Raw genomic sequence first — 46,087 nt, 5'->3', positions numbered from 1 at the left:
TCTGGGCCGGCACCGGCAAAGTGCCCTCACGGGACCAGCGATACGCAGTCTGCGGATGCACACCCTGCGCCTTCGCCCACTCCCTTGAGGTTCATGCACCCGACGGTAACGACACTCACCCAAACGCACCATAACTCACAAGAGTGAACCAACAAGTCAACAGCCCACCACCCCTCCAGTCAGGCGACTTGGCGTACCGAGCGGCAGTTCTGACCGGTTCCGGAAGGAAGGACCGGACGGACAAGGCTGGGGATCCTCACTGAGCCCGTGGGGATCCCCGGCCGACGGGGTCAGCTCTAGCCGCGGAGCTTGCTCATTCGGGTGATCTCGGCGCTCCGCGAGCTGATGAGGGCAGCGGCCATAGGTCGAGATCGTCGGGTTCAAGGACACGGTCAAGTCGACCTGCCTGGGTGTCGAAGTGTCCGGCAAGCTGCTGGATGTGGGGCGAGCCGGGGAGAACTGCGGTGTGCCAAGCCCGGCTCGATCTGATTCGAGGCGTCTCTGGAGACGGCCGGCCCTGTCGGCAGACCCGAATAGCGTTCGCGGCGACCCGCCCCCGCGATGCCGTACAGCCACGGCAATGGCTCCCCACGCAGTTCCGACCAACGCCGCCACGCGGTAGTGAACACTTCCGCTGCGGCATCCTCGGCCTCACCCGCTGGCAGTCTCCTGCGCCGAAAACTCAAAACGGGCAGGTAGAACGATCTGTATGCCGTCTCAACACCGTCGCGATTGCACGGCACATCGGAAGACGCGGACTGGTAGTGCCTGCGGCCACAACGATCTTTGTGATCACGTCCCGGCCGGGTGCCCAGTCCACCACGATGTTGAGGAGCAGCATGTCCTTCGTGACGGATCCGGACTGACCTGTACCCGGGCCGACTGAAGCGCAACCACGCCGGGCACTTCCTCCTGCACCCCAAGACGGCAGAAGGGCGGCGCCCGCCCCTCCGAGAGTGGGAACCGCCTGTTCCCGGACCGCGAGATCCGGCGATCAGTGCACGCTGCGCAGATGTCCGCGGGCCGGCCTGCGCGGCTGTTCGGCCTCCTTGCGCGCCCTGATGCTACTGGCAGCCGCTTCTATGCGGTGGTTATCGCTGCCGCGCACATCTGGAGGTCGCGGTTCGGCAACAACCCTGCCTCCGCGATCTCCCCGCGTTACGTTCGCCGTCTTAGTCCAAGGGGGCACCATGAACAGACGTCCGATTCTCGCTCTCGTCCTGGCCGTGGCAGCACTGTCCGCGTGCACCAGCGAGAAGCCCGCCGGGGCGAAGCATTCCAGCCCGGCAACTGTGCCGTCCGCGAGCATCCCGGCGGTGCCGGGACCGGATGTGGCGCCAACAATGGAACTCGGCACATCCGCCGAGACCGTCGGCGTCAATGGGCAGGGACGCCTGGAGATCACTCCCATGACGGTGGTCTATCTGCCGCAGGGTGGCAGCCAAGAGCCGGAGAACGAGCTGTTCGCCCACGTGGTCGTCAAGCTGCGCCCGACAACTGCGGTCTCCGCGTCCCCGGCTGTGCCGATCAGTGGCGGGGGCTGGAGTTGGGTGGCGCCGAACAGGGAGGCCATTGAGCAGGGGAATGGTGCGGCCTTCAATGTCGTCGCTGGGTCGTTCAACCATGGCGGCGATGTCCAGCCCGGCACATTCGTTTTCGACGACGCGGTCTTCGACCTGACCAAGGCCCAAGCCGGTGGCACACTCCTGTACAACGACGGCGAGGGTCAGGCCTACCGCTGGAGGATGCCGGCGCAGGAGGCCGGGCCGCATGTCGAGAAGGTGAAGAAGGAGCTGGCACCGTAGACGCAGCGAAGCCTCCCACCCGCAGACGATCATCAGGAAGCCGGCCGGCAACCCACAAAACGCAGACGTCACCGTCGTCCGCGGGGTGGACAAGAGCCAGGTCTTCACTGACTGGGTGAAGACGACCTTGGCCGAGCAGAAGCCCGACGAGGAGCACCCGGACCTGACTGTCACGCAGTACGACGAGAAGGGGCAGCCGGCGCACCGCATCACGCTCAACCGCGCCCGGGTCACCCGCTGGGACGGCGCGGGCCTGGATGCGTCCAGTGGCGAGCCGGCAAAAGAGACCGTCACCATTGCCTACTCGGAGATCACCATCGAGTAGCACGCCGACGGCACTGACCCGGCTCGGGAAGTCCGCGCAGACCCGGGCGCAGTGGGGCCGGCCAGGCGTTTCGGCTGGGGAGGGGTGCTGGGATTCTGAGCGGGCAGACGTATGGCTGAGGGGATGTGGCTCGGTGTCGAGGCGGTGGGTGTGATGGCCAGGCCGGTTTGGAGGACGTTCTGTCGTTCGGGCTGGTGACTTCTCTGAACCAGCGATTACTTGGCCTGGGTGAGCAGCGGGCAAATGCCCCGCAGGGCAGGCGGGCGGAGGGGCGCCCGGGTGAGGTGGTGCCGGGGCCCGTCACTAGGCTCGGCGGCATGACCAGTGACCTCGGATTCACCTGCTCGTGCTGTGGTGCCCATCGTCCTGAGCTGCCGATGAACTACTCGGCCGACGCCCCAGCCGTGTGGGATCCAGTCTTCGCAGACGCCGACGACTGCCTGCTCTCACCGGACCAGTGTGTAATCCGTGCGCAGCACTACTTCGTCAAGGGTCTGATCGAGATACCGGTCATCGGCAGCGACGAGGTCTTTTCCTGGGGTGTCTGGGTCTCGCTCAGCTGCGAGAACTTCTCCCGCGTGGCAGACCTGTGGGACAGAGCAGGCCGCGAGGACGAGAAGCCACACTTCGCCTGGCTCACCACCGAACTGCCGGTCTACGTGCCCACGACCCTCAATCTCAAGACCCACGTGCACACCCGGCCGGTTGGTGAGCGCCCCTACGTCGAGCTCGAGCCCACCGACCACCCTCTCGCCCTCGAACAGCGCAAGGGGATCACTCTCGACCGCGTACGGGAGATCGCGGCAGCCGTGCTCCACTCCAGTGACAGCGACCAGCGGTGATGGCCGGCAGCTCTGTATCGCCGATCCCGGTCGTGCCTGCCGGCCTGAGCCGCAGGGCCCAGCGGTTCGTCGGGGTTGACGGCATCCGTGTCCCCGGACCCAACATTCGACGCCACCGCGACGCGTGGATCGGGCACGGCATCCCCGCTGCGGAGATCGACCGGGCCGAGGCCTTCCAGGATCGCTGGGGCGGCATCGCCCTCCCGCCGGCCCCGGCGTACGAGGGCGGCCCGCGCATCCTGAACTCCGGTTGTCCCAAGGGGTCGGCCGCGGAGGGCTGGTGGATCCCGGCCGGGAGCTGCCGGGTCTCCATGGCCTACGGATTCATGATCGGCCCCGAAGGCGCGTTCGGGATCGACGCTCACCGCTGGACACCCCTGCACACCAGCACAGACGGATGGGTGGAATCCCTGGCGCTGGCCGCCCATGCCGGACGCTGGGCCAAGACCATAACGAAGATCACCGGCAAGGCTGTCGAGTCCCTGGACCTCGGCGGGTACGAGCCGGTACCTGAAGTACAGGGCGTGACCGACACCTGGTGGCGGGGCAGCGACTCGCTGATTGCCCTCTACCGAGGCGAGGCCGTCGGTCTTGACGCTCCTCAGTGCCTCGAAGCTCACGTCTACGGCGGCCTCGACGAGTGGGGCCTTCACGGCGGCTGACCGCTCCACGTCTCCGCCGGGTCTGAGCACCTGGTTGGCCAGACCGGCCACGAGCGTGAGCTCCGACCACGTGGGGGATGCCGACCTGGCTCTGAGTGGATCACGGGTGTCGGTTGGGTCGCGCTCAGCCGGCAGTGCCCGCATCGGGCTGTGTCGGTGGCTGGTGACACTCTTACGGCGTGTTGATTCAGGGATACGACGACGGCCCGCTGGTTGCCGGGGAGCCGTTGCTGGCTCGCCCCGGCTTCTGGTCGAACTACCTCATGGCGATGTGCGGTGACGGGACGTGTGTTGAGCGTCCAGTTCCGGATTGGTTCGGCGATGACGGCGCTGATGCCGATGCCCTGTCCGAGACGCTTTTCGATCCCGAGCGCTGGCCCGTCTTCCGCGTGCCCGCCGCCGACGGTCCCGGAGTTGTGGTGATCCACCGCAACCTGGTCGGCGACTACGGCATCGACTACCTTCTCACCCACCCAGGCCGCAGCTACGCCCAGCAGATTGCCAACTGGGAAGGCCACTTGTCGGGGAGCGGGCTGGCATGGCAGGAACTGGTCCGAATCGCCGACACTCCGTCCTGCGCGGCCGAAGGGGTCCAGGACATGCCCGCACGACTCCTCCTGATCCTTCCGCTCTTCAACGACCTGGACATACCGGCGGCGGCACTGCCAAGAATCAGCACGGCACTGACTGAGGTGGGTGCCCCGCAAGCTACCGCCACCGCATCGGCGCAGCACCTGATCGGCCACCTGACGAGAAGGCCCTCGCACGATCCCAGGTGGGGATCACCGCTGAGCAACGGATAGAGAGAGTGGGCCGAGTTGCTGGCGTGGTTGCTCGTGAAGCGGTGTACGGCGCCGTCGCCATCACCCTGTGCATTGGGCGCGATACGCACCGCGAAGGCGCCGACCCGGCACCCAGCCGGGCCAGGGCGGTCTGCGGGGCCGCAGCGGCCATTGCCCGATCGCCGTGTATGAGCGGGCGCCGGCCACTACCGCGGACGCCGCGATCAGCACCACACTCACGAACGGATGACATACTCCCCGCCTACGATGCGGGTCCGGCAACCTGACCAGCCGCTCCGTCAGCGACATGCCCGCCACCCGGTGCGGCGGCAGAGTCTTGACGAGACACGGCATGGCAGACTGACGGCACAGTGAAGTTCCTTTGCAGGCAGACGACTTGGGAAGGTCATCTACATCAAAGGGGTTTCATTGCGTCAGGCACGGCCACCCCGCCCTGCGACGCTACAAGATCACGCGACTCCGCAACCGCCCTGCGCCGGGACCTGCCATGCGGAGCAGGTTCGATTCGATCCTCACACCTTGGAGGTTTTGATGCGTGCAGGCGTCGTTGTCGCCGCGCAGCCCGGTGTGGAGGACCTCGCCGTGCGGGCCGAGCAGTTGGGCTTGCACAGCTTCTGGGTCAACGACACCCCAATGGTCCACGGCGACCCCTTCGTCGCCTTGAGCCTGTGTGCGAAGGCCACCAGCCGCATCAGGCTCGGCATCGGCGTGACCTCACCGGCGCTGCGCTCGGCCCCGGCCGCCGCGAGCGGGCTCGCCAGCCTCAACGCTCTGGCACCGGGCCGGATCATCTGCGGAGTCGGCACCGGAAACACCGCGCGGCGCACCCTGGGCATGCGGCCGACCACGGCGGCCAGCCTGGAGAACTTCACCGTCGCACTACAGGACCTGTGCGCCGGACGTTCGACCGAGTACCGCGAAGGTGACCGGGTCCGCGACATCCGGTTCCTGCACGCCGGGTCGCACGTGAACACCGCCGACCCGATCGAGTTCGTCGTGGCCGCGCTGCTCGGACCGAAGGCCGCCACCGTCGCCGGCCGCCGCGGCACCGGCCTCATCTCCTTCGGCCTGCTGGACCCCACCGCCTGGCACGCGCTGCACGACACCCGCCGCCACGCCGCCCAGGGCACACCCCGCGCCCCCGACTCCCACGCGGACTCCTACGTGGTCACCTCGCTCCACCTACTCGACGAGGACGAGGACCCCCACGGCGACGCGGCCCGGGACGCGACGGGCCACCTCGTCCTGTCGCTGCTGGCCTTCGCCGCCGACACAGCCGCCGACACACCCGCCTTCGCCGGGCAACTCCGCCCCGAGGAACGCGAGGCGGTGCGGCGGCTCCTCGACCGGCGCGGCACCACCGCCACCGCACCGAACCGGCACACCAAGCTCTACCCCAACTACCTCGGACGCATCGCACCGCAGGACCGGGACCTGGTTCTGCCCTCGCTGATGAACACCCTGGCCCTGGTCGGCACCCGCGACGACCTCCTCGCCCGTATCACCACCCTGGAACAGGCTGGCGTCGACGAACTCCTCATCCAGCCGGTGATCGACCCGTCCACCGAGATGGCCCTGCTCGCGAAACTCCTCACCTGAGAGAGGTATTGAACGGCTGCGAGCTGCAATGTGACGCTCCTGCGACGGCCGGGCCACTAGGGAAGGGCAGGATCATCAGGGATGCGGCGGCGGCAGTGATAATCGATCTCTTCCTCATGAGTCATCCCCTGTTGAACGAATGACTGGTTTAAGGCTTTGTCTTGAGCCGCTCTCGCGAGTGTGACAACGCGGACCTGTGTCACCTCTTTCCACGCTAGTTCGCCCCAGCCGAGGTAGCGCGCGGTCGTGAGGTGAGCCTCTTCGGCGCCACGGGCGTCCTGCTCTTGGCCAACATGCTCCGCCAGCCCCACCACCCGATCTGCTGTGCGGTACGACTTCCCTGATCTGCGCCGAAACACGGGTGAACCACGCGCTGAATAGCACAGGCACAGTGCGGTTTCACTGGTCCACGACACTGATGTCGTTGGTCAGCGCATCTGGGTAGTGGTGATGTTTGTGACTTGGGGTTTCGCAGTTTGGTTGAGCGGCTTGGTGGTACCGGTGGGTAGCTGCATCTGTGCTGGGTCGGGGGCGTCGGCCGTCTGGTCTGGGTGATTCTCGGTCTGGGGTGTGGCTGTGCAGGTTGTTTGGTCGTGTGCGCAGTTCCGCTGGTCCTCGGGATGTGGCCAAGGGTGGGGTGCCGGTTCGGGCTGTGGTCGCGGCCAGGGGGGAGGGAGGGACTGGTGGTTGGTGTTCACGGCCCGTCCGGGACGCCGAGCGGCGCGGTGAACCGCGACTGCCAGCCATCCTCCGTCAGCACCACCAGCTGGACCGCCGCCGCACGGGTGCGCAGCGGTAGCAGGCTGTCGATCGCAGCGTGGACATGGGCGGCAGCTGTCGGGTTGTCTGCACCCATTGCGACCGTGACATGGGCGGCGGGCCGCGCCCCGAAGCGGCCCGTGTACGGGCGCAACCCGGGCCACTGGGCGCGGAACGCGTCGACGATCGGTTGGAGCCCCGGAACGGTGACGGCGACGAAGCCGGACGACGCCGTCACGACCTCCTCCAATAGCAGATCAGCTGCCGGAAAACTCGCCGCCAGGGAACGCACGCTCTTCTCGTCCTGACCTGTCAGCGCCGATTCCGGCACGAACGGGTAGAGGAGCGAGACGTGCGCCGGCACCCCACGACGCACCAGAACCGGGTCGATACGCCACGCCGCATCGAGGAGCGGGGCGGCATCGGGCAAGACAATGACGACGGCAGTGGTCCCTGGCTCTGGCACTCCATCATCATCGCAGGCCAGGTATGGGTCCCGGCTTCGCCAGACTGAGTTCTTCGGGGTGCTTGGGGGTCTGGCTCTGGCTCAGGTTCGAGCCGGCCGCACCTGCGCACCACAGCCAGCCGGGTCCGCTCGGTGCCAGGGCAGGGCAGGGTAGTCGCGGCGGCCTGGCCGGTTGTGGCCTCGACATCGTGTCTGGACCGATTGTCAGCGAAGCCGGGCGGCAGGGGTCACTCCGTAAGCCTCGCGGCATGTAGGGCGTTGATCACGACGGCGTACCTGCCCACGGCCTCTGGTGACTGCCGTGCTTGGTGGTAGGCCAGGCTCAAGGCATACCTCGTGGGTTTCGCGCCGCGGCCGAGCAGCCAGCGCGCCATCTGCACCTTTCCGCCGCCAATGGCCAGCTCGAGAGCTGTCCTGCCCCTCATCACGGCGTTGATGTCCGCGCCGTGCTCCAGGAACAAGACCACAATCTGCGGGTAGCCCTGCTCTCCGCTCGTCGCTGCCACCACCAGCGGTACATAGTCCACCAGGCCCTGGGCACCCAAAGAGGCCCCAGCGGCGAGCAGAGCCTTGACCACCTCGGCGTTGGGGAGCATCGCCGCCAGAAGCAGCGGCGTCAACTCCTCGTACTCCCCGGCCGGCCGACACGGATCCGCCCCCGAGGCAAGGAGCAGGCGGACGGTCTCGGCATGCCCCGCGCTCACCGCGAGTTCCAGCGCAATACGCCGGACACTGTTGCGGGCATCCACCCCGGCTCCCACGCCCAGCAGCCACGCCACCGCAGCTGCATCGCCGTTCTCCGCAGCCCGCGTCAGCTGATCTGTTATGTCCATACCCGGATCATCTCCGGCCGTCCGACTTCGTTGACGGACGGTCGCCGCGATCTCGGCCTTCAGCGTCCGCCATGCTGCTCGTTGTCGTTGTTGAGTTTCCCCCCGGTCGACGATGGCCTTCAGGGTCGTCATCTGCTGGTCGATCCGGGGGTGGTAGGCACCTGTTCCGCCTCGATGGGCCCGTGGGCCTTCCTGGCCGGCGATGCCGAGGAGGGGGGAGGACGCATTTTCCGGCTGGTCCACCGACGCGGACGCCGACGCGCCGGCCGAGTTGGAGGCCAGGGAGTTCGAGGTGCCCGTTGCGCCGGCTGACCGCGCCGGGCGCGAGCCCGTGGCGGTGCTGGGCGAAGTGCGGGCACCGGCCGTACTGGCCGCCCGGGTTGATCACGTGGTCGACAGCTGCCGCCGGAGGGCCACATGACCTGAGTCAGTGAAGGCCAGCGGGACCTGACCGGCCCCTGGAAGCACTTCAAGCAGCTCAGTCGGCCCGTACAGCGCCCCTGACGAGTGCCCCACCGGCCGGCCCGCGCGTGCTCAGGCGCCGGCCGGAGCCGAACCGTTGGAGTTGAGCAGGGTCAGGCCCAGATGGGTCAGTGTGTGGAGGGCGGCTTTCGCTCCCGGGTGAGGGCGGTCAGTCCGGCGCCGCGCAGCGTGGTGGCGTGCTCGCTGGCGCTGGCCGGCGAAATCCCGGCCCTCTGCGCGAGCTGCGTCGTCGTGCACGCCGGATGGTCGGCTATCACACACAGTACGACCGCCCGGGTGCGCCCGAGAAGCGTTGACAAGGTGACCACCTGCACGCAAGAGGGAACGGACATCACCAGCCGAGCCAACTGCTGGACAACACACTTCTGAGCTCTCCGCGGCGCCCGGACCGGATCCCTTCCCGGGCCGGTCGGGGAGGGGAAGGGACTCCGTCGCTGAAGTGCCGGGACATCACATTGTCCGGTTTTTTCTCCTCTTTGTGTCTTCAAAGGGGACTTGGGGGCGCTCATGCTGAATTCAGCGGGCGATTTGGCTGTTTCGTGGGGGAGTGGATGTGAGCTGCGCAACGTGCCTGCTGGGGTGCGTTGTTGTTGCAACAGGGAAGTGGGAGGATCACCTCCGTTTTTACTGTTACTTGAGAAAGACTCTCAGTGAACCAACCTTCCATATCCCCGGCGGGAGAGAATTCCTCTCCGGCTGCCGGGGTGCGGGCGCCATGGCGGCTCAAGGCCGTCGCAGGCGCCACGGCGGCCGTCCTCGCCGCCCAGGCCGTCCTCATCGCGCAGGCGACGGCCGCCCCCGCCCCCGCCTCGCCCGCGGCCCCCGCGGCCAAGCCCGCCCTCGGTCCCGCCGAGGCGCAGGACGCGGCCACCGCACACCTCCTCGCCCGGCTGCAGAAGCGCCGCATCGAGATCCTGGACGAGCGCACCGACTCGACCACGACGTTTGCACAGCCGAATGGCAACACGACCGTCGAGAGCTACACCGGCCCCATACGCGTCAAGGACGCGCAGGGCAACTGGAAGCCGATCGACACCAGCCTCGTCGACACCGGCGACATCGTGCGCCCCAAGGCCGCTGCCGCCGATGTCGCGCTCTCGGACGGCGGTTCGGGCGAGACCCTGGTCAAGGTCGGCCGCGGAAAGCACTCCCTCGGCATCGGCTGGGAGGGCAAGCTGCCCGCTCCGCAGCTGAAGGGGTCGACGGCGACGTACAAGAACGCCGTTGCGGGTGGGGGCGACCTCGTCGTCACCGCCCTGAAGGAAGGTTTCTCCCACTCGGTCGTCCTCCACGAGGCGCCCAAGACGGCCGTGGAGTACCGGATCCCGGTCGAGGCCACCGGCCTGAAGCTCACCGAGACCGCCGACAAGCGGCTGCGCTGGAACGACGCGGCGAACTCCGCCAAGGCGACCGCCCCCGCCCCGGTCATGTGGGACTCCTCCTACGACCGCGCCTCCGGCGACGCCGAGCACATCGCCCCCGTCGAGGTCGAGATCGAGCAGGCCAAGAACGGCAAGGGCCAGGTCCTGGTGCTCAAGCCCAGCCTGACGTTCCTGAACGACCCGAACCTCACCTACCCGGTGACCATCGACCCCACCGACTCGCTCATGGGTCCGGTCACCGACACCTGGATCCAGTACGACGACTACCTCACCAGCCAGCGCGGCTCGACCGAGCTGAAGGCGGGTACGTACAACGGCGCGGAGAAGGCCCGCTCCTTCCTCCAGTTCAACGTGGACAAGTACAAGGGCAAGCAGATCCTCGACACGGACCTGCGCCTGTACTCGTACTACTCCTCCACCTGCGCCACCACCGGCTCCGGCAACCAGGTCCGCCGGATCACCGCCGCCTGGGACCCCGCGGCCATCACCTGGACCAACCAGCCCGGTGCGACCGCGACCGGGGCGGTGACCTCCACCGCGGCCAAGGGCTACAGCACCTCCTGCCCGGCCGGCCACGTCTCCTGGGACATCGACGCGATCGTCCAGGCCTGGGCCGACGGCCAGCCGAACTACGGCGTGCGCATCGCGGCCGTCGACGAGACCGACATCCTCACCTGGCGCCGCTACCACTCGGCGAACCAGACCGACGGATCGCACAACGCCACGTACGAGCCCTCGCTGACGGTCAACTACAACACCAAGCCGGGCGCCGCCACCCCCGTCTCGCCGCTCTCCGGAGCCGTCACCTCGGACACCACTCCGACCCTGACCGGCAAGGCCACCGACGCGGACGGCAACACGGTCCAGCTCACCTACGAGATCTGGACCTCCACCGGCACCACCGTCCTGCAGACCGGCAAGTCCGCGTTCACCGCCTCCGGCGTGGCCGCCCCCTGGACGGCGGCCACGGCCCTCGCCCCGGGCAGCTACAAGTGGCGTGCCGCCGTCTACGACGGCAACACCTGGAACGGCACCTGGTCCGCCTGGCAGACCTTCACCGTCGACACCGTCAAGCCCGGCAACACCGCCGTCTCCTCCGGCGACTTCCCGGCCGGCGCCTGGTCCGGCACCCCGAACGCAGCCGGCGACTTCTCCGGCAGCTTCACCTTCACCCCGCCCACCAGCGACGTGAAGGACATCCAGTACAAGCTGGACTCCGGTGCCTGGGTGACCGTCGCGACGACCGGAGCCCCCGTCTCGAAGACGCTCCTCTTCAAGGCAGGCCCGCACACCGTCACCGCGCACACCCGTGACGCCGCCGGCAATGCCTCCGCCGACGTCACGTACGCCTTCTCGGCCGGCAAGGGCGCGGCGCTGACCTCCCCCGCCGAAGGCGACCGGCCCGCGCGCCGCGCCGTCCTGATGGCCGAGGGCAAGACCACGTACACCGGAGTGCGGTACCAGTACCGCCACGGTGAGGCCGATGCCTGGAAGGACGTGCCCGCCGCCGACGTCCGGCGCAGCTCCGACGGCACCGCCGTCGCCGGCTGGCCCGTCGCCGTCACCGGAGGCAAGCCCGCCTCGCTGTGGTGGAACGTCACCGACACCCTCAGCAACGACGGCTCCGTCGACGTGCGCGCGGTCTTCACCGACGGCACCACCACGGACGCCTCCCCGGAGGCCGCGGTCGTCGTCGACCGCAACGCGGGCGAGGCACCCTCCGCCCAGGTCGGCCCCGGTTCCCTGAACCTGCTGACCGGCGACTACAAGCTCGGCGCCAAGGACGTCCAGGCCTTCGAGGTCTCCGTCAACCGGACCGCGTCCTCGCGGGCCAACCCGGCGGACTCCGAGGGCCAGGCAGCCATCTTCGGCCCGGGCTGGGTCTCCTCCGTCAGCGCCGAAACCTCCGGCAGCGGCTACACCCAGCTGCGCAAGACCTCGGCGACCTCCGTCGAGATCCTGACCGCCTCCGGCGACTCCACCGCCTTCACGGCCACGGCCGGCGGCGGCTGGGAGCCCGAGGCGGGCGCCGGCACGCTGACCCTGACCGGTTCGCTGACCGGCACCACCTTCACCCTGAAGGACACGGACGCCACCGTCACCGTGTTCGCCAAGGCGGGTCCGGCCGCCACCACCTGGACGATGGCCACCTCGGCCGCAGCCGCCGACGACTCGACGGTCACCGTCGTCTCCGAGACGGTCACCCAGGGCACCGACACCGTCGCCCGCCCGAAGTACCTGATCTCCCCGACCGAGGCGGTCCCGGCCGCGACCTGCCAGGCCACGCCCTCCACCAAGGGATGCCGCGTCGTGGAGTTCGTCTACGCGACGACCACCACGGCCACCGGCTGGTCCACGGCCGCGGACTTCGGCGACTTCGCCGGCCAGGTCAAGGAGATCAAGCTGTGGGCCACCGACCCCGGTGCGTCCACCGCCCGTGACGAGGCGCTGTCCAGCTACCGCTACGACAAGAGCGGCCGGCTGCGCCAGCAGTGGAACCCGCACTACTCGCAGGGCACCCAGGTCCAGTACTCCTACGACGCGGGCAACCGGGTCTTCTGGATGATGTCGGGCGCCGACCAGCCGCTGAACTTCCACTACGGCAAGGCCGGCTCCTCCCTCACCGCCGGCGAGGGCATGCTCCTCAAGGTGACCCGCGCCGCCCTCAAGCAGGGCACCGCGAACACCACCGAGGGCACCTCGACCACCACCGTGGTCTACGACGTCCCGCTGACCGGCGCCAAGGCGCCGCACCAGATGGGTGCCGCGGCCGTCAACACCTGGGCGCAGGACGAGGTCCCGGCCGACGCCACGGCCGTCTTCCCTGCGGACTCCGTCCCCGCCTCCTCCACCGGCTCCGACCTCGCCGCCGACGGCTACGGCCGGGCGACCGTGACGTACGTCGACGCCAACGGCCGCGAGACCAACACGGCGACCCCGGGCGGCGGTCTGTCCACCACCGAGTTCGACGGCTACGGCAACACGGTCGGCTCGCTCAGCGCCGCCAACCGCGCACTCGCCCTGGGCACCGGCCCCGACGCCGCCGCGACGCTCGCCGCGCTCGGCCTGACCGGCCTGCCCACGGCCGAGCGTGCCGAGCGGCTGTCCACCACCTCCGAGTACACGGCCGACGGCCAGCGCATGACGCACGCCTATGGCCCGGTGCACCAGGTCACCCTCGGCAGCGCCGTCGCAGCCTCCGGCGGCAACCCGGCGCTGCCCGCGGGCGCGCAGGTGGCCGCCCGCTCGCACACCGCGTACCAGCACGACGAGGGCCGTCCCGCCGACGCCGCCGTCTCCGGACAGGTCACCTCCTCGTCCACCGGCGCCGCGATCGACGGCTACGCCCAGGACGCCGATGTCCGCACCACGGTCACCACGTACAACTGGGCGACCGGCGAGGAGATCGCGAACAAGGACCCCCAGGGCACCCAGCTGGGTGCGACCCGCTCCACCTACCGTGCCGACGGCAAGCTGGCCTCGACCAGCCTCGCCGCCTCCGACGGCAGTGACGCAGGCACGCTGAACTACACGTACTACACGGCCGACGGCACCGGCACCTGCGCCGCCCGTCCCGAGTGGGCCGGCAAGCTCTGCAAGACCGCTCCGGCCGGTGCCATCACCGGTGGCGGCAGCAACCCGGCCGAGCTGGCCACGACCGTGTACGCGTACAACCGCTGGGGCGGCGTCACCTCCACGGCCAAGACGGCCAGCGGCGTCACCCGCACCAGCACCGTCACCTACGACGACGCCGGCCGCCGCGTGAAGTCCTCGATCGCCGGGGGACTGGGCACCGCCACCCCGGAGACCACCTTTACCTTCGACGGCGACACCGGCCGGACGCTCACGCAGTCCGCGGGCGGGAAGACGGTCACGTACGCGTACGACACCCTCGGCCGCCTGATCTCGTACAGCGACGGCTCGGGCAACACCACCACGACCGAGTACGACCTCCTCGACCGTCCGGTGAAGTCCTCCGACTCCACCCAGGCCACCAGCACGTACGGCTACACCGCCGAAGGCGACCTGGGCACCCTGACGGACTCCGTCGCCGGCGCCTTCACCGCGCAGTACAACGCGGACGGCAGGCTCGTCTCGCAGGCGCTGCCGGGCGGCTACAAGCTGAAGGTCACGACCGACCCCGTGGGCCGGACGACCGGCCGCGAGTACACCGACGCGAGCGGCACCACCGTGCTCGCGGACGTGGCCGAGTACCGCATCTCCGGCCAGCAGGTCGGCCGTACCCAGACCGACGGCACCACGGTGTCCACGGACTACGCCTACGACGCCACCGACCGGCTGACCCGAGCCGTGGACACCACCGGCTCCGGCTGCACCAGCCGTGACTACGCCTTCGACGGCAACCGCAACCGCACCTCGAAGTCGGTCACCGGCGACGACTGCGACCCGGGCACCGCGGACGCGGTGACCACCGACACGTCCTACGCGTACGACAGCGCGGACCGCCTGGTCGGCGCCGGCCGGGCCTACGACGCGCTGGGCCGCACCACCGTCAAGGACGGCACGACGCTGGAGTACTTCACCGGCGACGTGCTGCGCACCGAGACGGTCGGCACCCAGCGGCGCACCTGGGACCTCGACGGCGTGGGCCGCATGGCGGTCGCGACGACGCAGGCCCGCGCCGAGGACGGCACCTGGTCGGCCACCGGCACCGTCACCCAGCACTACGGTGACGAGTCCAGCAGCCCCGACTGGGCGGTGAACAGCGACGGCACGGTGACCCGATTCGTCAACGACATCGCCGGCTCGCTCGGCGCCGTCACCTCCGGCGGGGGAGTGGTGCTGCAGTTCGCCAACCTGCGCGGGGACGTCTCGGTCCAGCTGGACCTGGCCGCTCCGGCGAACTCGGTCGTGCAGCGCTACGACGAGTACGGCGTTCCGGTGGACGGCACGGGCGCGGCCCGCTACGGCTGGCACGGCAGCGCACAGGTCTCCAGCGAGACGCTCAGCGGCCTCTCGCTGACCGGCGTGCGGGCGTACGAGCCCGGCACGGGCCGGTTCCTCCAGGCCGACCCGCAGTACGCGGGCGCCACGAACGCCTACTCCTACTGCAGTGGCGACCCGGTCGGCTGCCGTGACATCAGCGGCACCGCCAGCTACTACGTGTACTACGACCTGGGCCGGACCAGCGCCTCCGACAAGTCGGTGTTCAAGTACTGGAAGAACCACTTCAAGGCGGTCTTCCCGATTCCCGGACGCCCCAACAAGATCACGCACGAGGGCCAGAAGTTCACGCTGTGGCCGGTGATGTGGGGCATCGAGATGTACTTCCCGCTGAACGTCAACAGCATCGGCAAGAGCTACCTGCAGCTCGGTGCCCGCTTCGGCCACCCCGACTGGCCGGGCGGCTGGATCGGCTTCGACCTGTACAAGTCGAAGGGCCGGATGAAGCTGGAGGTCCGCGGCAGGCTCGGCGGCCTGGCCGCCATCTGCAACCGGACCTGCAACGAGAAGGCCGGCCGGAAGTACTGGGACAAGCTCGGCGCCAACCTTCGCAAGGTGGTGCGCGACAAGTTCTAGACCCGGAGCCCCGCTCCGTCTCTGAACATGTTCAATAATGGAGCGGGGTAGGCCCGCGACCCCTTCCCGGGGCCGCGGGCCCCTCCGTACTCTCGATACCCCCCGAGCTGTTCCACCGAAAGACGGACCACCGCGATGAGCCCGACCGCCCGCCCCGCCCGCTCCGCGCACACCCCGCGGAACCTGGCCCTGGGCTACCTGGTGCTGATGGCCGCAGCCGGCCTGGCCCGCGGCATCGCCGGCGCCTCCGCCGACGGCTACCTGGCCGCGCTCTACTTCCTGTCCTTCCCGGGCTCGCTGCTGGTCACGGTGTTCGCGATCCTTCCCCTGAACGCCCTCCTGGGGACCTCGGCCCCGGAGACCGCGAACCCCTTCGGCCCGATGGTCTACCTGGTGGGCGGTGCCGCGGTGAACGTCCTCCTGCTGTGGGGCACGGCGAAGGCGGTACGCTGCCTGCGCGGCTGACGGGTGACCTTCGCCCCCGGGCCACGGCGTTGCGCCGCTCCCGGTGAAGCTGGCGGTCGCTACTGGTTCCGGGTCTGCCCGTTCGACGATGCCGGGCGATCAGGCACCAAAGACATGGTGCGAGTCTTGAAGGTGCCGCTTTCGCCGTTACAGCTCCAGTGCAGCACTACATGCCAGGTCACGGCGTAACGGTTCACCTGTGCTGCCACGCCGATCCGCTCGGGGTCCGACGCGGACACTTTGAAGGGGAAGTCCTCCCCGCGCGGCACCACGACCGGTGGATCCTGATCGAGGTCTACGTCGAACGCTCGCACCGAGAACGACGACCTCACAGCACCGCGATTTTCCACCGATGGTGGAAGCTCGCGGGTCTCGACCACGGCCTCAAGGCCCTCCAGGATCACGGCACGCTGCGTGGGTGCCTCGACGGTCAGAAGGGCCACGACGTAACCCACCGGCACGTTGCGCCGCCACATATCGCCCACCACGTCGCCGTAGTTGACGCCCTTCTCACTGACGGACACGACGATCGGGGAGCCCCCCGAAGTACCGAGCACCAGTTCGCGCCCTGCTTCCAGCCCCCTGTCCGTGGCACGCGTCACGACGCCGGCGATGGCGGCGGCGACACCCGCCAGCACAGCGCCGACGATCCACGCCCCGGCTGTCGGGACAAACAGAGCCAGGACGGCCGCGCCTGCCACGACCAACCCAGCCAGCGTCCAAACAATCCACCTGCGCTCCATGATGGTCTCCCCCTACCGCCGTGTACCGGACCACCACCCTCCACTCGGCAGGTGCACTGCCACCAACCATCCCGAGGGCGGCCACCGCAATCCGGGGCGTCACACCTCCGTCGCCCCTGCCGCCGACAATGCACCACCCGCCGTGCCCGGGCCAGCCCCGTGCACCGGATGCCGCCACTGGGATGCCTCTCCATCACCGGCTCAGCCCCCTGCCGTGCTTCCCGGCTCCAGGACGCAGAAACGGCACCGCAGCAGTCGTGCAGCGCCCCGCAGGCGGGCCGGCCACGACAAATCCATCCGCAGGCTGCCCGGGTGCCCTTGCGGGTGATGCGCGGGGTGATGTGCCGTGACCGGGGATCAAGCCGGTTGAGACGGTTTCTAAGGGCTGTCCACGCCGGCGGCCTGCCGCGCGGGTTGGGCGTTCAGGAGCCGGCGGTAGGGGCCGTCGTGGCGGACGAGTTGGTCGTGGGACCCCTGCTCGCTGATCTCCCCGTTGTGGAGGACCAGAATCAGGTCGGCTTGCCGGACGGTGGACAGCCGGTGCGCGATGACCAGGCAGGTGCGCTCGCTGAGGAAGGGACGCAGTGCCAGGTGCAGGGCGCGTTCGGTGGCGTTGTCCAGGTGCGAGGTGGCCTCGTCCAGGACCACGATCTGTGGCTCCCACAGCAGCATGCGGGCGATCGCGAGTCGTTGGCGCTCGCCCCCGGAGAGTCGGACGGCGCGGTCGCCGAGCACGGTGTCCAGTCCTGCCGGGAGCCGTTGGACCAGATCCATGGCCTGGGCGGTCGCGCAGGCGGCCAGCAGCTGGTCGTCTGTGGCGTCGGGGCGGGCCAGGCGGAGGTTGTCGGCGATGCTGCCGTGGAAGAGGAAGGGCTCCTGCGTGACGACGCCGATGTGGCGGCGCAATCCGTGGAGGGAGAGATCGGCGATGTCCTGACCCCCGACCTCGATCCGGCCGGCGGTGGGCTCCCACGAGCGGGTGAGCAGCCGGGCGAGGGTGGACTTCCCGGATCCCGAACCGCCCACGATCGCCACCGTCATGCCCGGCTTGGCGGTGAAGGTGACGTTGCGCAGCACCGGGAGCGGTTCGCTCGCTTCCCCGCCCTCTCCCTCCTCGCCGGCCGTCGGGGCCGCCCGTAGGGACGCGGGGGTGTTGCGCTGCGGCGGAGGATAGGAGAAGGCGACGTCGAGGAAGGCCACGTCGGTCCCGGCGACGTCACGGGCGCCGGGGCGGTCGGCGATCAGGGGCGCGAAACGCATGATCTCTCGGACCCGGTCGAAGCTGACCAGTCCCCTGACCAGTTCCAGGCGGCAGACGGGAAGGGCTGCCACCGGTCCGTACAGGAGCGTGAGCAGGCTCGCCATTGCCACGAGGGTGCCCACGGACATGGTGCCGCCGCTGACCATCGCGCCGGCGCCGACGTAGACCGCGGCGGTTGCGGACGTGGTCGCCACAGTCAGCGCCGCTCCGATCCGGGCGTCCAGCAGCGTGCCCCGCATCATCGTCTCGCGTAGCCGCAGCGCCGCGGTTCGGAAGCGGGTGGCCTCACGGGGGGCTGCGGCGAAGAGCCGGATGGTCTCCGCGCCACCTGCGCTCAGCTGCTCGGCAGCCAGCGAGTCGAGGTCCGCGGTGGCCGCCAACTGCCTCTGGGCGATGCCCCGCAGCACGCTGCCGGCATGCGCGGTCAGTGCGTACACCACCGGGATGAGCACGGCGGCGGCCAGCGCGATCCGCCAGTCGAGGAGGAACAGCGCGAAGCCCGTCACGGCGAGCGTCACCAGGGAGGAGACGGCCGTGCGCAGCGTACGGGCGATGAGGTCGTGGACGCCCTGGACGTCACCACTCAGCCGGGAGACCAGGGCGCCGGCGCGCGCCGCGCTGAAGAAAGCGTCGGACTGGCCTTGCAGGTGCTGGAAGAGGTCACAGCGCAGACGTACGGTCACGTCCTCGGCGAGGCGGACCACGAGCCAGCGTTCACCCAGCGCGGAGCCGGCGGCCAGCAGGCCCGCTGCCACCAGGGCGGCCCCCAGTACGTAGACGCGGGAGAGGTCTCCCCGTAACGCGCCTTCGTCGATGAGGCGTTGGGCGATGAAGGCCGGGAGCACCGCTGCCGCCGCGTTCACGGTGATGAGCAGGGCCGCCAGGACGACCCGGCCGCGGAGGCGGGCGAAGAAACGGGTGAGGGACGCGTAGGAGTCCTCGGGTGCCATGGGCGGGTCCCCTTGTCTAAGGCGGCGTACGGTGAACAGGTCGAGGGCGTACCGCAGGCGGAGGACGGGGTGGCACGCAGGGCGTCCAGCGGGCGGCGTGCCGCAACAGGGCGCGCGCTGAGTGGAGGGCGTACGGCCGCTGGTGTGCGCGGCCGTACGCCCTCGGCTCACTCCCTGTCAGCGTGCGACGGTGAGCCGTTCAGCACATGAACCACGAGGCGCCACTGCAGTTGAACCAGCTGCCGCCGCTGGCCATCTGGGCCTCGGTCTCCTCGCGCTGCGTCAGGCCCTGGAGGTCGTACATGCTCATCGTTCGGCTCCTTTGGTCCGGCCTCGCCCCGCACGGTACGGAGGGAGGCGCTCTTCCCCGGGCCGGTCGACCCGGGAAACTCGTGGGTTGGGCTGGGTTGGGCTGGGCGGGGCGTCACTGGAGGAAGGGCAGGCTCACCGGCCGGCCGTGGTGGGTGACGCCGTGGGCCGCTGCGAGGGCCAGCAGCACTCCGGCGCTGCCGGACGCCAGGTCCATCGACAGCCGCAGCAGTTGGTTGCCGGGGAAGGCCAGGTGGCCCTGCCAGTGCAGCCGGTGCCAGTTCAGTGCCTGGACCTGCTGGGCGAGCGCGTCCGGTGGTTGGGCCGCGCCGGCAAGGTCGGCAGGGTCGCCGGTGGCGTGGAAGAGGACCATGCCGGCGCGTCCGTCGAAGAGGCCGCTGAACGCGTAGAACGAACTGCGGGCCGCGCCCGCGGCGGCGTGTAGTGCGTCGGCCAGTTCCGGCTCCGGGCGGTGCCTGAGGTAGCGCCGCAGGGCGAAGCCGATGCCGACGCTGCCGGTGTTGAGGTAGGGCACCACGCGCCAGCCCTCGTTGACCTTCAGGCTCCCGGTGGTGTCGGTGACGCAGCGCCGCAGGTCCAGGCGCAGGGCGGTGGCGGCGGCGTCGAGCCAGGAGGGGTCACCGTCGGCTTCGAACATGGCGGTCAGGAACAGCGCGGGGCCGCTGGCCCCGCGCATCAAGCCGACCTGTCCTGTGCCGGTGACGGCCTCCGCTCGGGCGTTCCGGGCGGCGACGCGGCGGCTTACCAGGGCGGCGATCCGTTCGGCGGCGGAGCGACAGAGCGCGCTTTGGCCGTGCTGGGCGAACGTGAGCAGGTTCAGGCCGATTCCCGACAGGCCGGAGTACAGGCTGCTGTCGAGCTGTTCGGGGTCAAGGTGTGCGGTGCGTTCGACGAGGGCCAGTGCCTGGTCCAGGTGTCCGAGCTCCCACAGGGTGTGGGCGATGCCGTGGGCACCGTCGTAGAAGCCCGGTGGCATCCGCCGATCGGCTTCACGGGTGCGCCGGGCCAGCCACGCGGCACCGTCGGGATCGGCGGCGGTGCCGCTGACATGCCGTGCCCACAGGACGCCGGCGGCGCCGTGGGCGAAGCCGAGTCCACCGTGTGCGGTGAACTGCTCGATGTCGCCGGGGAAGAGCCGGTCGGTGCGATCCGGGGTGCTGCTCGCGCTGATCGCAGCGGCCAGGGAGTCCCGGGTACGCGGCCACGCGCCCGGGCTCAGGGCGAGCAGATCGCGGTCGCGACCACCCGGAGGACTCGTCGGGGGCGGTTCGCCGCTCAGCACGGCAACTGTTTCGTCGAAGTCGCGGCGCGGGAGGTCGAAGGTGGCGGCGATGAGGTCGGCGAGGTCGTGTGCCTTGTCGTGGTCCAGCCGCAGCAAGGTGGTGAGAGGCATGAAGAGGGCCAGGCGCAGCGCGGCCAGTGCGTAGTGGTCCACGGCGAAGCCCTGCCGGTCTCCCGGCGCGCCGAAACCGGGGTGCTCCAAGGTGGGGCGCCGTGGCTGTTCCACGGGGGCGCTCACCTCGAGGTCGACGAGGACCACGCGCGGCTGCGCCGTGTCCTCGTGCACGATGATGTTGAAGGGGTGCAGGTCGCCGTGGACGATGCCACGGTCGTGGATGTCCTCGATGGCCTGCGCCACAGCGCTCCACACGCTCTGAGCCCACCGGCCGTACGAGGCGTACTCCGCCGGGGTGCTGCCCGGCCTCATCAGCGGATTGCGCCGCCCGAAGCAGTCGTTGAGGGCCACGCCGTCGGAGAACTCCTCGACGAGGTACTCGTTCTCGCCGAGCGTGCGGTAGTCCACCAGGGCCGGCACGCACGGCAGGCCGCTCAGCCGCTGGAGGACGTCGCGTTCATGGCGCAGCCGGGTGACGGCGTCCTGCTGCGCGGCGTCCAGGCCGGCATGCCGCCGGGCCTCCTTGACGATCAGCTTCCGGCCGGTGGCCGGGGCCTTGGCCTCGTAGACACCGCCGCCGTTCGAGAAGTGCAGGGCACGCACAATCTCGTAGGGGAAGGCGTCGACGGTCAGCCGTCCCCTGCGCTCCAGTTCCGGCTGAAGCAGGGCAGGGACCGTCACCCACGGCGGGGTGCGGAACACCGGTCCGCGGGGGTCGGGTACGAGGTGTCCCTGCGGGTCCTCGATGCCGGAGTGGACCTGCCCCGCGTCGTCGGCGTAGGGGCGGTGGAGGAAGGAGCCGTACCGCACGTAGAGCGGACCTTCGCGCCAGCGCAGGTCGCTGAGGATGTACGGGCCGGGCCATCCGTCCAGGAGTGCGCCGAGGCCTTCGAGCACCCGCCGCAGCTCCTCCTCGTCGGCCGGGTAGACGGTGACGAGCTTGCCGCTGCCTGCCCGGTCGGTGTACTTCGAGTTCTTCATCAGGTACTGCAACGGACCCGTCACGATCTTGAAGGGCAGCTGGCGCGCGATGCAGTAGTCCCACACTGTGGCCGCCGTGGCCTGCGCGTTCTGCGGTGTCGCGCAGGCATGTACCTTCCAGCCCTGGGAGGGCATCGGCGCATGCTGCGGCGCATACGAGCGCCAGCCCTCCAGGTCGATTCGCCGCCAGCCCTTCGGCAGCGGACGGCGGTGGATCTCGAACTCGTCACCGCTGCCGTCGCCGGGGGCCAGCGTGTCGTAGAACACTGGGTCGACCAGACAGAACTCCTGGTACCGCGCGTCCATCGTTCCCCCGATTCCTCTTCACGACCGGCTGACGACCGGTCATGTCGCCCCCCGTACACGCGGCTTCGACGGCCGCTGCCGTGCCCGTCTCCTGGGCCGGTGAGAAGGACACTGACATCCGGTGGCTGAACAGACGCTGAAGGTTGCTGAGGCTTCTTCAGGTGGGCTTCAGCGATCCTGCGGGATGGATGCTGTTCGCCATGCGGATGCTCGCCGAGCTTCTGCATCGGGGTCTGACCGGTGAGGGCTTCGCGGTGGACCCTGACCTGCGCAAACGGCGTGCCGAGCCCGCCACAGCGGGCGGCGATGACGGGGACACGGTCACGGGGACACGGTCACGGGGACGCGGGCATGGAGGTGGACACGGGCAGCCGGACGGTCAGACGTGCGCCCCGGGGGCTGTCGGTGACGGCCAGGGTGCCCTGGTGGAGAGTGGTGATGTGATGGGCGATGGCCAGCCCGAGCCCGGTGCCTCCGGTCTGTTGGGTACGTGAGTCGTCGAGACGGGTGAAGCGTTCGAAGACGCGGGTGCGGTGTTCGGGTGCGATGCCGGGGCCGTCGTCGAGCACCTCGAGTACGGCCTGGCGGCGCTCCGGGTCGTGGCCAAGGCTGACGGTGATGCTGCGACTGGCATGGCGTACGGCATTGTCGAGGAGGTTGCCGAGCACCCGGGCGAGCAGCGCCGGGTGACCGTCCACCAGCAGGGCACCGGGGCCCACGGACGTGGTCAGGCGGAGGGGGGTGGGCGGGTGGCGGCGGGCCGTCTCCTCGCAGACCAGCTGGGCGAGATCGACCGGCCGGCCCGGGCGCCGGAGCGTGCCGTCGGCATCGAGGCGCGCGAGCAGCAGCAGGTCGGTGGTGAGGTGCTGCAACCGCATGGTGTCTCCCAGCGCGCCGTGCACGACATCGGGCCAGTCGGCCGCCTCGGGCCGGGCAAGGGCGATCTCCAGCTCGGCGCGCAACGCGGCGAGCGGGGTGCGGAGTTCGTGGGAGGCGTCCGCGGTGAAGCGGCGCTGCTGTTCCACGGCCCCCTGGAGGCGGTCCAGCGTGGCGTTCATGGTCTGTGCCAGCCGGGTGATCTCGTTGTCGCCCCGAGGTACGGGAACACGCCGGTCGAGCTGGTGGGCACTCAGCTCCGCGAACCTCGTCCTGATCGCCTCCACCGGCCGCAGCACCCGCCCGGCCCCGAACCATGCACTCCCCGCCACCAGCGTGCTGACCCCCGCCACGCCCGCGCCGAGCCGCCACAGGAAGGAATTCAGCTTTGCCTGTTCCGGCTCCAACGGCTTGACGGTGAACACCACGGTCCGGACCCGGGGATCGCCGATGGTGGCCACCCGGAACGGCCGCGAACCGCGGGCGGGGTCCGTCCAGGGGCGCAGGGACAGTGATCCGCCGCGCGGAGGTCCCAGCCATGCCGTCCACCCCGGTACCGAGGACGGCTCGCACCACTGCCAGAAGCCCTGGTGCGCCTCCGGCAGAGCCGGTTCCATGGCGCGTGCCTCACAGGTGGTGATCTCCCGTGCCTGATTGGAGGCCCGGTCCGCGACGGCGGCGGTGGCTTCGCGCGCCTCGCGCAGCAGCGAGTCCCGCACCGACACGGCGGCCACTGCGGCCCCCGCGCTCATGGGCAGGGCCACCAGCACGGTCGCGAACAGTGTCACCCGGGCCCGGATGGTCAGCGGCCGTAGCCGGCGCCGCAGAGCCCGCCGGGTCATCCACGGATCCGCTCGTCGTCCATGCGGTAACCGGCACCGCGCACCGTGTGGATCGTACGCCGCCCGAACGGAGCGTCGATCTTGCGGCGCAGTGCACTGACGTAGACCTCGACGACGTTCACGTCCCCGTCGAAGCTGTGGTCCCACACATGCTCCAGCACCTCGGTCTTGGCCACGACCTCTCCGCGGCGGCGCGCCAGGTACTCGAGCACGGAGAACTCCCGGGCCGTCAACGGCACCAGGGATCCCGCGCGGTAGCAGCTCCGTGTCGCCGGGTCCACCTGTAAGTCCCCCAGCTCTATGACGGCGGGCCGCTCCCGCTGGCCCCGGCGTACCAGCGCGCGGAGCCGGGCGACCAGCGCGACGTACGAGAAGGGCTTGGTGACGTAGTCGTCGGCACCGGTGTCCAGGCCCTCCGCCTCGTCCAGCTCCCCGTCCTTGGCCGTGAGCATCAGCACCGGCACCCACACCCCGGCCTCACGCAGCCGCGCACAGACCCGGAACCCGTTCATCCCGGGGAGCATCACGTCCAGCACGACCACGTCGTAGTCGTTCTCCAAGGCCAGCTCCAGACCGCGCGGCCCGTCATGGGCCACGTCCACCGCGAAGCCCTCGCCGGTCAGCCCCCGCCTGAGCAACTCCGCCAGCCGCAGATCGTCCTCCACCACCAGAATCCGCATGGCCTGAGCATTCCGCAGAGTGGCTGAGAGCAACCTGAAGGGACCCTCAGGAACCTTCAGCTTCCGCTCAGCCTCTCCCTGCAAACCTCGTCACCACGTCGGCGGCACCGGCCCGTGCCAACGCACGGCTGATCGACCCGAGGAACGGCACCTGGCCAACTGTTGCCGAGAAGGAGTCGCCGGGGCCAGAAGTCGCCTTACCGGCGGACAAGTCATACCGAAACACTGCCAGTTCAGAACGAACGGAACTTCGGGGGAAGGCCGTGAGGGAAGGGCCACACGACCGCCGCGACGCAAGACACAGGAGCGCCGGACGACAGCCAACTCCGGCCCGTCGGCACTGCCGACGATGCGGTCCCTGCCGGCACCACATCCACCAGGCGAGCCATCACGGCCCACTCCAGCCCCCGCGATCCGCCTGACGCACGCCCTGAACGAGACCGGTCTCCCGCACCAAGTGGATGGACGCGCATCGGGGGCGGAGGCCGGGCCCGGATACCCGAGTCGAGGAAGGCCAATGAAGCGTCACACAGTGCACAAGCTCGGAAGCATCGCCGTGGCCGCCATCTCGATGGCGGCAGTCTCCCTGTCCGCCGTCCCGGCCGCAGCCGTCACGCCGACTGCCGCAACGAGCGACTCCGCCGCCGCGGCGGTCCCCATATCCCCCTCCGAGGTACGCAACTACACCTGGTTCAACCAGAAGACCGACGCCGATCCACACAAGGGAGTCGTCGAACACGTGGGCCGTCTCATTGACGCCGCATCGCCCGGTGCAACGCTCTCCCTCACCATCTACTACTTCGACAGGATGGAGATCGTCACCGCCCTCAGCAGGGCGGCGGCGCGCGGAGTCCACGTCCGCGTCGTCGTCGACGGCAACATGGTGCACGACGCCAACCCCTACTACGCAGGGCTCAAAAGGATCCCTTCAGCCACGATCGTGGAATGCGATCAGCGGCGGACAGGCGGAGAGCCGGTCCGCGGCTGCATGAGCAACCGCATGGGCGCCGAGCGGCCGGTCATGCACAACAAGTTCATGACCATCTCCCGTGTGCAACTGCGCGGAGGAAAAACCGCGGAGAACGTGCTCTACGTCTCCTCCGCGAACCTCGACCCCTACAAGGCCTACGAGAGCGCCCTCACCATCACCCACGCGGGCCTGTACCGGGACTACCTCACGTACTTCAACGACCTCATGCGCCACGGCAAGAGCCAAATCGTCAACGAGGACTACGGCAAGGACTTCAGCGCCGGCCCACACCGCCTCTACACGTTCCCCCGCCAGAGCGACGATCCCGTCGCCGACGTCCTGCGGCGCACCCGCTGTTCCTCTTCCGGGCCGAAGACACGCATCGACGTGGCCAACTTCAGGATTGCGCGGCGGGCCGTGGTGAAGGAACTGGTGGACATCGCACGTAAACGGGGATGCGAGGTCAGGGTCGTCACCGGCGACGGCTCCATGCCGGGGGTGCCGATTCTGGACAAGGTCATCAACGTCCGGCTCTGTTCCCACTTACAACCCGGGCAGATCCCGGTCCACGAGAAGTTCTTCATCGTGCGCCGGGGATCGCAGACCACCCTGTACGTGGGCAGCCAGAACCTCACGACCCGGGGGCTGCGACAGAACGACGAGGCCGTCCTCGCGCTGCGGAACCATCCGGTGACCGCGGCGTACCAGAAGCGGTTCGACGACCTTCACAAAGAATGCCCCCACGTGGAACCCCGTCTGGACGCAGCGCCCACCACGAACCCCGACGGCGAGGAGTAGACCCTCCGCCTCCGCGCACGGGACATGGAATTCTCCGCTGCCGCGGTCAGGTCGTCACGCGGCAGCGGAGAGCGGGTCTGTCAATCGAACGACCGCCTGGGTATCGACCCGTTCCGGCTCCACCGCGGCAGCTGCCGCGACGGCGAGAGCATCACCACCGCACCGGCGCCGCCGACCGACTGGACGCGGGTACGCCGCCTCGATGACCCGGCGCCGGCGCCTGCACAACGTGGGCACGTCCAACCGGGACCTCGCCACCCTCCTCGGCGTCCACGAGCACGACATCGACCTCGACCAGCTGCCCAACCAGCCGCCGCACGTTGTCCTCGAACTCGCCCGGCGCACCTCCTGCAGGCTCCGAAGCGGCCATCACGAAATGTGGGCCACAGCCTCGAAAATCCCCACCCCTTGCTTGGGGTGGGACAGACCTGCTCGCCGAGATTCCCCACCCGCCGTCGCGGTCACGCACCCCCCGCCTCATGCGGTCCTGACCTGTGCGGCACAATCGCGGTCAACTGGTCGGGCAGCGGTGAGGGGTGGGGACGTGGGACGTTTTGACTCGCGAAGCCGACGTAAGGGCATACCGAACGAGCCGGCGCTCGTGGCTGCGGCTGCCGAGAATCCCGGTGGCAGCGTCGCCGAGATCGACCCAACGTATATCGACGACCCGAACGGCTACGTACCTCCCGAGGCAATCCGCGGCGCGTGGTTGGTGGACAGCAGCGGAAAACTGACAGGTGAGTACCAGGAGAATCCCCGTCACGGGGTGCCCCAGGACGACTTCAGCAAGCTCACCGATCCTGATCACTGGCTTGGCTGGCTCGGCGACAATCCCGCGACCGCCGTCCGGAAGGGCATTGAAGAGTCCTTGCGCGCCCAGGTGGCGGACGCGGTGGTCGAGTGGGTCAAGATCCTTGAAACGCCCCGCTTCCTCACCGGTGGGCGTCGACGTTCTGATGACGAACAGGTCATGTTGGTCACCCGCGCGGCACTCGCCGCGCCGTTCGCGTTGTCCGTCCGCACAACGCAGCACGGACGCTCCATCCTCCTGGGGGTGTTCTCCTGGGCGGCGGTGAACCTGGCACCGCCCGAAGCCCGCAAGGATCGGCACTGGTTTGACCTGGGCGCCGGTCTGGACTGGGCCGGTGAACGGCTTCAAGAGCGGATCTACGAGATTGACGGTGAGGGCGGCACTGCCGAGCGGTAGAGCGGCCATGCCACTCCGTACCGCCGGGCAGGGCCGATACATGACACCGCAGGCACCCTTGGCGGGCAGGAGCCGTCCGAACCCTCAACTGTCGGGCGAACCCGCCCCTCGGTTCACCGCGCAACCAAGTGGGGGAACACTAGCCGCGCTGAGGAATTTCAGGCTCTGACCGGAGTTCCGTGAACGGCTGGCTGGGCACCTCGCACGCCGGTGGGACCCGCAGCACGGTGACTCCGTGTACTGGTTGACTATGCGTCGTGACGGCTGCGGAGCTGAAGTCGGAGGTCAGCGGCACCCGTCTTCGTCGCGAAGCGCCGCGATGTACTTGGTGGCCACGACGCGGCTGCCGCGGTAGCCGCGTTCGCGGATCTCACGGAGAGGGGCTGCGGCGTTCATCGCGCCCCGTGGAAGCGGTGTTGCAAGTACCCGACACCCTCGCGGACGATCCGTCAGCCACCCTGCTGCCCTACGCACCATCGCCCCCGCTCAGCTATGAAACGCTCCGGCGGATCTCCCGACAGCCTCGCCACTCAACGACGGGCTGCGGGCTGTGAGTATCAGGCTCAGCCACCAGTCGGTCGGTATCAGCTGTTCGTGCCGGCGGCAAAGGGCGTCATCTGCCACTGGTCGATTGCGGGCTTGAGGTACTCCATCAGTTCGGGAAGCTGCGGGACCAGGGTGAGGGTGGCGATGGCCCGCAGCATGCCCAGGGCGTTGACGAAGGCGAGGACCTCCTCGTCGAGCGGCCTCGTGCCATTGCGTTGTGCGCCGCGGTTGTAGGCAGCTTTGTGCTCGGGTCCGAGACCGGCCAGGTCCCACTCGACGGGCCCCAGGGTGATCAGTTCGAAATCGGCATAGAGGTCACCGTCCACCGCGTTGAAGATGTTCACGGGCGGGCAATCGCCGTGGATGGGTTGGAGGTCGACGCCGGGGAACTGAGCCTCGAAGGCGCTGCGTGAGCGTACGAGTGGTTCGAGGAATTGCCATTCGCGGCGGGCCCGGTCGAGCTCGGCCGCTCCGATCAGGTCGGGATGCCGGTCGAGCAGGGCGAGGCTGTCCGCGATGGACTGCGGGTCGGCCGCGGACAGGAACTCCAGGCGGCGGCCAGGGTAGGCGCGCAGTGCCGCGTGCAGGTCGGCGACGCTCTCGGCGTTCGCGACGTAGTCGGGTTCCTTGTCCCGGGCCTCCTCGACGAACGGCCAGAACGTCATCGAGAACCCGCCGCGCTGCACGGGTTCGCGCGGCACGAGCGGGCTGGGCGCGATCACGGGGATCTTCTGGTCGGCCAGCCATCGTGTGACATCCAGCTCGTCCTGCTGGCGGCGCGAGAGGGCGGCCAGGTCGTCCGGGCGGGGCAGGACGGTGGGAACCCGGGCCACGACCGGCGAGGGGCCAGGTGGACGACGACCGAGAAGACGTCGTGGAGCACCCCGGGCTCGGTGACGGTCAGGCCGAGCCCACGCCCGGCCGCGACGGCTGCCTCGACGGCGGCGGAGGTGCAGTCGGCGCGCTGTTGTGGTGTCAGGAAAGTGGTCATGGATTATGGATCCCTTGTGTCAGTGGATCGATGGATGTCGAGCGATTCAGGGCGGGACGGACCGGACCGGGTAAGCGCCTGCGGCCGGCGTGCAGTTCCAGCTGCTCGGCTTCGAAGCGCGCACGGAAGTCGCGATCGTGCGAGACCGCGACCACCGCCCCCGGGTACGCCGCGAGCGCCGCCTGAAGGTCCTCGACCAGGTCGAGTGCGATGTGGTTGGTCGGCTCGTCGAGGACGAGGAGGTCCGCGGGCCGGGTCACCAGGGTTGCGATCTGCAGCCGCCGCTGCTGTCCCACGGACAGTGCGGCAACCGGGACGTGCAGGTCCTGTTCGCGGAACAGGCCCAGGGACAGGAGCTGTTCGGCGTACTCGTCCGGCAGCCCGGGCCGCCCGGCGGCGAACGCGGCGAGCAGCGTCAGCCGCGTGGCGTGCGCGGGCATTTCCTGGGCGAGGTAGCCGATCCGGGCGGGTCGGCGCGCCGTGCCCGCGTCCGGCTGAAGGTCGCCCGCCAGGACGCGAAGCAGCGTCGTCTTGCCCGCGCCGTTCTCGCCCGTGACAAGCAGGCGCCCGCCGGGCTCGATTGCCAGGAGCCCGTCCAGCCACAGCCGTCCCCCGACCCGTACGTTGTCGAGCTCGGCGAGCGTGCCCTGGACCGCGCCGCGGGCTGCCGACGGCAGCGCCGTGGTGAACCGGAGCGGTACCGGCGGCTCCGTCACCGGGTTGCGCCGCAGCCAGTCCAGGCGCTCCCGCACCGAGCGCACCTGCCCGCCGAGCTTCGCCTCGCTGGAGCGGCGGTGCTTGCCGAAGCCCTGCTTCGGGTCGCGGCCGGTGGTGGCCAGCCTCCTGCCTGCGGCCTCCAGCAGCTCCTGCGTGCGGGCCACCTCCTCGACCCAGTCCGCGTACCGCTGCTCCGCTCCGCGCCGGGCGGCGGCCTTCGCGGCGCGGTAGCCGGCCCAGCCGTCACCGTACCGGCGCACGGTGCACTCGTCCCGGTCGACCTCGAGGATCGTGGTGGCAATGCGCTCCAGGAACCCGCGGTCGTGGGTGACCGCGACGACGGTGCCGCGGTGTGCGCGCAGGCGTTCCTCCAGCCAGCGCACGGCCGCCGCGTCGAGGTGGTTCGTCGGCTCGTCCAGGAGCAGCAGTTCGGGGGCGGCGGCCAGGACGCAGGCGAGCGCGAGGCGCGACTGCTCGCCGCCGGACAGTGAGCCGAGCAGGCGCTCCCGGGTGATCCGGGCCAGCCCGAGCCCGTGCATGGCGGCATCCACACGGGCGTCCGCCTCGTATCCGCCGCGTTCCTCGTAAGCGACCAACAGCTCGCCGTACGCGGCAAGTTCCTCGTCCGACGCGTCGGCGAGGGACCCCTCTGCGGCACGGAGCCTTCGCTCCATATCGCGCAGTTCGGTCAGAGCAAGGTCGACGGCGTCCTGCACCGTGCAGTCCGCATCGAGGTCGAGGGTCTGGGCGAGGTGGCCGGTTCCGCCGGGAAAGCGGACGGTGACCTCCCCGGCGTCCGGCGTCTCGACCGTGGCGAGCAGCCGCAGCAAGGTGGACTTGCCGGAGCCGTTCTCCCCGATGACGGCGGCCTTCTCGCCCGGCCGGACGGTAAAGGAGACCTGGTCGAGGACGGTCCGGACGCCATACGACTTGGTGACGGACTTGACAGACAGCTGCGCCACAGCGGGGACGGTGGTGGGCAGGGCGGTATCAGCGCGGTCACGCATAGGACTTTCCCTGGGATACGAAGGGTCTACGGGCAGCAGAAACGGCGGCAGGGGCCGTGCCCGGACTCAGACGAAGAAGAGGAAAGCCATGACCCCACCGTAACAAGACGAATCGTCTCGCCACAATGTGTGCGGGGCGTGAAATCCGCGATTCGCAGCACCCCGCCCGTCCGGGGACGGTGAGGCATGAGAAGCCACTCATCGGCGCTCGGTGCTCTGCACTCGGCCGGGCCGTATCCGCGAAGGTCCGCGGGCGGGACACGGCAGCGGTCGTCTCCAGGTTGAGGCGCTTGTTCACGTCCAGGTGGAAGGTGCCGTACGCGTTGACGTTGGACCAGAACAGCGCGGTCAGACCGCGCCGATCCTCATCCGAGAGCGTTTTCGGCCGCGCCGGTTCGGCCACTACCTGCTGCACCAGCAGAGTGTCGACGTGCACGAGCGCGGACTGCAGCAGATGCAGCGCGAGCACCGAGGTTCCGGCGTGCTCCTTCCGCGCAAAGCCGGGACACCACCCGACCCCGCCAATACACTCACCACCCCCAGGCCGCTGACCAGCACAAACACCGAAGTCCGGCTGGAGTAGCCCGGCGCCCCGCAGCCGTCCGCTCACGTCGTGCCGGTGGAGCGCCGGACACCGTTGGAGGGCTACCGCTGTGCGATCGCAGCGCACCGCCAGGCAGGGCGGCCAGAACAACGAATCCTGCAATTCAGGCCGGCGTTGAGAGGCAGATCCGGGAGGCCGTGCGTGAGCCTGAGACGCTCCTTGCGGATGGGTACCGAGGCAACCCGGCTGCGCGATGGCCGGCAGCGCGCGAGTAGCTCGCCGTAGCCCCGGCGCGCCGAGAAGGCCGGGCTCACCCCGCTGCCGGTGCCGTCGCTGTTCAGCTCTTGCGGGTCAACGGTTGCCCGGAGAAGCGCACCCCTGCCAGGCCATGGGCCATGAGGTTGCGGATGTTGCCGTGGTCAGTGTCGTTCGGCGCCGCCAGCACGCTGCGATAGTGCTCACCGAATGCCAGCAGCGCCTCTTGGTCGCTGAGCCCTTCGAGCAGGGCCAGTCCCAGCGTCTTGCAGGAACCCTCGTTCTCACCTGCGGCATTCTCCAGTTCCCCGTTGTGGAACGCCTGCGGCTGGTATGCGTAATGCGCGGTGATGAAGGCCAAGGTGTCGGTGAACTCGTGCTCACCTGATGCGAGGCTTGCCCGCAGCGAGTTCAGATCAGTCATGTCGGTTCCCTTGTGTTGGACAGACGAGCCGATTGCCGTCCGTGACCGGGGGACGATAGCCCCTTCAGGCCATCCGGTAGGGATCGGGCCACATGTCGGAACGAGCGGCGTCTCCGCAGGTCACGATGTGCGTCTGTGTGACCCGTCGAGAGCTGGTTTCGGTTGTGGTCACGATGCAGAGCATCGTCCACCGAGTGGACTACACGATGCTCTGCATCCGGTGCACACCAGCTGCCGGTGGAGTCCTGGTGTCGGATCCGAGGCTGTCGGGTTTCAAGGGTTCAGATCGTGGCGATACGGCCTGTCGGCAGTGGGGCTGTGGCCCCGTCCGCCCGTGGGCCGCGCCGATGCGGACGAGAACAACAGAGAATGGCCTACCGGTTCCCCCGCTCCGTCGGTAGCCTGGCCGCTGCCTGTGATCGATTGCGCAACACAGACGTCCAGAATCGGGGGATCATGGATGTGAGGGTGCTCGCGGAGGGTCAAGACGCGGCAGACCAGCTCCGGTCGTTACAGGAATGGCTGGTCGGCGTCGAGGAACTGCGGGGCCGGGTTACGGCTGAGGAGGCGCCTCCGCCCGCCGGCAAGCTGGGGCCGGTGCTTGAGACGCTGGTCGTGGCCTTGGGCCCTGGGGGCGCCGTGACCGCGTTCTCCGTCGCGGTCCTCGCCTGGCTGCGGACGCGCCGTGGCGACGTGCGGATCAGACTGACCCTTCCTGGGCGTCGTTCGCTGGAGCTGACTGCCCGGCGCGTCTCCGGACTGGACGCGGAAACGCTGCGCCGGCAGGTTGCCGACATGGCGGACGCTTTGGCGATGGAAGGCGCGGAGGGCGAGGCCGAGGCGATCTCGGAGATCGCTGAGGGCGGGAACGGCGGCGAGGCAGGCGGAACCGGTCGGCGCGAGCTCCGGTGACCAGCCTGTCCGGACCTGGTGTAAGGGTCCTGCTCATCGCCACGTCCACCCATCACGGTCCGAACCTGCCCTCCGTCCCCTCGGTGGCGCGCACGTTCGAGGACCTGCGGACGGTGTTCACCGAACGGTGCGGGGTACGACCGGACCGGCTTCGCCTGCTGCTCGATCCACCCGACGCGCGGGCCATGGCAGAGGCAGTCACGGAGGAGGCGCAGCGGGCGGACACCGTCCTGCTGGTCTATTTCGTCGGGCATGGTCTGCTGGGCCCGGGCGGGGAGCTCCATCTCGCAGCCAGTGGAACCGATCGGCTCACACCCGGCATGGCGGGGCATCAGGCGCTGTCGTTCACGGCGTTGCGGCAGGCTCTCGAAGTCAGCCGTGCCTCATCGGTCGTCCTCGTTCTCGACTGCTGCTTCTCGGGGCGTATTTCGCTCGGTACCTCCACGTCCGTTCCGGCGCTGGCCGTGGAGGCCACGCACGGCGTGTACTTTATCGGGTCGGCCGAGCAGCTCGCCGACGCGCCCTCCGACGCCGTGCACACTGCGTTCTCCGGCGCGCTGATCGACGTACTGACAACAGGGGATCCTCGGGGGCCGCACCCGCTGACACTGGACGCGGTGTACGACGCGGTCTTCCAGAACCTGCGTGATCAGCAACGGCCCTGGCCCCGGCGACAGGCGGGGGACCGGTCGGGACGTCTCGTCATCGCCCCGAACCCGGCGCGGCGAGCAGTCGATGCCCCGGCGCAGGATCCGCCGGCCCCCGGCCGCTGCCCGTATCCCGGCCTGCAAGCGTTCAGGGTGGAGGACGCCGACGTCTTCTTCGGGCGCGACCGCATGACTGAACGCGTTCTCGCCGCCCTTGGGTCCCGCGCCGAGTCGACCGACCGGCCGGCACTGCTGGTCCTGGTGGGTGCCTCGGGATCCGGCAAGAGCTCGTTGCTCAACGCGGGTCTGCTGGCGGGCTTACGGAACGGCGGCCTGCCCGGATCCGCCAGCTGGCGGTGCGTTCGGTTCACCCCCGGTACGAACCCGCTGCGGCGCCTCGCCGAGCAACTGGGCGCAGTCGCTCCCGGAGGTTTCGCCGCCCTGGGTGCCCGCGGCCCGGCAGACGCAGCCGACCTCTTGAGGGGCGACCCGGGTCTCGCGGGCGACTGGATCGCCGGGCAGAGCGGCGAGGTGCAGACGGACGACCCGCCCGTACGGCGGCTGGTCGTCCTGATCGACCAGTTGGAGGAGCTGTTCACGCTCTGTCCGGCCGAAGAGGAACGCTCCGCCTTTCTCCAGGCGTTGACCGCTCTCGCTACTCCGGCGGGCGACGGCCCGCCACGGACCTTGGTGGTCCTGGCACTGCGGGCGGACTTCTACGGGCAGGCCGTTACCCACCCCGAGCTGCGGGAGGCCCTGGACGGCGGCCAGCTCCTCGTCGAGCCGATGACGTCCGCAGAACTGCGCGCCACGATCGAAGAACCGGCTGCGGCCTCGGGCCTGTTGCTCGACGACGGCCTCGCCGACGTCATCCTGCACGAGTTCGGTGCCGCAGCCTACGACCGCCCCGAGGCCGGAGCCCTGCCTCTGCTGTCGCACGTACTGTGGGCGACCTGGGAGAAGCGGGCGGGAACGCGCCTCACCGTCGCGGGATACCGCGCGGCTGGTGGCATCTCCCAGGCGATCGCCGAGACCGCCGAACGGGAGTACACAGCACTCGACGAGGCGGGCCGAAAGGCCGTCCGCCGGATGCTGCCCCGCCTGGTCCGGGTGGGCACGGACACGACTGACACGGCCCGGCCTGCCGACCGCGGGGAACTACTGCACGGCCTGCCCGACACGCAGGCGGCCCAGCGGGCGATCGACCGGTTCACCACGAAGGCCCGCCTGCTCACAGCCGACCAGGACACGGTTCGGATCAGTCATGAGGCGCTGCTGCAGGCCTGGCCCAGGCTGCGGGAGTGGATCGACGCCGACCGCGACTGGCTGCGTACGGGCCAGCAACTCGCCGACGACGCCGAGGCTTGGGGGCAGGCCGGGTACGACTCATCGCTGTTGTACCGGGGGAACCGGCTGGCTGCCGTCCGGGAGAGGGCTGCGAACGCTCCGACCACCGCGGCCTCGCTCCCTCCGGGACCCGCCGCATTCATGGAGGCCTCGTGGAGGCAGGAGCGCCGGGGCGCGCGACGCCGCAGGGCTGCTGCCGCCTTCATCACGGTTTTTGCTTTGCTCGCCTCGCTGGGCCTGGCGGGCGCCATGATGTTCCAGCGGCAGGCGTCGCGGGCGCAGGAGCGTGACCTCGCCCGGTACCTCGCATCCGAAGCCGAGAGCGTCCGCAGGGACCAGCCCGGTCTGGCCAAACAGCTCAGCCTGCTCGCCTACCGGATCGACGCGGGCAGCGGACGCGGTGCGCTCTCCAACAGTCAGCACACTCCGGGCGTGATCAACGACGGTGAATCGGCCAACGTGCTCGCGTTCAGCGCCGACGGCCGTGCCCTCGCGATCGCGACCGACAACGGAATCGTTCTGCGCGGTCCGAGCGGCCCCGATGCCGGACGGATCGATGTGGGCCGTCCCGGCCCCATGGCTTTCGACCGTAGCGGTGGGCTGCTAGCAGCGCTCACATACCCCTTCGACCGTCCGAAGTCCCTCGCCGCGACACTACGGCTGTGGGACATCACCGATCTCGCGCATCCGGTGCAGATCGTGGAGCAGCCGGTGGGCGAGGCCGGAACCGCACTGGCCATAAGCCCCGACGGTCGCACGGCCTTCACGGGGGCGCTCACCGGTGCGGTCCACCGCTGGGACCTCCGCGACAAGTCGGCCCCGAAGGAACTGCCCGCACTCACCGGCCACACCGGCAGGATCGACTCGCTGGCTGCGGCATCGACCGGCAATCTCCTGGCCAGCGTGAGCATCGAGGGGAAGGTGCTGCTGTGGGACCTCAGGGACCCTGCGCACCCCGCCCGTCTTTCCGAACTCCGCACGGCCGATGCCTCGAGCAGGCAGGCGATCCTCGCCGACAGCCTCCTGCACCGGGCGGAATTCGATTCCTCCGGGCGGTACCTTGCCGTGCCCACGGCATCCAACCCTGAGAGCGGCATGGCCCTGTGGGACCTCGCCGAGCCCCGAACCCCCCGGCAGGTCGCGGCAGGCGACCCCAGCCCCGACGCACAGCACGGCAAATGCGGTGCGGGTGACGTGCAGTGGATGTCGTTCTCGCCCGACGGCCGCCAGTTCGTGACGAAATGCGGCAGCCAGTGGCAGGCCTGGCTCACCGGCACGGCTCCCGGTGCTGGCAGCACCGCCACCGGCACCGGGACTCTGACGGTCGGTGCGAGCGCATTGGGCTCGCCCGGAGCCGTGGCCTTCGATCCCCGGCACGCCCACCGGTTGCTGGACGCCGGCTTCGAGAGCATCCGCGTATGGAACCTTCCCACCGTGCCTGAGCTGGGAGCCACGGCATTCCTGCCCGGGCGCCACGCCGCCGGATCGGAGCTGGTCTACCGGTCGGCAGGGCCGAAGCAGTTCCTCGGGGTGAACAACCTGGGCTCGAACGCCCTGTGGGACGTCACGACCCAGGAGAGCCCCCGGCTGTTGTTCCGGAAGCCGGCCCCTCCGCCCTACCGCGGCGTGGCCGTCGCGCTCAGCCCGGACGGAGCCCTGGTCGCCGCCACCGAGGTCGAGGGCGACGCCGAGGCCGGCCGCCTTCAGCTGAGGAGCACCTCGGACCCGGACGGTCCGCCGCTGGCGGTCTTCGGCCTGGACGGCGGAGTGGACGCACTGGCCTTCAGCCCCACCCGCCCCCTCCTCGCAGTGTCCGCCCGCGCCGGGAAACAGGTAGGGCAGTCGAGTCCAGGCATCCGCATCTACGACGTGTCCAATCCGCGGGATCCACAGGAAGTGGGCCGCATCGAAGGAGACCTGAGCAAGATTGCCTTCTCGTCGGACGGACAGGCACTCACCGCGGAAAGGGAGTTCCGTGACAACGAGGGGGACGGAGACTACCGGATGGAACTCACCCAGCGGCTGCAGTCCTGGGACGTGACCGACCCGGCACGTCCGGTCGAGCTGTGGACGCGTCCGCTGCCGGCGAGCGGACTGGGCTCCGACTACGCCTTCCGGCCGGACGGCTCGCTCCTCGCGATCCACCACAGCGGGCTGCTGCGGCTGTGGCGGATCGAGCGCCACCAGCTGATCGGCGAACCGGTCACCGTCAACATCGGCTCCGACAACGGGCCGCTGGCCTTCAGCCCCGATGGCACCCACCTTGCTCTGACCGGAACCGTCAAACTCGGTCTGTCGTCCGTAACGCGTCCCGAGATCTGGGACCTGACCGATCCCGACGCACCGATACGGGAGTCCACGCTCCCGGGCGAGGAGTACGGGGGCGCCTACGCGCTCGCGTTCAGCCCGGACGGCAAGACCCTCGCCGTCCAGACGCAATGGGGTGTGGCCCTCTGGGGCACCGATCCGGAGCGGACCATTCCAGGCCTCTGTGCCACGGTGGGTGACCCGATCACCCGCCAGCAGTGGAAGCGCTATCTGCCGGACCGGCCTTACGAGCCGCCCTGCAGCATCCGGCCGTGAACCGGAGGACTCCAAGCCACCCTCACCCTTCGGCGAGGCCGTGGCTGACCGTGGCCGGTGACGGATGACCAGTCACCGGCTCGGTCGGGAGTTGCACGGGTCGGTCACGGCACTGACGTGCTGTTTGACCGATCACGGGAGATGGACCGGTCACGCTCGCTCCGCCGACCGGGTATACGGTCACGGACCCGGTGGGCAAGCCCATCCACACGAAGGCTTGCCCAGCGCCCGGACCGTAGGGTGGGATGCTCCCCGAGGTCGTGGCGTCACCGCCTGGGAGTTGGCAGCCCGGAGCCGGCCGACGCCACCTCGTCGGCCGTACACCGGAGTCATGAGACGAAACCAGCAGGAGAACCCGGCCGGGCTCGGGCAGAGAGATGCGGGCGACATGTGGCTCGCCCTGGCGCGCTTCCACGCAGCCCATCGCGACCCGGTCGGCCGCCTCGTGCCGTTCGAGCGACCGGAGGCGCTGCTGTCACTCACCAAGCCGGACGACATCCTCTTCACCGCACGGGTGGAACTGTCCGGGGCAGAGACGATGGGCCACCTCCACGACCTCATCCGCACGGTCACCCACGGCGTCACCACGGAACTGGGCTACGCAGGGCTCGGGGTCGCCCTGGAGGTCCTGGTCGGCAAGCACCACGAACTCGCCCTGCTCCCGGCCCACGTCGACGGCCTCACCAGGCTCCTCCGCCACGCCGTCGGCACCATCGCGGACCGCAGCACGCCCGGGGGCGGCCGGTGCTTCCACTGCGACGGCATCGGGCCTGCCTGCCCGCTGTGGGAGCCGACAGCCGGGCAGGCCTGAACGACTGGGCAAGCCCAAGGCGACCCTGGGCAAGCCACCCGCAAGGCGGCTTGCCCAGGCTTTCGGCTACGGGCGCTCGCGCCCTGGGCGTAGGACGTCAGCGTAGACCCGGGCTCGGACCCCGGGATCCCGGCGCACCGGGCCGATGCCCGAGGTCGCCCAGCGCTCTTCCAGCGCGGCCATGACGGCCTGGACGGTGACCTCGTCCCCGCCGGTGATGTCCAGGACCACCAGGCCGGGCTCCGCGATGTGCTGCTCGTCGTCGCGCTCCGCTCGATGTCGCCTGTCCGCTGATCGGTTTAGCAGAGCCGGTGCTGCCGCAGAGATGGGAGGACTTACCCCCGTGTCGTACGGGGGTTTCATGTCGCAAGGGAGAAACGATCTTGGGTGAGTTCCGTCCGGTGGCCAACGGACTTCGTACCGATCATCCCGTTCCGGGCCTGCCGTTCATCAACGACGAACGGCTGCCACTCGACAATCCGGACGCGATCGAGCGCACCGGCCGGGACCAAGGCGACGGCCTGTGGGGCCGCACCGACCCCTTACCGGGAGGCGGCTGGGTGGCGTTCACCACCGAGCCGAAGAACCGCGCATACGCGTGGGCCGTCCACTACCACCCCGATCACGGCCGTACCGTCCTGCTGGTCACTGACAGCAGCTGGAGCGGGCTCCACCACGACTGGGTGTACGGGCACACCGGCTTCCTCTACCGGCATGGCGGGTACTGGTGGAACGGCACAGCCTGGCACCGGCCCGGCGTGGTCTTCGACGGCGCTTACGAACGCTACGACGCCCGCCCCGTCCAGGACGCGCTCACCGTCACGGCCGCCGACCTCCTGGTCCACCCCGCCGACCCGGGCAAGGCGCATGCCGCCACCATCGCCGGGTTTACCGCACCCACGACGGTCTTGCCCAACTGGCGTGATCATCTGGCGCTGTGGGCGGAGCACCGCCGGCGCGTGCCGGACGCACGGTCGCTGGACGAGTGCGTCGTCGACCTGAAGGCACCCGAGCTGGAGCCGGGCAGCCTGGTGGACCGCGCGGGGCTGGCGAAGATCGCGAACATTGCCGAGGACGACCTTCCGGTCCCGAAGTATGAGGACCACAAGATGCCCGAACCACAGGTCCGCGGTGCCAACGGACCTTTGTGGTCGAAGCCCGTGGCCCGGGATTGGGCTGAACAGCATCACCGTGCCCATGGCCCCGGCGCCCTCCTCTCCGCCACCACAGCCTTCGGCAGTCTCCAGCCCCAGGGACTCGTCTCCGACCACAACCGCCTCACCAAGGTCATCCACGTGGACGGGAAGCAGACCGAGGAGGAGGCCAAGACCCTCGCCTGGTGGCCCGCGGTCGCGCTCACGGTGGGAACCGAGAGCCTCTTTCCCATGTCGGCGCTGCGCACGACGTTGATCGAGGCCGTGATCTCCCATCTGGCCCGAGGCGTCCAGAAGGGGAGGAGCGGAATGTGGCTCGGCACCCTCCGCCCCGACGTGGTCAAGGTCTTCGACTGGTACGTCCAGCGAAAGCCGGACCACACCGCAGGACTCCTGAGCGAGATCTGCCTGGACGCCCACACACGGCTGGACGTGGACCCGCAGACCGTCGGGCAACTCATCCGCCGATCCCTCCACCTCGACAGCAAGCTGGGCGACGACACCGTCGACGCGCTCCTCGACATGGCCCTGCCGCCGTCCGCGAAATCCTCCGAGAGCTAGCCGGGAGACCCCAGCCAGCTGCGCCCCGCCCGGGCCCCGGTCCAGCGAGTGGTCCCGATGTGGAACCTGGCGGCCGGGCAAGCCTGCGCGGCCGGGCAAGCCCAGGGCCGTCGGCTCGGCTACGCCATAGCGGCGGCCACGGCCTCGAGGACGGCGCGCTGCTCCGGGTCGACGGGGACGTCGGCCTGGCGCAGCGAGCGGAGTGTGCTGCCTTCGGCGCACAGTCGGCACAGCCCGATCACCGGCACCGGGTCGGCACCGATGAGGGCGTGCGAGGAGGAGCTCTCGTAGACAAGGCGGTAGCAGCCAGGGCACGGCAGGCAGCCATCGACTTCGTCCCCGGGTGGCGCGTCCGGTCCGAGCAGCGGCACGATCCGCAGGAGGTTCTCCCCGGCCTCGGCCCACAACCCCATCGACCGCTCCGCGGACCGCTCGAAGACGACGTCCCCGTCCGGGCCTTCGCTGGTACGGACCCGGGCCAGGTTGCCGACGCCTTCCTCGGGGTGGTGGAGGAGGAACGCCAGGACGGTCCTGGCGCCGGGCCCGTCGGTCACGCTGTAGACGTGCCCGCGCCCTGCCGTGAGGGCTGCACCCATCTCGTTCAGCCCCTGGCCCCCGTCGTCGTTGCGCAGGCGCAGCTGCCACGAGGCCGGGGCACCGTCGACCTCGGCAGGGGAGGAGGTGACCAGGATGCCGTTGCCGGACCGGCGGACATGCAGGTGCTGCATCCCCCGGACGGAGTGGAACGCGGTGCCGAACCACTCCGTCGGCTGCCCGCCCTCACCGCGCGGGCTGCGCGGCTTGTGTCGTCCCATCCTGTGCCTCGCAGACATGACCCGTGCACGGGCCGATCGGTCCGCTGAACCCACAACAGCTCGGCGGAGCTCGCGTTGGCCAGCGCCCGGGTCAACCGCTGCGGCAGAGCGAACACCTCAACGCCGTCGTTCAAGGGGGCAGTGACCCACTCCGGCCACGCCCACCAGGTCCGCGCAGGCGCGTCGCAGCAGCGGTCTCGTCGTCGGCGGCGAGGAAGAACACTATGTCGTGGGCCATCTGAGCATGTGTGACGGGTCGCGATTGTTGGAACCAAATGGTCACGCTGCTTGCAACCTGCGGTGAATTGCCATTCATATGGGAACCAGTAGCGGTGCGGAGCGTTGCCCCGGTCACCGGAGCGTCGGCCGGGGCGGCCGACGCAGTCGATGAACCTGTTGGAGACGCGCGGGCGAAGCCGCCTCACCCGGTGGGTGATGACCGTTGTGCACATCACCAGGGCACTAGGCCGGCGTCCTCGAAGAACTTGCCGGTCGGGCCGTCGTCGGGCAGGGTCGCGAGTTTGATGGCGATCGCCGCGCCCTGTTCGGGGGTGCGCACGCCGCGGAAGCCGTTGAGGTCGGTCGCGACGTAGCCGGGGCAGCCGGCGTTGATCAGGATGTTCGTGCCGCTCAGCTCCCGGGCGTACTGGAGGGTGACGGCGTTCAGGAACGTCTTCGACGGCGCGTACGCCACGGCCACCGGACCCGTCGTCTGTTCAGCAGCGGTTCCTGACTGGCGGGTGAGGGAGCCGACACTGCTGGACATGTTCACGATCCGCGGTGAGGCGGAGCGGCGCAGCAGCGGCATCATCGCGTTGGTGACGCGGATGACGCCGATCACGTTGGTCTCCACGACCGTCCGGATGGTGGCGGGATCGACCCGGGTGGGCTCCTGCGGCATGCCGCCGGTGATGGCGGCGTTGTTGACGAGCACGTCGAGGCGCCCGGCCTGTTCCTCGATCAGCCGTGCGGCGGCGGTCGCGCTCGCGTCGTCGGTCACGTCCAGTGGTACGCCGAACGCGTCGACGCCGGCCGCGCGCAGTCTCTCCACGGCGGCCTTACGGCGCTGATCGTCGCGGGCGCCGACGCCGACGCTCCAGCCGAGGGCGCCCAGGCCCGCGGCGATCTCGTAGCCGATTCCCTTGTTCGCGCCGGTGACCAGCGCAATCGTTCGTTCACTCATGGGGACCATGCTGCCCTCGGACTCCGGAGGGGGTCCAAGACCGATCGGGTGGGCAACGATACCGTCCGGGTATCGATCGGGGTAGCGTGGCCGGATGGAGACCCGGGAACTGCGATATTTCGTCGCTGTCGCTGAAGAGCTGCACTTCGGGCGCGCCGCGCAGCGGCTCGGGATCGCGCAGCCGCCTTTGTCACGGGCGATCCAGCAGCTCGAACGCCGGCTCGGGGCAACGCTGCTGGATCGGACCAGCCGCACCGTCACGCTGACCGAGGCTGGTTCGGTGCTGCTGGCCGAGGGCCGGGCGGCCCTCGGCGCGGTCGACGCTGCTGAGCGCCGGACCCGCCGCGCTGCCCTTTCCGCGACCGGGGGTACCGGCCTGGTCCTGGTGACGAAAGCCAGCGCGTCCCGCGAATTGCTGGCGAAACTGCTCGACGCGTACGCCGTCGAACCCGGCGCGGTCGCCGTCGATGTCATCCTGTGCGGCCCGGCCGAGCAGGAACGACTTCTGCGCGAGGGCCGGGCCGACGTGGCGCTGTTGCACCGGCCGTTCGACTCGACGGCCGGGTTCGACACCGAAGAGCTCAGCACGGAGGGCCAGGTTGTGGTCCTGCCGGCCGGGCATCCGCTCACTGTCCGGGCCCATGTGCACATGGGCGACATCACCGGGCTGCCGGGCCTGCCCCTGCCACGCTGGCCCGACCCCAACGGCACCTACCCGCCCGGCCCCGGCCCGCGGGTCCGCGACCTGGCGCAGTTGTTGCAGCTCGTCGCGCTCGGCCGGGCTTGCGCGGTCTCACCGGAGTCGTGCCGGGCCCAACTGCCCGGTGACCTCGCCGCCGTGCCCGTGCTGGACGCGCCGAAAGTCACCACCGTGATCGCCTGGCCACCGCACAGTCGGTCCAGAGCCGTCGCCGACCTTGTCCGCACTGCGACACGTTTGCAGTAGTTCCGACATGCCTGGCCAGGTTCCACCTATCGTGGCCCGGCTCAGCATGATGGCAGCCCGCCGAACTGACGCGGGTGACGGATATCGAGGCCAGGTGACATCTGTCTCGACCAGTCACATGCGGCTGAAACCCCGCTCTGGACTGCACGGTTTCTGTCAGTGGCCTCTGTCAGGATGCCCCGGTCAACATCGTGATCAGGAGAGACCATGGGAACTTGGGACGTCGGCCCCTTCGACAACGACACTGCAGCGGACTTTGGCGGTGACCTTGATGAGGTAGCTGCAGGCGAACGTGAGGGCATCGTCCGCAGTGCTCTCATACGTGTGATCGACACCGCGGCTTACCTCGAAGCACCCGAATCCGAGGTAGCCGTAGCCGCGGCCGCGCTGGTCGCGGCGCAGTGCCCCGGGGGTGAGCCGGCCGATCCAATCTATGGGCCGGAAGAGCCCCTCCCTGATCTCACTGGCCTGCGCGATCTCGCCCTTCAGGCCCTCGACCGCATCATGACCGAACCGTCCGAACTGATGGACCTATGGGCCGAGTCGGATGGCGGGCCCTGGCGCGCGAACATCCGCCGCCTGCAGAACGTGCTCCTGCCACAGCCATCGGGAGAACAGCTCAGCCTGATCTGATCCACCCGGACCCGCACCCGTCCTACCCGGATGGTCACTATGAGCTGGGACGTCCTTCTCATGCGTCTACCCGCCGACGTCACCTCTGTGTACGAGATCCCCGCCGACTACACCCCGGACCCGCTCGGCCGGCGCGACGACGTACGCGCAGCTGTCACTCAGGCTTGCCCCGAAGCTGACCTCTCGGACCCAGCCTGGGGCGAGCTTTCCGGCCCGACTTGGTCCGTCGAATGAAGGCGACGGAGATCGACAGCCCTTGTGGCTCAGTGACGGGCCAGCCGCGCCTGAGCTGTGGACGCGGATGTACACCGAACACGCACGTTCCGGCTTGTGGCCGCTGCTCCTCGACGCGCTGGACCCGAACGATGGCGAGTTCCGCCCTTGGGGGTCCGGGGAGGTCTTCCCTGAGCAGATGTCCTCCCCGGCAAGCCATGATCCTGCCGGCCTCCTCGCACAGTGGTGGGCGACCTACACGGCCGTTGATGAAGACGACGACATGCTCGACGTCAAAAGGCGCCTCGCTGTTACGGCCCCCTTCGGACAGGTATGGCCCGGCCTTGCGGCCAGCCGGGAGACGGTAACGAACCCTGAGCAACCGGCCTCAGAGTTCGCGGAGGCGTTCCTCACCGACTGTCCGCGGACACGTCTCGGACTGGTTGCCGCACCGTCCGGTGCCGAAGCGCTGACAGCCGTGGGCTGGGCTGGCCACTGCAACTACGAAAACGACACCGCGAAATTCTCTGCGGTCGTCCGGGACTGGGAAAACCGATTCGGAGCCAGTGTCGTCGCGGTCGGGTTTTCCACGCTGCACCTCAGCATCGCCGCGCCACCGGTGAGCGAGCATGAGGCTCTTCTGGTTGCTGCCGAGCACTTTGCGTTCTGCCCTGACAACATCTGGCAGGGCAGCAGACCGTACACACTGGCCGCGTATGCCGAGCGGATCACTGGCGCCCACCGCTGGGATTTCTGGTGGGACTGATCCGGCACTTGCTGGGTGACAGCTCGCTGGCGCATCTGATGGGTGGCGACGGAGTCGGTCATCGGGGGTGGCGGGGCAGCGGGGTGACAGCGGGGGCATCGTGAAGGGCGGCGCGCAGGAGGCCGTTGTCGATGCTCAGGCGTTGGATGGCGGCAATGGTGAGTTCGAGCTGTTCGGCGAGGTCGCGGTTGTCCCGTCGCAGCCGGGTGTTGTTGGCCTGGACTTTGCTGTATGCGTCGGCTTCGGTCGTGCCGCTTGGCGTGCGCGCGATGGCGGCGAGCTCGGCACAGATGTCTGGGTAGTTGCGGCGGAAGGTGGTGTTGGCGAGGGCGAGGCGGGTGGCGAGGGCCGGCACGCTCGGGAGTCGGCCGGTCTCGGAGGTCAGGCTGTCGATGGCGACGTGGACGTCGGTGCGGCTCGGCAGTGGGTGGCGGTGGGCGGTCACTGGGCGGTCCCGTTGGCGGTAAGAAAGGCGTGGATCGCGTCGCGGCGCCGGGCCAGGCCGGCGTGCAGCAGCGGGGGGAGGACGGGGCGGACGCGGAGTCGGTGGTCGATGCGGTCGGCCTCGGCGGCGAGGGCGGTGGTGTTGTCGGCGGTCAGCGCGACGTTGTGGCATTCCAGCGGTTGGCAGTCGTGGGGGACTGGACCCGCTCGGCCTCCGGGGCGGAGCGGGGTCGGCACAGTGCCTTGTCCGGGTTGAAGACGCAGGTGACGTAGGTGCCGGGGTAGACCTCGGGGTCGTGGCGGGCCAGGACGCGGCGCAGGCGGGCCGGGTGGGTGACGACGGAGCCGGTGAAGCCGGTGCGCTGGTGGAAGTCGGCGAGCCGGGCGGCGGCCTCGTGGGCGGCGGGGCCGCGCAGGTCGTGCTGGTGGTCGGTGGTCAGGGCAAGGAGGTGTTCGCCGCGCTGCATGGACTGTTCGGCTTCGACTTCGGCGCGGAAGCCGGAGTCGCTGGTGCCTAATGGTGGAGTCGGGTATTGGAACTGTCCGAATGCCTCAGCCATGGCGGACCCATGAGGTGAACTCGTCGGCGAGGCCGGGCGGGTTGGCGGCCTCGGTCCTCCGGGCGATCGCCTCGTAGTACTCCAGCTCGTGGACGATCACCGGCACGGTTCGGCCGACAGATCTTTCGATGACGCCGGTCGCATGGAGGGTTCGGGCGAGCTGGCAGCAGGTCTGGTTGAAACGGGCCTCGATCTGCGCGGCAAGCGGCCCGACGGCTTGCACCCAGTCGGCGGGGTCGGTCGGCTCGTCGTACCAAAGTCCGAGTTCGGTGATCCATTCCTGGCGAGCTGCGGCCCCAGTGGGGTCGCTGGTCAGGTCGCCGACCACAGTCAGCTCGTTCTGGATCCAGAAGGCGTAGTTCCAGCGGGCTTCTGCCTGGTCAGAGGCGTCCTGAATGCTGTGTCGTGCCTGGGTTTCCGTGTTGTAGCCAATGGTCAGGGTCGGCTGGCGAGGGTCGTCATCCTCGTTGTCGATGCGGAAGGAGACAGCGTAGATTTTGCCGGCATCGGCGGCCGGGATGGTTGCGAGGGCGCTCTCAGCGAGGTGCTGAAGGTGATCGGAGAACGTCATGGGCGGTGGCCCTGCCTGTCGGATCGGGAGTCCCACTGGTCGCAGTACTCGATGTGCATCTCGCGCGCGTCGCCGAGAATGCCGTCGTTGGAGTGGAGCTCGGTGCAGAAGTTGGGGTAGCTCGGATGGACGGGAACGTATCCGGGGCCGTT

37 protein-coding genes are annotated in these 46,087 nt (G+C 69.5%); 17 read left to right on the top strand and 20 right to left on the bottom strand.

Translation table 11 applies throughout. The annotated features are described in order from the left end of the window. The first annotated feature begins 1,190 nt into the window (after positions 1-1,190). The 5 genes from ABT123_RS33820 to ABT123_RS33800 all read left to right on the top strand — a co-directional run bounded on the left by ABT123_RS33820 (position 1,191) and on the right by ABT123_RS33800 (position 4,437). Positions 1,191-1,805 carry a hypothetical protein gene (locus tag ABT123_RS33820; protein WP_351321780.1) on the top strand — a complete coding sequence of 205 codons (615 nt, stop codon included), beginning with the start codon at positions 1,191-1,193 and terminating at the stop codon, positions 1,803-1,805. Between the two features lie 28 nt (positions 1,806-1,833). Next, complete coding sequence (locus ABT123_RS33815) at positions 1,834-2,130, top strand: phage tail protein (RefSeq protein ID WP_351321786.1); 297 nt, start codon at positions 1,834-1,836, stop codon at positions 2,128-2,130. Positions 2,131-2,507: 377 nt separating this feature from the next. Next, entirely contained in the window at positions 2,508-2,972 is a 465-nt protein-coding gene (locus tag ABT123_RS33810) for a DUF2199 domain-containing protein (protein WP_351321784.1), read from the top strand. Beyond that, positions 2,972-3,634, top strand: coding sequence for a hypothetical protein (locus tag ABT123_RS33805; RefSeq protein WP_351321778.1), 663 nt, complete (start codon positions 2,972-2,974; stop codon positions 3,632-3,634). The genes ABT123_RS33810 and ABT123_RS33805 overlap by 1 nt, the downstream gene beginning before the upstream one ends. Before the next feature lie 179 nt (positions 3,635-3,813). Next, the gene (locus tag ABT123_RS33800) at positions 3,814-4,437 is read left to right on the top strand and encodes a hypothetical protein (protein WP_351321776.1); all 624 of its coding nucleotides are present in this window, start codon (positions 3,814-3,816) and stop codon (positions 4,435-4,437) included. A 60-nt stretch (positions 4,438-4,497) separates the two neighbouring features. On the opposite strand, the gene ABT123_RS33795 is transcribed toward ABT123_RS33800, so the two are convergent. Beyond that, positions 4,498-4,725 (bottom strand): transposase family protein, encoded by a 228-nt coding sequence (locus ABT123_RS33795; RefSeq protein ID WP_351321774.1) that lies wholly within the window; start codon positions 4,723-4,725, stop codon positions 4,498-4,500. A 243-nt stretch (positions 4,726-4,968) separates the two neighbouring features. Here ABT123_RS33795 and ABT123_RS33790 point away from each other — a divergent pair, with 243 nt between their 5' ends. After that, positions 4,969-6,036 carry an LLM class flavin-dependent oxidoreductase gene (locus ABT123_RS33790; protein WP_351321772.1) on the top strand — a complete coding sequence of 356 codons (1,068 nt, stop codon included), beginning with the start codon at positions 4,969-4,971 and terminating at the stop codon, positions 6,034-6,036. A 694-nt stretch (positions 6,037-6,730) separates the two neighbouring features. Here the strand turns inward: ABT123_RS33790 and ABT123_RS33785 are convergent. From ABT123_RS33785 to ABT123_RS33775, 3 genes are all read right to left on the bottom strand, one after another. After that, positions 6,731-7,225, bottom strand: a complete 495-nt coding sequence (locus ABT123_RS33785) for a 2'-5' RNA ligase family protein (protein ID WP_351321770.1) — start codon at positions 7,223-7,225, stop codon at positions 6,731-6,733. A gap of 263 nt (positions 7,226-7,488) precedes the next feature. Next, entirely contained in the window at positions 7,489-8,226 is a 738-nt protein-coding gene (locus tag ABT123_RS33780; protein ID WP_351321768.1) for an ankyrin repeat domain-containing protein, read from the bottom strand. Between the two features lie 458 nt (positions 8,227-8,684). Further along, a complete protein-coding gene (locus ABT123_RS33775) occupies positions 8,685-8,909 on the bottom strand; it encodes a winged helix-turn-helix domain-containing protein (RefSeq protein ID WP_351321766.1) in 225 nt (74 codons plus the stop codon). Between the two features lie 318 nt (positions 8,910-9,227). Between ABT123_RS33775 and ABT123_RS33770 the strand changes: the two genes are divergently transcribed. Next, positions 9,228-15,500: a DNRLRE domain-containing protein gene (locus ABT123_RS33770; protein WP_351321764.1), complete on the top strand. Its 6,273-nt coding sequence runs from the start codon at positions 9,228-9,230 to the stop codon at positions 15,498-15,500. A gap of 135 nt (positions 15,501-15,635) precedes the next feature. Further along, positions 15,636-15,965, top strand: a complete 330-nt coding sequence (locus tag ABT123_RS33765; protein ID WP_351321762.1) for a hypothetical protein — start codon at positions 15,636-15,638, stop codon at positions 15,963-15,965. Positions 15,966-16,024: 59 nt separating this feature from the next. Here the strand turns inward: ABT123_RS33765 and ABT123_RS33760 are convergent, their stop codons facing one another. The 6 genes from ABT123_RS33760 to ABT123_RS33735 all read right to left on the bottom strand — a co-directional run bounded on the left by ABT123_RS33760 (position 16,025) and on the right by ABT123_RS33735 (position 24,330). Beyond that, the gene (locus tag ABT123_RS33760) at positions 16,025-16,708 is read right to left on the bottom strand and encodes a hypothetical protein (RefSeq protein WP_351321760.1); all 684 of its coding nucleotides are present in this window, start codon (positions 16,706-16,708) and stop codon (positions 16,025-16,027) included. A gap of 378 nt (positions 16,709-17,086) precedes the next feature. Further along, positions 17,087-18,919, bottom strand: coding sequence for an ABC transporter ATP-binding protein (locus ABT123_RS33755; protein WP_351321758.1), 1,833 nt, complete (start codon positions 18,917-18,919; stop codon positions 17,087-17,089). A 199-nt stretch (positions 18,920-19,118) separates the two neighbouring features. Continuing rightward, positions 19,119-19,229 carry a SapB/AmfS family lanthipeptide gene (locus ABT123_RS33750; RefSeq protein WP_351321756.1) on the bottom strand — a complete coding sequence of 37 codons (111 nt, stop codon included), beginning with the start codon at positions 19,227-19,229 and terminating at the stop codon, positions 19,119-19,121. Between the two features lie 114 nt (positions 19,230-19,343). Continuing rightward, a complete protein-coding gene (gene lanKC / locus ABT123_RS33745; RefSeq protein ID WP_351321754.1) occupies positions 19,344-21,932 on the bottom strand; it encodes a class III lanthionine synthetase LanKC in 2,589 nt (862 codons plus the stop codon). 335 nt (positions 21,933-22,267) lie between these two features. Beyond that, positions 22,268-23,650, bottom strand: coding sequence for a sensor histidine kinase (locus ABT123_RS33740; RefSeq protein WP_351321752.1), 1,383 nt, complete (start codon positions 23,648-23,650; stop codon positions 22,268-22,270). Beyond that, positions 23,647-24,330 carry a response regulator transcription factor gene (locus ABT123_RS33735; RefSeq protein WP_351321750.1) on the bottom strand — a complete coding sequence of 228 codons (684 nt, stop codon included), beginning with the start codon at positions 24,328-24,330 and terminating at the stop codon, positions 23,647-23,649. Before ABT123_RS33735 ends, ABT123_RS33740 begins: the two co-directional genes overlap by 4 nt. A 517-nt stretch (positions 24,331-24,847) precedes the next feature. Between ABT123_RS33735 and ABT123_RS33730 the strand changes: the two genes are divergently transcribed. Together ABT123_RS33730 and ABT123_RS33725 are read left to right on the top strand one after the other, a co-directional pair. Beyond that, entirely contained in the window at positions 24,848-26,098 is a 1,251-nt protein-coding gene (locus tag ABT123_RS33730) for a phospholipase D-like domain-containing protein (protein ID WP_351321749.1), read from the top strand. 544 nt (positions 26,099-26,642) lie between these two features. After that, entirely contained in the window at positions 26,643-27,305 is a 663-nt protein-coding gene (locus ABT123_RS33725) for a hypothetical protein (RefSeq protein ID WP_351321747.1), read from the top strand. A gap of 584 nt (positions 27,306-27,889) precedes the next feature. Here ABT123_RS33725 and ABT123_RS33720 read toward each other — a convergent pair. From ABT123_RS33720 to ABT123_RS33705, 4 genes are all read right to left on the bottom strand, one after another. Continuing rightward, positions 27,890-28,684 carry a phosphotransferase gene (locus ABT123_RS33720; RefSeq protein WP_351321745.1) on the bottom strand — a complete coding sequence of 265 codons (795 nt, stop codon included), beginning with the start codon at positions 28,682-28,684 and terminating at the stop codon, positions 27,890-27,892. A 154-nt stretch (positions 28,685-28,838) separates the two neighbouring features. Beyond that, complete coding sequence (gene abc-f / locus ABT123_RS33715; protein ID WP_351321743.1) at positions 28,839-30,566, bottom strand: ribosomal protection-like ABC-F family protein; 1,728 nt, start codon at positions 30,564-30,566, stop codon at positions 28,839-28,841. Further along, positions 30,559-31,176: a Tn3 family transposase gene (locus tag ABT123_RS33710; protein WP_351321741.1), complete on the bottom strand. Its 618-nt coding sequence runs from the start codon at positions 31,174-31,176 to the stop codon at positions 30,559-30,561. Before ABT123_RS33710 ends, abc-f begins: the two co-directional genes overlap by 8 nt. A 271-nt stretch (positions 31,177-31,447) precedes the next feature. After that, the gene (locus tag ABT123_RS33705; protein ID WP_351321739.1) at positions 31,448-31,789 is read right to left on the bottom strand and encodes a HopJ type III effector protein; all 342 of its coding nucleotides are present in this window, start codon (positions 31,787-31,789) and stop codon (positions 31,448-31,450) included. A 456-nt stretch (positions 31,790-32,245) separates the two neighbouring features. Here ABT123_RS33705 and ABT123_RS33700 point away from each other — a divergent pair, with 456 nt between their 5' ends. The 3 genes from ABT123_RS33700 to ABT123_RS33690 all read left to right on the top strand — a co-directional run bounded on the left by ABT123_RS33700 (position 32,246) and on the right by ABT123_RS33690 (position 38,089). Then, the gene (locus ABT123_RS33700) at positions 32,246-32,701 is read left to right on the top strand and encodes an effector-associated constant component EACC1 (RefSeq protein WP_351321737.1); all 456 of its coding nucleotides are present in this window, start codon (positions 32,246-32,248) and stop codon (positions 32,699-32,701) included. Then, the gene (locus ABT123_RS33695) at positions 32,698-37,278 is read left to right on the top strand and encodes a caspase, EACC1-associated type (protein WP_351321734.1); all 4,581 of its coding nucleotides are present in this window, start codon (positions 32,698-32,700) and stop codon (positions 37,276-37,278) included. The genes ABT123_RS33700 and ABT123_RS33695 overlap by 4 nt, the downstream gene beginning before the upstream one ends. Before the next feature lie 331 nt (positions 37,279-37,609). Continuing rightward, positions 37,610-38,089, top strand: coding sequence for a hypothetical protein (locus ABT123_RS33690; protein WP_351321732.1), 480 nt, complete (start codon positions 37,610-37,612; stop codon positions 38,087-38,089). A gap of 66 nt (positions 38,090-38,155) precedes the next feature. Here the strand turns inward: ABT123_RS33690 and ABT123_RS33685 are convergent, their stop codons facing one another. Continuing rightward, positions 38,156-38,338: a DUF6207 family protein gene (locus tag ABT123_RS33685; RefSeq protein ID WP_351321782.1), complete on the bottom strand. Its 183-nt coding sequence runs from the start codon at positions 38,336-38,338 to the stop codon at positions 38,156-38,158. 134 nt (positions 38,339-38,472) lie between these two features. Between ABT123_RS33685 and ABT123_RS33680 the strand changes: the two genes are divergently transcribed. After that, positions 38,473-39,804, top strand: coding sequence for a hypothetical protein (locus tag ABT123_RS33680; RefSeq protein ID WP_351321730.1), 1,332 nt, complete (start codon positions 38,473-38,475; stop codon positions 39,802-39,804). A gap of 119 nt (positions 39,805-39,923) precedes the next feature. Here the strand turns inward: ABT123_RS33680 and ABT123_RS33675 are convergent, their stop codons facing one another. Continuing rightward, positions 39,924-40,619, bottom strand: coding sequence for a hypothetical protein (locus tag ABT123_RS33675; protein WP_351321728.1), 696 nt, complete (start codon positions 40,617-40,619; stop codon positions 39,924-39,926). Positions 40,620-41,070: 451 nt separating this feature from the next. Next, positions 41,071-41,802 (bottom strand): SDR family NAD(P)-dependent oxidoreductase, encoded by a 732-nt coding sequence (locus ABT123_RS33670; protein WP_351321726.1) that lies wholly within the window; start codon positions 41,800-41,802, stop codon positions 41,071-41,073. A gap of 94 nt (positions 41,803-41,896) precedes the next feature. Between ABT123_RS33670 and ABT123_RS33665 the strand changes: the two genes are divergently transcribed. The 3 genes from ABT123_RS33665 to ABT123_RS33655 all read left to right on the top strand — a co-directional run bounded on the left by ABT123_RS33665 (position 41,897) and on the right by ABT123_RS33655 (position 44,360). Next, positions 41,897-42,748, top strand: a complete 852-nt coding sequence (locus ABT123_RS33665; protein ID WP_351321724.1) for a LysR family transcriptional regulator — start codon at positions 41,897-41,899, stop codon at positions 42,746-42,748. Between the two features lie 207 nt (positions 42,749-42,955). Next, positions 42,956-43,381 carry a DUF4259 domain-containing protein gene (locus ABT123_RS33660; RefSeq protein ID WP_351321722.1) on the top strand — a complete coding sequence of 142 codons (426 nt, stop codon included), beginning with the start codon at positions 42,956-42,958 and terminating at the stop codon, positions 43,379-43,381. 301 nt (positions 43,382-43,682) lie between these two features. Continuing rightward, the gene (locus ABT123_RS33655; RefSeq protein ID WP_351321720.1) at positions 43,683-44,360 is read left to right on the top strand and encodes a DUF4253 domain-containing protein; all 678 of its coding nucleotides are present in this window, start codon (positions 43,683-43,685) and stop codon (positions 44,358-44,360) included. 58 nt (positions 44,361-44,418) lie between these two features. On the opposite strand, the gene ABT123_RS33650 is transcribed toward ABT123_RS33655, so the two are convergent. The 3 genes from ABT123_RS33650 to ABT123_RS33640 form a co-directional block, all read right to left on the bottom strand. Beyond that, positions 44,419-44,805: a hypothetical protein gene (locus ABT123_RS33650; protein WP_351321718.1), complete on the bottom strand. Its 387-nt coding sequence runs from the start codon at positions 44,803-44,805 to the stop codon at positions 44,419-44,421. Positions 44,806-44,956: 151 nt separating this feature from the next. Next, positions 44,957-45,364 carry a hypothetical protein gene (locus tag ABT123_RS33645; RefSeq protein WP_351321716.1) on the bottom strand — a complete coding sequence of 136 codons (408 nt, stop codon included), beginning with the start codon at positions 45,362-45,364 and terminating at the stop codon, positions 44,957-44,959. Next, positions 45,357-45,935, bottom strand: a complete 579-nt coding sequence (locus tag ABT123_RS33640) for a hypothetical protein (protein WP_351321714.1) — start codon at positions 45,933-45,935, stop codon at positions 45,357-45,359. Before ABT123_RS33640 ends, ABT123_RS33645 begins: the two co-directional genes overlap by 8 nt. Between the last annotated feature and the right edge of the window lie 152 nt (positions 45,936-46,087).

The organism is Streptomyces sp. NPDC002054, assembly GCF_040296685.1.
Classification (GTDB): domain Bacteria; phylum Actinomycetota; class Actinomycetes; order Streptomycetales; family Streptomycetaceae; genus Streptomyces.
Note: the sequence above shows the minus strand (reverse complement) of the source record. Positions and strands in the feature narration are given on the sequence as shown.

Bases quoted from the DNA above. Each gene is read 5' to 3' on its own strand.
- ABT123_RS33660 (WP_351321722.1), top strand. From the start codon at position 42,956: ATGGGAACTTGGGACGTCGGCCCCTTCGACAACGACACTGCAGCGGAC.
- ABT123_RS33675 (WP_351321728.1), bottom strand. From the start codon at position 40,619: ATGGGACGACACAAGCCGCGCAGCCCGCGCGGTGAGGGCGGGCAGCCG.
- ABT123_RS33670 (WP_351321726.1), bottom strand. From the start codon at position 41,802: ATGAGTGAACGAACGATTGCGCTGGTCACCGGCGCGAACAAGGGAATC.
- ABT123_RS33690 (WP_351321732.1), top strand. From the start codon at position 37,610: ATGAGACGAAACCAGCAGGAGAACCCGGCCGGGCTCGGGCAGAGAGAT.
- ABT123_RS33705 (WP_351321739.1), bottom strand. From the start codon at position 31,789: ATGACTGATCTGAACTCGCTGCGGGCAAGCCTCGCATCAGGTGAGCAC.
- ABT123_RS33795 (WP_351321774.1), bottom strand. From the start codon at position 4,725: ATGTCGCTGACGGAGCGGCTGGTCAGGTTGCCGGACCCGCATCGTAGG.
- ABT123_RS33780 (WP_351321768.1), bottom strand. From the start codon at position 8,226: ATGACGACCCTGAAGGCCATCGTCGACCGGGGGGAAACTCAACAACGA.
- ABT123_RS33810 (WP_351321784.1), top strand. From the start codon at position 2,508: ATGAACTACTCGGCCGACGCCCCAGCCGTGTGGGATCCAGTCTTCGCA.
- ABT123_RS33735 (WP_351321750.1), bottom strand. From the start codon at position 24,330: ATGCGGATTCTGGTGGTGGAGGACGATCTGCGGCTGGCGGAGTTGCTC.
- ABT123_RS33775 (WP_351321766.1), bottom strand. From the start codon at position 8,909: ATGTCCGTTCCCTCTTGCGTGCAGGTGGTCACCTTGTCAACGCTTCTC.
- ABT123_RS33805 (WP_351321778.1), top strand. From the start codon at position 2,972: ATGGCCGGCAGCTCTGTATCGCCGATCCCGGTCGTGCCTGCCGGCCTG.
- ABT123_RS33755 (WP_351321758.1), bottom strand. From the start codon at position 18,919: ATGGCACCCGAGGACTCCTACGCGTCCCTCACCCGTTTCTTCGCCCGC.
- ABT123_RS33655 (WP_351321720.1), top strand. From the start codon at position 43,683: ATGTACACCGAACACGCACGTTCCGGCTTGTGGCCGCTGCTCCTCGAC.
- ABT123_RS33820 (WP_351321780.1), top strand. From the start codon at position 1,191: ATGAACAGACGTCCGATTCTCGCTCTCGTCCTGGCCGTGGCAGCACTG.
- ABT123_RS33645 (WP_351321716.1), bottom strand. From the start codon at position 45,364: ATGGCTGAGGCATTCGGACAGTTCCAATACCCGACTCCACCATTAGGC.
- ABT123_RS33700 (WP_351321737.1), top strand. From the start codon at position 32,246: ATGGATGTGAGGGTGCTCGCGGAGGGTCAAGACGCGGCAGACCAGCTC.
- ABT123_RS33750 (WP_351321756.1), bottom strand. From the start codon at position 19,229: ATGAGCATGTACGACCTCCAGGGCCTGACGCAGCGCGAGGAGACCGAG.
- ABT123_RS33765 (WP_351321762.1), top strand. From the start codon at position 15,636: ATGAGCCCGACCGCCCGCCCCGCCCGCTCCGCGCACACCCCGCGGAAC.
- ABT123_RS33730 (WP_351321749.1), top strand. From the start codon at position 24,848: ATGAAGCGTCACACAGTGCACAAGCTCGGAAGCATCGCCGTGGCCGCC.
- abc-f (WP_351321743.1), bottom strand. From the start codon at position 30,566: ATGCGTGACCGCGCTGATACCGCCCTGCCCACCACCGTCCCCGCTGTG.
- ABT123_RS33760 (WP_351321760.1), bottom strand. From the start codon at position 16,708: ATGGAGCGCAGGTGGATTGTTTGGACGCTGGCTGGGTTGGTCGTGGCA.
- ABT123_RS33665 (WP_351321724.1), top strand. From the start codon at position 41,897: ATGGAGACCCGGGAACTGCGATATTTCGTCGCTGTCGCTGAAGAGCTG.
- ABT123_RS33640 (WP_351321714.1), bottom strand. From the start codon at position 45,935: ATGACGTTCTCCGATCACCTTCAGCACCTCGCTGAGAGCGCCCTCGCA.
- ABT123_RS33740 (WP_351321752.1), bottom strand. From the start codon at position 23,650: ATGACCCGGCGGGCTCTGCGGCGCCGGCTACGGCCGCTGACCATCCGG.
- lanKC (WP_351321754.1), bottom strand. From the start codon at position 21,932: ATGGACGCGCGGTACCAGGAGTTCTGTCTGGTCGACCCAGTGTTCTAC.
- ABT123_RS33790 (WP_351321772.1), top strand. From the start codon at position 4,969: ATGCGTGCAGGCGTCGTTGTCGCCGCGCAGCCCGGTGTGGAGGACCTC.